The organism is Streptomyces sp. NBC_01454 (assembly GCF_036227565.1).
GTDB lineage: Bacteria > Actinomycetota > Actinomycetes > Streptomycetales > Streptomycetaceae > Streptomyces.
In genome coordinates this window covers 6,393,248-6,448,659 of sequence record NZ_CP109460.1, presented here as the reverse complement: position 1 = coordinate 6,448,659, position 55,412 = coordinate 6,393,248, and the positions used below count along the sequence as shown (strand labels likewise).

The following is a 55,412-nucleotide window of genomic DNA, read 5'->3' as shown; positions in this document are numbered from 1 at the left end:
CCACGGCCCCGCCCGCAGCGCCCCGAACGCCATCGCGGTGAGCAGCAGGCTGTAGCCGGCGACCGGGATCCGCAGCGCGGCCGGGAGGTCGGGCCACAGCAGCACGACGGTGACGGCCAGCACGGCGCCGTACCCGGCGGCGAGCGCGGGTGTGCGGCCGGGCCGGCCGCCGCCGGGCGGGGTCCCGTGCCGGACGAACAGCAGCAGGTAGCAGACGTGCCCGGCGGCGAAGGAGCCCATGCCCACCAGGAAGGCGAGGTCCCCGCCGATCTGGAGGAAGGTGTCGCCGCCGCAGCCGAACAGCAGGGCACCGGCGAGCAGCGGCGGGCCGCCGCGGGCCAGCGCGTAGCCGGTGAGCACCGGCATCAGCGCGGGCTTGGTGAGCTGTGCGACGGCCGTCACGCCCCCGAGCAGCGCGCCGAGGTGCACCAGGGCCAGCGCGAGAAAGATCCACAGCAGGGGCCCCGCGGCCCGCGGCCAACGTGCCCTCACGCGGCGGACTCCTCGACGGAGGCGCGCGCCTGCGGGGAGGGGCCCGCGGCCGGTGCGCCCGCGGCGGCCCGCTCGGCCGGCTGCCAGCCCGGTCCGCAGAAGACGCGTCCGGCGCGCTCGCGCCAGCTGTCCGCGGCGCGCAGGTCGCGGGCGATGGCGGCGTACTCGTGGGTGGCCACCCGCAGCGGGTTGAAGCTCTCGACGTTCTTGGTGAGTCCGTACACCGGCCGCTCGGTCTCGGCGACGAACGAGCCGAACATCCGGTCCCAGATGATCAGGATCCCGCCGTAGTTGCGGTCCAGGTAGCCGCCCTGCGAGGCGTGGTGGACGCGGTGGTGGGAGGGGGTGTTGAGCACGAACTCGACGGGCCGGGGCAGTTTGCCGACCCGCTCGGTGTGCACCCAGAACTGGTAGACGAGGTTGGCCCCGGAGGTGAAGGCGATCGCGGCCGGATGCACGCCGAGGGCGATCATCGGGACGTAGAAGGGCCAGACGGTCCAGGTCGTCCAGGGCTGCCGCAGGGCGGTGGTGAGGTTGAACTTCTTGCTGGAGTGGTGGACCACGTGGCAGGCCCACAGGATGCGGATGACGTGGTGACCGCGGTGCGACCAGTAGTAGAAGAAGTCCTGGGCGAGCAGCATCAGCGGCAGCGTCCACCACAGCACGGGTATCCGCAGCGGGGTGAGCTCGTAGACCGCGGCGTAGATCGCCACGATGGGGAACTTCCACAGCGCGTCGAAGACCAGGCTGCCCAGGCCCATACCGATGCTGGTGGCGGCGTCCTTGGCCTCATAGCCCGCCGCCTCCTCGTCGGGATGCAGGCGGTAGCTCACCATCTCGATCACGGCGAGCAGGACGAAGGCCGGGATGGACCACAACAGGACATCGGGCAGGTGCGGCATGCCCCGCACCATAAAGGCGTGGACGGCGGTGCCGCTAGAGGTTGTTACCGAGAAGTATGTAAGACGCATCGTCAGCTGTGGTGCGACGGTGTCCTCCCCCACGCCTCCACGACGGCCCGAATCGAGGTCCGATGACCGGCACCCCCACCCCCACCCTCGCCGTGCTCGGCGGCGGCTTCTCCGACGACCCCGACACCCTCCTCGACGACTTCGTCCTGGGCGCCTCGGGGCGGGCGCGGCCGCGGATCTGCTTTCTGCCCACCGCGAGCGGCGATGCGCCCGGATATGTCGAGAGGTTCCACACGGCGTTCGGCGCACGGGACTGCGAGCCGAGCCATCTGGAGCTGTTCCGTCGCACCGTGGGCGATCTGCGGGCCTTCGTCCTGGCCCAGGACATCGTCTACGTCGGGGGCGGCAACACCGCCACCATGCTCGCCGTCTGGCGGGCGCACGGCCTGGACTCCGTCCTGCGCGAGGCCGGGGAGTCGGGGGTGCTGCTGTGCGGCATCAGTGCCGGGGCGTGCTGCTGGTTCGAGAGCGCGCTCTCCGACTCCTTCGGCCCGCCGGCGCCGCTCGCCGACGGGCTGGGGCTGCTGCCGGGCAGCCTGTGCCCGCACTACGACAGCGAGCCCGGGCGCCGTCCCGGCTATCTGGCGGCCGTGGGCGGCGGTGCGCTGCCCGGCGGCTGGGCGGTCGACGACGGTGCCGCCGCGCTGTTCACCGGCGGCCGCCCGGTGGAGGTGGTCACCCGGAAACCCGGCGCCACCCTCCACCGGGTGACCGCCGGCCCGGACGGTGCGGTGCGGGAGGTGGCGCAGGCGGCGCGGGTGCTGGGGGCTCAGGGCGGGGCGTGGGCCTGACCCCGGGGCGCCGTCACCACACCCGTACCGACCCGCCCGGTGCGAACGCCGGGCTGGTGGCGTCCTCGGGGACCTTGTCCAGGGGCGCGGCGATCTCGGCGACGGCCGGGCCGACGCGGGCGGCGAGCGGGGCGAGAAAGTCGAGGTCGAAGCCGTAGACACGGGCCGCGTTGGCGCCGAGCAGGGCGGCGACCTCGTCGTACGGCAGACCGGCGTAGGCGAGGCGCAGGGCCTCGCGGGTGTAGGGGTGGGTGCCTTCGTCATGGGGGTAGTCGCTGCCCCACATGATCTTGTCGAGGCCGATCCGGTGACGGAGCGGGACCTCGTGCGGGCGCATGAAGCTGGCGCCGACGAAGCAGTGCTCGCGCCACAGCTCCGCCGGGGTGCCGCCCATGGCCTCGGCCAGGCCGGCGCCGAACTTGGCCTCGGCGGTGGCGGCCCGGGAAGCGGCCAGCCGGCCGTGGTAGTAGTCCAGCATGTCCAGGACGCCGGGGATCCAGCCGGAGCCCTGTTCGGTGAGGACGAGGCGGAGGCCGGGGTGGCGGCGGAAGGCCCCGCCGAAGATCAGGTGCCACAGCGCGCGGTGGGAGAACCAGGTCGTCTCGACCATGAACACGGCGCGGGCCGCGGGTTCGTCGCCGAGCGGCGGGGAGGCGGAGCCACCGTGGTGGTTGACGGGGACCTCCAGTTCCGCGCAGACCGCCCAGAGCGGGTCGTAGATCTCGGAGTGGAGTTCGGGCAGGCCGGATCCGGGCGGGGTCCCGGGGAGCAGGATGCCGCCGGTGAGACCGGCCTCCTTGGTGCGGCGGACCTCCCGTACGGCCTCGTCGACATCGTGGAGGAGGATCTGGGCGACGCCCGCCCGCCGGCCGGGAGCCCGGTCGCAGAAGTCGGCGAGCCAGCGGTTGTGGGCGCGCAGGCCCGCCCAGCGCAGCGCGCGGTCCTCACCGGTGGGCGGCGGGGCCACCAGGGACGCGGAGGGGAAGAACGGCGGGATGGTGTTGGGGAAGACGACCTCGGCGACGATGCCGTCGGCCTCGAGTTCGGCCAGCCGGCGCTCGGAGTTCCAGTTGCGGTCGGCGCTGTCGGCCAGCAGGTCCTCGTACGGATTGACGTAGGCCGCCGCCCAGGCGTCGAAGTCCTCGTGGTGCCGGGAGGCCAGATACGGCCGGTAGTCGAGGAGGTCGGCGCCGGCGTGGCAGTCGGCGGAGATGACGGTGTGGCGCCGCGCGGTCATCGGTCGGCCCCCAGTACCGGGAAGTCGTGGTCCGTCAGCCAGTGGCGGCCCGCCTCGCGCGAGCGGGCCCACGAGGCCTCGACCGCCGGCTGGTCGGCCGACTGGCCGAGTCCGGCCGGCGTGGGGCCGATGCGGCGGGCCAGCGGGGCCAGGGCGGCGGTGTCGAAGCCGAAGGCCTCGGCGGCGGACAGGCCGAGCATCCGCCGGGTCTCGGCCACCGGGATGTCGTGGAAGGTCTTCGTCAGCCAGCCGCGGGTGTCGGGCCAGGTTCCCTCGGGGTGCGGGAAGTCGCTGCCCCACAGGATGTTGTCGACGCCGATCTCGTAGCGCTGGGCGAGCTCGCGGCGCTTGGTGTTGGTGGCGCAGACGAAGACCTGCCGGTCGAGGTATTCGTGCGGCGGGCGCGTGAGGGCGGCGAACGGGGTGAGCTTCTTGCCGCCGTGGGCGCCCAGGTAGAGGCGGTCCATGAACCACAGGAGGTTGGGGAGCCACCAGCAGCCGGATTCGGCGATGCCGAACCGCAGGCCCGGGTGGCGTTCGAAGACGCCGGACCACAGCAGGAACCACAGCGGGCGGGCCGGCCACCAGGTCACCTCGGAGACGAAGATCCCCAGGTGGTCCCCGTACTCGTGGCGGGGCGAGGACCCGGAGTGGGTCAGCACCGGCATCGCGCACTCGGCGGCCGCCGCCCACACCGGGTCGTACCGGCGGTCGTGGTAGGGCGCATGGGCGCCCCACATGGCGGGGATCATCAGCGCGCCGAGCCCGGACTCCCGGGCGCGGTGGATCTCCTCGACGACGGCGCCGGTCTCGGCCGTGACCGGCAACAGGGCGACGCCGCAGTGCCGTTCGGGGTGTGCGGAGACGAAGTCGGCGAGCCAGCGGTTGTGCGCCCGGGCGCCCGCCATGCCCAGCTCCGGGTCCTGGTCGCCGGAGAGGCCCAGGCCCACGCCGAACGGGGCGGCCGTCCCGCTGTCGACGGCGTCCGCGTCCGGGAAGACGACCTCCGCCGCCACCCCGTCGCCGTCGAGCTCCTTGATCCGCTGCGCGGGGTCCCAGCCGCCGCGCAGGCCCTCCTCGTGGTCGCGGAACCAGCGCTCGGCGAAGGCGTCGTTGCGGATGCCCAGGCGGGTGGCCTCCGCGCGGCGGGCGTCGCGCTGCCCGAGGAACTCGTCGAAGGCGCGGTGGAAGCGGGCGTCGAGATAGGGGCGGTACTCCTCGGTGGGGAGTCCGGCGTGGCAGTCGGAGGAGATGATCAGGTACGGCTCGTCCGGATCCTGCCGTGCGCCGGGCCGGTGCGCGGGGCCGCCGGCCTGCTCGGGGCCCCGGCGCTGCCCGGGGAGCCGGCCCTGCGCGGGGAACTGCCGGTCCTGGGAACCCTGCGGGTCCGTCATGGCGGATCCTCCCTCAGTCGTCCGGGTCGAGGATGAAGTGCTCCAGATACGCCGGGGCGGAGCGGTCCAGCATCGAGGCGGACCGCGCCCTGATCTGCGCGTCGGTGTGCGCGGCGGGCGGCAGCAGCCAGAAGCGGCCGGCGCGGACGCCGTCCACGACCTGCTCCGCGACGTCCTCCAGGGGCGTGAAGGCGATCTCGCGTCCGGCTTCCTTCATCGCCGCCTCCCACTGCGCCAGGCTGCGGTACGGGGTGCGGCGCGGCCGGGTCTTGGCGTAGCGCTCGGGCCGGTTGCGGTGCGACTCCCACAGGCCGGTGCGCAGCATGTGCGGGCCGGGGAAGAGCACCGAGGCGCCGATGGGGGCGCGTTCGGCCGTCAGATGGGCGTACAGCGACTCGGTCATGGTCACCACGGCCGCCTTGGTGACGGCGTAGACGGACGCGGTGGGCATCGGCGCGATGCCGCCGTCGGTCGAGGAGGTGTTGACGACATGACCGGCTTCCCCGCCCGCCAGCATCCGGGGCACGAAGCACTGCACGCCGTGGAAGACGCCCCAGATGTTCACCGCGAACGCCCATTCCCAGTCGCGGGGGTCGTGCTCCCACATCCGTCCCTCGGCGCCGGAGCCCACCCCCGCGTTGTTGCACAGCAGATGGACCGCGCCGAAGGTGTCGTACGCGGCGTCGGCGAGCGCCTCGACCTCGTCACGGACTCCGACGTCCACGGTGTGCGCCAGCACCCGGGCGCCCTGCGCGGCCAGCTCGTCGGCGGCGGCGCGCAGCGGCTCACGCGCCACGTCCGCGAGGACGACGCTCAGTCCCTCCGCGGCGAAGCGGCGCGCCATGGCCAGACCGATCCCGCTCGCGGCGCCGGTGACGACCGCGACCTGCCCTGCCCGCAGTTCCATCAGGCGCTCCCCTCGGGCGGGCCGTCGAGGAGCTGCTGCGGATCGTCGTAGCGCTGGTGGACGTACGGCAGCAGGTCCCGGGCGCTGACCCGCTCGACGACCCGGCCCCGCTGGTCGCTGGTCTTCTCGCCGAGGGTGAGCTCGACGAGGGTGCGGACGGGGAGGTCGGCGACGGGGTCGTACCGCGACTCCCGGAGGACGATCTCGCCGGTGATCTTCTCCAGGGTGCGGACCTTCTCGTGGCGCAGGCAGTGCACCAGCACCGGGTCGGCGTCGAACCCCGAACCGTCCACGGCGGGCAGGAACTTGAAGTAGAAGTCGGTCTTCCGGACCGGCTCCGGGACCGGCAGCGGGCCGCTCACCTCGCCGCGCACCTCGACGAAGGCGATGCCGTGCCGGGCGAGCGCGGCGCGCACCGCCGGGCCGTCGCGCTCGACGGTGACCTCGCCCAGCTTCTTGGGTTCGCCGAAGACCTCACGGCCGCCGGTCAGGGCCCGCTCGTGGGTCATCGGCATGACGAGCGGATACCAGCCCTCGGTGCCGCGGTGCGCGGCCGCGACGGCGACCGAGCCCGCGCCCAGGGGGTAGCCGGGCAGCTCGACCCGGCTGATGGTGGCCCGGACCAGCGGTCGTCCGGTGGGGACGAGCGGTGGCGGCAGAACGGCCGCGACCGCCTCCGGGTCGCTCTCCCAGACGGCGACCACGCCGGTGGACCAGATGTCGGGAAGCCGGGAGCCGGCGGTGCGCGCCGCGGTGATCTCCGCCTCGGTGCGCGCTCCGTACCGTATGCGTGCCATGTGCTACCACCCTTCGCCGTCGTAACTTACGGGGGTCGTGCCAGGCGCCTGTAACACTGTTACACCGTGGCGCGTGAAGGGTAAAGAGCCGGGGAGGGGAGGGAGTTGGGGCATGGGGGGGTGTAGGGGACTGGCGGCCGGACGGGGTGCCGGGGGCGGCCCGGGAACTCTCGGGGCGGGTTGAGGTAGTTCAGGGGCTCATCGGGGACAGTTCAGGGCCGACTCAGGGGTGGCTCGGGGACGGCCTGGCGAGGGGTGCGGGAAGAGTGAGGAGTGGGGCCGTGACACGCAGCGCGCTGACCGGCGAGGAGGTGCTGACGGCCGCCGCCCGGCTGGTGCGGGCGCACGGCCCCGCGGCGCTGACCATGCGCCGGCTCGCCACGGAGCTCGGCACCGCCGTCACCTCCATCTACTGGCACGTCGGCAACCGCGAGTCGCTGCTGGACGCGCTCGTGGAGCACACCGTCCGGGAGATGGGCGAGATCCACCCCACGGGACGCACACCGCACGCCCGCGTCATCTCGGTCGCCCGCGCGCTGTACACGGCGCTGCGCGAGCGCCCGCAGCTCATCGCGATGGTGCACGAACGCGGCCTGACGGAGCGGATGTTCCTGCCCGCGCAGCAGGCACTGGTCCATGAGATGCACGCCGCCGGACTGAGCGGTGAGACGGCCGCCGAGGCGGTGCGGGCCGTCCAGTTCCAGGTCGTCGGCTTCGTCCTGGTCGAGCGCAACCGGGAGCGGTCGCCGCAGCAGCACCCGAGCGAGGGCGAACTGTGGGACTCCCCCGCCGCCGGACACGATCCGGCGCTGGCCCGTGCGCTGGCCGGCCCGGTCGACACGGAGCGGCTGTTCCACGTCGCACTGGAGGCTCTGGTGCGATCGCTGCTCCGCCCCGGAGGGGACGCTTGACGGGGTGACGGTGCCGTCTGAGTGACACTCACCTCTGGGCGGATGCAGGCCCGGGCGGATCCAGGTCTGGCGGATGCAGGCCCGGGTGACGCTCGTCCTGGCCCGCTCGCCAGTGACTGGGCAGGCAGTGTGGCGGCTCGCCGTAACCGCTGTCGGGCGGACCGTGCAGTTGCCCGGCTGTTTGTGCGGTTTCTTCCGTGTATCCCTGTAGGTGCGGATTTCCGCGAGCTCTTGACGTGCGGTGGGGTTTTCCCCGGACCCCTTCTGATGCGGTGGTTTTTTCCCCGCCGCCCACCCCCCTTCGGGGGGTGGGCGGGTGAGGAGAGCAGGCTCAGGTTCGGGGGCAGGCGAGGAGAGCAGGCTCAGGTTCGGGGGCAGGCGAGGAGAGCAGGCTCAGGTTCGGGAGCAGGCGAGGAGAGCAGGTTCGGGGGCAGGTGAGGAGAGCAGGCCCAGGTTCGGGAGCAGGCGAGGAGAGCAGGTTCGGGGGCAGGTGAGGAGAGCAAGCTCAGGCCTCCCCTCGCGCAGGACCCCGGAGAGGCAGCCGGTCAGAATCCCGGGAGCGCAAGCCGCCGAAGCGCAGCCGGCCGGCTGTCCGGGTCGCCCCTCCCTCAGCCCCCTCCCTCAGCCCCCTCCCCAGCCCCCTCCCCGGCTCCCCGTCAACTCGCTCCCCCGTCCGGGAATTGCGGCGGTGTCGGGCGAGCGGTGGGGCGGTGCGGGTGACGGCGGTTCGGTGGCTGTCAGTGTCGGCCCGTATCCTCAGTGACCATGCTCGAAGACCGCATGGCAGCAGCCGACCCGATCGCGCCGAAGATCGGGCAGCAGCCGGGCCCGCAGACGCCGCCGGCTCCCTGGCCGTCCGCGTATCCCCAGGGGTACGCGGTGGTCGACGTGGAGACCACGGGCCTGGCCCGTGACGACCGGATCATCTCCGCCGCCGTGTACCAACTCGACGCCCAGGGCGAGGTCCAGGACCACTGGTACACGCTCGTCAACCCGCAGCGGGATCCGGGGCCGGTCTGGATCCACGGTCTGACCACCTCCGTGCTCGCCGACGCCCCGCTCTTCCCGGACATCGTCCCGGAGCTCTCCAAGCGGCTCGAGGACCGGGTGCTGGTCGCCCACAACGCCATGTTCGACTGGTCGATGATCGCCCGCGAGTACGCCCGCGCCGCGGCGACCGCGCCGGTGCGCCAGCGGCTGTGCACCATCGCCCTGTCCAAGGAGCTGCGGCTGCCGCTGCCCAACCACAAGCTGGAGTCGCTCGCCTCCCATTACGGCGTGGTGCAGGAGCGCGCCCACCATGCGCTGGACGACGCCCGGGTGCTGGCCGAGGCGTTCCGTCCCAGTCTGCGGCGGGCCGCGCGGGAGAATCTGCGGCTGCCGCTGCTGACCTGCCAGCCGCTGACGGAATGGTCGGACACCCCCGCACCCCGGCAGCACCCCACCGCCACGTCGTACCGCCCCACGACCTGGCGGCCGTCCCGTAAGCGCCCGGCGTGCCCCTACCCCAACCCGGGGCGCTATGAGGCGGGCGGCCGGCTCGTCCAGGGGATGCGGGTCGCCTTCTCCGGCGACACCTCCGTGGACCGCGAGCTGCTGGAGGACCGGGCGATCGAGGCCGGGCTGCATGTCGCCACGAGCGTGTCCCGGCTGACCAGCCTGCTGGTGACCAACGATCCCGATGCCCGGACCTCCAAGACCGCCAAGGCCGCCTCGTTCGGCACGGTCGTGATCGACGAGGCGGCCTTCATGCAGCTGCTCCAGGACGTGGCACCGGCGCCTGCGTCCGGGTGAAGCCCGGTCAACACACCCGCCGCCACCTCGCCCCGCGCGGGTGACGCCCGCACCCTGTGGCGCATGGCACGTTGTGAGGTCTGCGGAAACGAATACGGCATGACGTTCGAGGTGCACGCGCAGGGCGCGGTGCATGTCTTCGACTGTTTCGCCTGCGCCATCCACCGCATGGCGCCGATCTGTGAGCACTGCCGATGCCAGATCATCGGCCAGGGCGTCGAGGCCGACCAGAAGTGGTACTGCGGTGCCCACTGCGCCCGCTCCGACGGGAGGGTGGGCATCGTCGACCGGGTCTGAGCCGGTGTGCCGGCGGGCGTGAGCCGGCGGGGCCGCCCGTCGCATCCGGCCGGCCCACCGGACCGGAGCACGAGGACCCCGGCGAGACCCGGCGAGCGCCCGGCCGGCCCCGGCAGGACTCACCAGGCCCGACGGGACCCGCCGCCCGGGGGCCACGGCGCCCCAGGTACCGTCGGAGCCGTGTACCGCTTCCTGTTGTCCCGGCAGTGGGTGATCGTCACCCTCGTGGCTCTTCTGCTGATCCCCGTCATGATCAAGCTGGGCTTCTGGCAGCTCCACCGCCACCAGCACAAGGTGGCGCAGAACCAGCTCATCGCGAGCAGCCTGGCGGCCCGCCCGGTCCCGGTCACCGAGCTGACCTCGCCCGGCCGGACCCTCCCCCGGCACGACATGTGGCGCACGGTCACCGCCACCGGCACCTTCGACACCGCGCACGAGGTCGTGGTCCGCCAGCGCACCGCCGCCGACGAGCAGAGCATCGGCTACTACGTGCTCAGCCCGCTGGTGCTGGGCGACGGCCGGGCCGTGCTGGTCAACCGCGGCTGGATCTCGGCGGGCAATGACCTCACCAGGTTCCCGGACGTCCCGGCCGCCCCCAAGGGCAAGGTCACCGTGACCGGCCGGATGATGGCCGACGAGACCACCGCGTACAGCGGGATCAAGGACACCAAGGGCCTGCCCCCTCGCCAGATCATGCTGATCAACAGCAAGGAGCAGGCGAAGCGGATCGGCCGGCCGACGCTCGGCGGCTACATCGAGCAGACCGGGCCCCAGCCGGCCGGCGGCACTCCGGAGCTGGTCCCCGAGCCGGACCACGACTCCATCGGCCCGCACATGGCGTACGCGGTCCAGTGGTGGCTGTTCGCGGCGGCGGTGCCGGTCGGCTGGACCATCCTCGTCCGCCGGGAGCGTCAGGACCGCGCGGAGGCCGCGGCCAAGGAGGCCCGGGAGGCCGCGGAGCCCCGCGAGACCGGCGAGGACGGGAACGGCGAGGACGGCCGGACCGAGGACTCCGACGAGCCCACCGAAGCCGCCGAGACCGCCGAGACCCCTGAAACCGCCCCCACCGGCGAAGAACCCGCCCCCGCCCGCGGGTAGCCCGGACAGCCGCCCCACCGCGTAGCGCGGGCGCCGGGCGGGAAGGTCCGAGGCGTGCATCCACATATCGAGGACTACGCGCTCATCGGCGATCTGCAGACCGCCGCCCTCGTCGGCCGCGACGGCTCCATCGACTGGCTGTGCCTGCCCCGCTTCGACTCCGGGGCCTGCTTCGCGGCGCTCCTCGGCGGCAAGGACAACGGCCACTGGCGGGTGGCCCCCCGGTCCGAGGAGGCGCGCGCACAGCGCTCCTACCGCGGTGATTCGCTGATCCTCGACACGGTGTGGGAGACCCCCACCGGCAGCGTCCGGGTCATCGACTTCATGCCGCAGCGCGACCGTGCGCCCGATGTCGTACGGATCGTGGAGGGCCTGCGCGGCAGCGTCGAGATGCGCAGCGAACTGCGGCTGCGCTTCGACTACGGGCGGGTGGTGCCCTGGGTGCGGGCCACGGAGGGCTGCCGGTTCGCGGTGGCGGGACCGGACTCCGTATGGCTGCGCACCCCGCCGCAGAGCAATACGTACGGCAAGGACTTCAGCACCCGCTCGGACCTCACCGTCGCCGAGGGCGAGCGCGCCGCGTTCGTGCTGACCTGGCACCCCTCGCACGAGCCGCGGCCGACCCAGATCGAGCCGTACACGGCGCTCCAGGACACCCTGGACGACTGGCGCGCCTGGTCGGGGCGCTGCCGCTACAACGGGCCCTACCGCGAGGCCGTGATGCGCTCGCTGATCACCCTCAAGGCGCTCACCTACGCGCCGACCGGCGGCATCGTGGCGGCCCCCACCACCTCGCTGCCCGAGGAGCTGGGCGGGGTGCGCAACTGGGACTACCGCTACTGCTGGCTGCGCGACGCCAGCCTCACCCTGAACTCCCTGCTGTCCGCCGGCTACCTGGAGGAGGCCGGAGCCTGGCGGGACTGGCTGTTGCGGGCGGTGGCCGGCGCCCCCGACGATCTGCAGATCATGTACGGGCTGGCCGGTGAGCGGCGGCTGCCGGAGGCCGAGCTGCCGTGGCTGACCGGCTACTGCGACTCCGCCCCGGTACGTATCGGCAACGCCGCCGTCGAACAGCGTCAGCTCGATGTCTACGGCGAGGTGCTCGACTCCTTCCACATCGGGCGGATGGCCGGACTGCCGTCGGAGCCGCACGCCTGGAGCATCCAGCGCGCCCTGACGGAGTATCTGGAGTCCACCTGGCGCGACCCCGACGAGGGGCTGTGGGAGATCCGCGGGCCGCGCCGGCACTTCGTGCACTCCAAGGTCATGGCCTGGGTCGCGGCCGACCGGGCGGTGCGGGCGATCGAGACGAATCCGAAGTTCGGCGGCGACGCCGACCGCTGGCGGGCGATGCGCGAGGACGTCCGCCGTGAGGTGTGCGAGCGCGGTTACGACGCCGAGCGCGGCACCTTCACCCAGTTCTACGGCTCCAAGGAGCTGGACGCCGCGACCCTGCTGATCCCCCGGGTCGGCTTTCTGCCCGGGGACGACCCGCGGGTGCTGAACACCATCGACACGGTGCGCCGGGAGCTGACGCACGACGGTCTGGTCCGCCGCTACAGCACCGAGGGCGGCTCGGTCGACGGGCTGCCGGGCGGCGAGGGCACCTTCCTGGTCTGCTCGTTCTGGCTCGCCGACGCACTCCAGCTGAGCGGCCGGCGCGACGAGGCCCGGGAGATGTTCGAGCGGCTGCTGGACCTGCGCAACGATGTGGGGCTGCTCTCCGAGGAGTACGACCCGGCCGCGGGACGTCAGCTGGGCAACTTCCCGCAGGCATTCAGCCATATCGGCCTGGTGGGGACCGCCTTCGGTCTCCTCGACGGGGAAACGGCAGACTAGGGCCATGGATCTCGGACTCACTGACCGGACGTACCTCCTCACCGGGGCGACCCGCGGTCTCGGCTTCGCCACCGCCCGTGCGCTGGTCGCCGACGGCGCCCACGTGGTCATCACCGGCCGTACCGAGGAGAGCGCGGCCGCGGCCGCCGCCTCGCTCGGCGAGCGTGCCCTGGGGGTGGCGGCCGACAATGCCGACACCGATGCCGCCGACCGCCTGATGGCGACGGCCCGGGCGCACTTCGGCCGGCTGGACGGCGTGCTCATCAGCGTGGGCGGCCCGGCGCCCGGCACCGCCGCCGACAACACCGACGCCCAGTGGCAGTCGGCCTTCGACTCGGTCTTCCTCGGCGCGGTACGGCTGGCCCGGGCGGCCGCCGCCGAGCTGCCCGAGGGCGGGGTGATCGGCATGGTGCTGTCCGGGTCGGTGTACGAGCCGATCAGCGGTCTGACCATCTCCAACGGGCTCCGCCCCGGACTGGCCGGCTTCGCCAAGTCGCTCGCCAACGAGCTGGGACCGCGCGGCATCCGCGTCCTGGGGGTGCTGCCCGGCCGGATCGCCACCGACCGGATGACCCAGCTCGACGCGCTCTCCGGCGACCCGGAGGCCAGCCACGCCCGCAACTGTGCGGCCATCCCGCTGGGCCGCTACGGCACCCCGGAGGAGTTCGGCCGGACCACGGCGTTCCTGCTGTCGCCGGCCGCCTCGTACGTCACCGGTGTGATGGTGCCGGTGGACGGCGGGGCCCGGCACGGATTCTGACGCGCTGCCGGGGGGCCGGCTCCTTCGCCCGGGAGCCCCGGACAGGCCCTAACTGACCCGCTCGGGCCGGTGCTTGACCGCACGCAGCCGGACCTCCGCCGGCAGCTGGTCGAGCCCGGCCGACCGGCGGGCGTGCGCCATCGCGTCGTGGGACAGCCGCCGCAGAACGGTTCCCGGGTCGGCGTGCGGGGTCAGCGCCAGCAGCCCCCTGACCTGGGGTGCGGTCCGGCGGCCGGCCAGCACCACACCGGCCCGGTCGACGCCGTCCAGGGACTCCGTCTCGGCCGCGAGGGCCGCCGCCAGCGCCCGGCCGCGCAGGACCGCGCCCTCGCCGTCACCGCTGTCGACGAGGATCTCCTGCAGCCGGTGGCGCCGCAGCTGGGACAGCAGCCACCACAGCATCAGCAGCACGAAGACGGCCAGGGCGGCGATGACGACCGGCCACCACCAGCCCTGGTGCGTCCAGCGGGTGCGGTCGTCCGCGGGGAGCAGCACCGCGCCGGGCCCGTGCCAGGGCCAGCCGGCGGGCAGGTGGAGATGCCACTTCGCGGGCAGGCCCAGGCCGCCGAACAGCACCGCGGCGCCGGTGCCGAACAGCACGGCACCGGCCAGGCCGAGCAGCACCCGGTTGGTCGTTCTGCGCACCCTGTACATCGTGCACTCACCCCTTCTTCGGGCGCCGGACGCGCACCGTCAGACGCAGCCGGCGCGCCAGCCCCAGCTGCCGCAGCCCCTCACCGAGGGAGACGTCGAGGTCGGCGCGGACCTCCTCCAGCTCGCGGAAGTGCGAGACGGCACGCGCCTTGGCCTTGCGGCGGCCGACCTTCATCCGTACGGACTGGACGCCGGCGACCTCCATGGCCCGGTCGCGCAGCACCAGCGCGGCGGCGGCCCGGTCCAGCCCGGCCCGGACATCCGGCACCGACCGCCGCATCGGCAGCACCTGACGCAGCCCGGGGGTGACGGCCAGCACGAACAGCCAGCTGCCGAGGACCACGGCGAGCGCCGCCGCGCCCAGCACCAAGGGGCTGTCGAGCGGGCGGGTGGCCAGTTCATGGGCGAGGCGCCGCCGCCAGGCCATCGAGGAGTGGTGGGCGCGCACCGCGACCACGTCGTAGAGCAACAGACCGGCGGCGGCCAGCAGCAGCAGCGCGACCACGGCGGCCGGCACCCGGCGGGCCGACCAGAAACGCCCGGTGCGGCCGTCGTCGCCGGTGTCCGTGGTGGCCTCGTCCGGACCGGACCGCGCCGCGCCGTCCGCGCTGTCCGCCGAGTCCGTGGTGTCCGTCGAGTCCGTCGTCTTGTCGAGCGTGGGCAGCCGCCGGGTGTCCGCCGGCCGCGCCTCGTCGTCGCTCATCGCACCCTCCCGCGGTCGGTACGGTCCAGCTGCGGTGAGTGCAGCCGCTCGACCTCCACCGCGACCTCGGGCACCGTCATGTTCGCCAGCGCCTGCACCCGCTCGGTGACATGACGGCGCACCACCCGGCTCTGCGCACCGATGTCGGAGGGGTAGCCCAGCTCCATGGCGATGCGCACCCGTGCCTCGCCGAAATACTGCCGCTCCTCGCGCCGGTGCACGGTCACCGTCGCATGGGCGTCGGTCCGGGCCTGCGGGGACTCACGGCGCAGTGCCTCCCGGGCCGCCTGGGCGGCGATCTTCGCCACCACCCGGTCCGCGAGTCTGGTCGAGCCCCGCTCACCCGCCGCCACGGCGCCGGGCGGGGACACCGTCGTCACCCGGCCTCACCGCCGCCGGTCGTCGCGGTCGCCGCTGCGCGGACGGAAGAAGTCGCCGGCCTCCAGATCCCCGTCGAGGAATCGGCCGACCACGAACCCGATGACGCCCAGCGCCGCCACCAGGACGAAGGCGCCGAAGCCGCCGAAGTATCCGGCGAAGCCCAGCGCCATGCCGGCCAAGAGGCCGGCCACGGCCATGCTCATCGTGCGCTCCTTCGCTGCCACTTCGGACGGGCCCGGCTACTGGAGCCGCGGCTCGGATTCGTCTTCGTCATCCGCCTCGTCGGGGAGCTTGACATCGCTGACCGCGATATTGACCTCGACGACCTCCAGGCCCGTCATCCGCTCCACCGCTGCGATGACGTTCTCCCGCACCGACCGCGCGACATCGGCGATGGCGACGCCGTAGTCGACCACGATCTCCAGATCCACCGCGGTCTGCACCTCGCCGACCTCGGCCTTGACCCCGCGGGTGGCGGTCGCGGAACGGCCGCTGCCGGGCACCCGGTCGCGCACGGCGCCGAGCGTACGGGCCAGGCCGCTGCCCATGGCGTGCACGCCGACGACGTCCCGGGCCGCGAGTCCGGCGATCTTCTCCACGACACCGTCGGCGATGGTGGTCCGCCCGCGGGTGGCGGGGTCGCCGCCGCCCCGTTTGGTCGGGGTCCGGGGTGCCACTTCCTGCTGGCTCTCGCTCATCGCCGTATGTCCCTTTCCGCGGGGAGAAGCGGTCCGCCCGCTCCGCTGCCCACAGTAGGTCCGGTTTGTCCGGAACGCTCCGGGGATGCGGCAGCGGAGTGCTCCCTACGGCGCCGTGTGGCACACCGCCCTGCTGTGGGGGCCGGTCTGCGGCAGTGTGGGGCGTGGTCCGGAAGAGGGTCCGGGACCTGCCGGGAGAAGGGTGACGCGGTGGCCGCGAACCAGTGGGCGCAGGTGGTACGGGCACAGCTCGACATCGGCCGGGTGCTGCCGCTCGGCGGGCCCGCCGACGGCTCGTGGATCACCGAGCAGGCCGCCGCCGGGGTCCTGATCAGGGCCGCCGGGACGCCGGCCGGGGTCCGCCTGGGGGCGCTGCGGCTGTCGGTCGCCGACCCCGCTCGTGCGCCGGAGCCGGCGGTGCCGGCGCCACCGAGCGCACTGCCGCCGGGCCCGCTGCGGATCGAGGCGGATTTCGCCGCGGCCGGCGACCGGCCGCTGCCCACGGTCGCCGACCAGGTACGGGCGGCGCTGCTGGAGGCGTCGGTCCGGGAGCTGGGGCTGGTGGTGGGCGTGGTGGATCTGCGGGTCAGCGGGCTGCTGGACGGGGCCTCCGCAGAGGAGGCGGCCGGGCCGCCGGAGACACCGCCCGCCCCGGCGGAGGGTCCGCCCGCCGCGCCGGTGAAGGAGGGACGGGGCGGTGCGACCCAGGACGGGGTGGCCGGGATCGCCGCGATCGTGCTGGGTGTCGACGGCGTGGCCCATCTGGCGCCCGTGCTCGGCCCGTCGCGCCCGGTGGCCCTCACCGACGGGCATGCGCTGATCCAGCTGGCGACCGCGCCCGGCCACCGGGCGCTGGATGTCGCGGCCGCCGTGCGACGGACGGTGGCGAGCGCCCCGCCCGCGGTGTCGACGGTCGCCGTGCTGGTCACGGCGGTGGAGCAGAGCTGAGAACGGCCGGCCGGGCGCCCTCGGCCGGCCGCGTACCGCGATCCGGCGCCGGGGCGCTACTCCCCCACGCCCGCCAGATCGCGCAGCCGGCGTGCCTGTGCGGCCCGCTCGGCGGTGCGCTGCTCGTCGTACGTACGGCCCGCGGCACCGGCCAGCAGGGCCTTGGTCTCGATCACGGCGTCCCGCGGTGCGGCGGTGAGTGCGGCGGCCAGGTCGGCCACCGCGCCGTCGAGTTCCGCCGCGGGCACCACGAGATGGGCGAGGCCGATCCGCTCGGCCTCCTCGGCATGCACAAAGCGCCCGGTGGCGCAGATCTCCAGCGCCCGGGCGTAGCCCACCAGCCCGACCAGCGGATGGGTGCCGGTCAGGTCCGGCACGAGTCCCAGGCTGGTCTCACGCATCGCGAACTGGACGTCCGGCGCGACCACCCGCAGATCGCAGGCGAGCGCGAGCTGGAAGCCCGCACCGATGGCGTGCCCCTGCACGGCGGCGATGGACACCAGGTCATTGCGCCGCCACCAGGTGAACGCTTCCTGGTACTCGGCGATGGTGGCGTCCAGTGCACTGTCCGTGCCGCGGGCGAGATCGATGAACGACGGCTCGCCGTCGAAGCCTTCGGGCGTGAACGCCTGACGGTCCAGGCCCGCGGAGAAGGACTTGCCCTCACCGCGCAGCACCACGATCCGTACGCTTCCCGGCAGCAGCGAGCCCGCTTCGGCGAGCGCCCGCCACATGGCCGGAGACTGCGCATTGCGCTTGGCCGCGTTGGCGAGGGTCACCGTGGCGATGGCATCGTCCACGGTGAGTCGCACACCGTCCTTGTCGAGCAGAGTCATCAGCGCCTCCGAGTCAGCCAGCCGCACCTGCGTGCGTAAGTGACTGAACGGTAACCTCCCGGCCGGCGGCTTCGCCGACCGGGGGGAGACCGTGGTACTCAAAGGCGTGGCGTCAGGCCGAAGCGGCCTTCTTGCCCCTCGTGGCTCCGCCACGACCGCGCAGGACCACACCGGATTCGCTGAGCATCCGGTGCACGAATCCATAGGAGCGGCCGGTTTCCTCGGCCAGCGCCCGGATGCTCGCACCGGAGTCGTACTTCTTCTTCAGGTCTGCCGCGAGCTTCTCGCGCGCGGCGCCGGTTACCCGGCTGCCCTTCTTCAGAGTCTCGGCCACCCGTGCCTCCTCGTGGGAAGTGCGCTCTGGACTCTCATGATCACCCCTCCCCGGCTTCCTGGCCACCCATTCCGCAAGGTCTCTACGACATCCTTTGCCGTCGGACACCCTGCCGACCGGCCCGGAACCGCTGATTCCGGCTGCCCGGAAGGCCCTCCGCGCCCGGATTTCCCCGAGAAGTGGCAGGTCAGGTGGTATGCGGCCGAAAAGGTGAGGGCCGGGCCCCTGGGGCCCGGCCCTCCGCCGCAGGCTCGCCGGTGTACGAGCCGTTCTCACTCAGATGATGGATCACACATCGGCCGAATGATCCATACGGCATGATCAATCCGCCGCGGTCAGGCCAGCGCGACCAGGTCCGCGTAGTCCTGGCCCCACAGGTCCTCGACGCCGTCGGGCAGCAGGATGATGCGCTCCGGCTCCAGTGCGTCCACCGCGCCCTCGTCGTGCGACACCAGGACCACGGCGCCGGTGAAGGTGTGCAGCGCGCCGAGGATCTCCTCGCGGCTGGCCGGGTCCAGGTTGTTCGTGGGCTCGTCGAGGAGCAGCACGTTGGCGGAGGAGACGACCAGCGTCGCCAGGGCGAGGCGGGTCTTCTCCCCGCCGGAGAGCACCCCGGCGGGCTTGTCGACGTCGTCCCCGGAGAAGAGGAAGGAACCCAGCGTCTTGCGGATGGCGACCAGGTCCATGTCCGGGGCGGCCGAGCGCATGTTCTCCAGGACCGTGCGGTCCGGGTCCAGGGTCTCGTGCTCCTGGGCGTAGTAGCCGAGCTTCAGGCCGTGCCCGGGGCGGACCTCGCCGGTGTCCGGGGTCTCGACGCCGGCCAGCAGCCGCAGCAGGGTGGTCTTGCCGGCACCGTTCAGACCGAGGATGACGACCCGGGAACCCTTGTCGATGGCCAGGTCGACATCGGTGAAGATCTCCAGGGAGCCGTAGGACTTCGACAGGCCCTCGGCGGTGAGCGGGGTCTTGCCGCACGGCGCCGGGTCCGGGAAGCGCAGCTTGGCGACCTTGTCGGAGGCCCGCTTGGCGTCCAGCCCCGCCAGCAGCTTGTCGGCACGCTTGGCCATGTTCTGCGCGGCGACCGTCTTGGTGGCCTTGGCCCGCATCTTGTCGGCCTGCGAGTTCAGCTGCGCGGCCTTCTTCTCGGCGTTGGCGCGCTCACGCTTGCGGCGCTTCTCGTCGGCCTCGCGCTGCTGCTGGTAGAGCTTCCAGCCCATGTTGTAGATGTCGATCTCGGAGCGGTTGGCGTCGAGGTAGAAGACCTTGTTGACGACGGTTTCGACCAGGTCGACATCGTGGGAGATCACGATGAAGCCGCCGCGGTAGGTCTTGAGGTAGTCGCGCAGCCAGACGATCGAGTCGGCGTCGAGGTGGTTGGTCGGCTCGTCGAGCAGCAGGGTGTCGGAGTCCGAGAACAGGATCCGGGCCAGCTCGACGCGGCGGCGCTGACCACCGGAGAGGGTGTGCAGCGGCTGGCCGAGGATGCGGTCGGGCAGTCCGAGGCTGGCGGCGATGGTCGCGGCCTCCGCCTCGGCGGCGTACCCGCCCTTGGTCAGGAACTCCGTCTCCAGGCGCTCGTACTTCTTCATCGCCTTGTCGCGGGTGGCGCCCTTGCCGTTGGCCATCCGGTCCTCGTTCTCCCGCATCTTGCGGAGCACGGAGTCCAGATCACGGGCGGACAGGATGCGGTCGCGGGCGAGCACGTCCAGGTCGCCGGTGCGCGGGTCCTGCGGGAGGTAGCCGACGTCGCCGGAGCGGGTGACCGAGCCGGCGGCGGGGATGCCCTCGCCCGCCAGCACCTTGGTGAGGGTGGTCTTGCCGGCGCCGTTACGGCCGACCAGGCCGATGCGGTCGCCCTTGGCGATGCGGAAGGAGGCGGACTCGATGAGAACGCGGGCGCCGGCGCGCAGCTCGAGGCCGGAGGCGGTGATCACGGGAAAAGCTCCAGGGTCGGAAAGACGGCGGATTGGACGGACGGTCCGAGAGCGAGCTGCGCCGTCTAATGAACCCAAGGGAGAACTGCCATGGGAGGCAGTCTAACGGCCCCGTGCAAGTGGTTTTTCATCCCACGTTTTTGACTTTCCCGCCGTGGTGGTTTCTCGCCGTGTTTCGCCCGCTTCGCGGGGCGCCCGCCGTTGCCTGTCCGCTGCGCTTTGCCTGGGCCCGATTTTGGCTTTCCCGTCGTTGCGCCTCTCCGCTGCGCGGGGCTGGTTCCCGCGTTGTCGTCTGCGGCGTCGTGTGTCGTCTCGTCGTTGCGCCTGCGGCGGGCGGGTCCGCTGCGCGGGGCTGTCGGGTGCGGTGACGGGCCTCCGGGGCCGGTGTGTGGGACTGCTTCGCTTTACGTCCCACACACCGGCCCCTCCGGCCCGCCCCCTCCCGTGGAGGGGGTGGGAAAAGGCCGGTGGGGGTGGATGTGGCTGGTCCGGCGTGCCTGGCAGGTCGTACCGAGACGGCCGACGATGGCCCGCCCCCACTCACCTTCACGTACTCCCCTACGGGAGGGGACGGGCCGGAGGGGCCTGGTGTGTGGACGTAAAGCGAAGCAGTCCACACACCAGGCCCCGGAGGCCCGTCACCGCACCCGACACCCACCCGCCCGCCGCAGGCGCAACGGCGACAAGCCACCACGGCGGGACAGCCAACAACACGGGAATCAGCCCCGCGCAGCGGAAAGGCACAACGACGGGCGCACCGCGCAGCGGGCGACAAACGGCGAACAACCCCCACGGCGGGAAAGCCAAAAACGTGGGAAGTCAAACCCCACCGGTGTGGACTTGGAAGGCCGCGCGCCGTACCGCCTTGGCGAGTGCCGGGTCCGGGTGGGCCGCGGCGAGTGCCACCAGTACCTGGACGGTACGGGGGTGGCCGACGGCGCGGACCTCCTCCAGGAGGCGCGGTACGGAGCCCTGGACCGCCGAATCGAGGTGGCGCACCAGGAGTTGGGTCTCGCCGTGGTCGGCCACCGCCGCCGCGGTGTCGACCCACAGCCAGGTCGACTCCTCGCGGGTGAGCACATCGGGTGCGGTCTCCGGGTCGCCGCCCTCGTGCTCGACCAGCCACAGCAGGGCGTACGGCCGCAGGGCCGGCTCGTCGGCCGCGGTGCGGACGGCGGCCTCGGCCGGTGCGCCCACCGCCCGCAGTGCCTCGAAGGCCAGGCCGCGCAGCAGGGCGTCCTCACCGCGGGCCACGGTCAGCAGCTCCTCGACGGCCGCGCCGACGGAGCGGGCGGCGAGCCAGGCGCGGTATTCGGTGCGGGCCGGTCCGGGGGTGAGCCGGGCGCAGCCGCGCAGCATCGCCTCCGCGGACTGTTCGATATGGCCGGCCGGGCTCTGTGCGGCGACGCAGATCTGCTCCAGTTTGACCCACACCGACCAGTTGCCGAGCGGTGTCAGCTGCGCCTCGGACGCCTCGTGGACGGCCTCGTGGACGCCGTCCGGCGTCCCGCCGGACGGCACCAGCGCGCCGACGATCCGCAGCGCGTCCAGTGCCCAGGCCAGCAGCTCGGCCAGCGACGCCCCCGCGGCGTCGTCGGCCGCGGCGTCGGCGGTGCCGCCGGGGGCGGGCTCCTGGCCGTAGGGGACCTCGCAGCGCTCCGTCCGCAGCTCGGCGACGCGCTGGTCCAGCATGTCCAGCAGCACCGGCAGCTGGACCGGCCCGGCCGACAGATGCAGCAGGGACAGCAACTGGGGCAGTGCTTCGACGACTTCGGCGACCATCGCGGGGCCGGCGGCGGCCGGGGCGGGACGGGCCAGCGACCAGGCGTCGAACAGGGCGACCCAGCCGCGCAGCACGGCGGTGTCGTCGCGGTCCCAGGCACGCAGCCGCCAGCCGGGGCGGGCCAGGCCGTCATGCAGCTCGACGAGCCCGGCGAGCCGGGCCCGGTCCCAGTCGACGCGGACCTGCCGCGGTGTCAGGCGCAGCGCCTCGGCGGCACGTTCCACGGCCGCTTCCGGCAGTGCGCCGTCGGGTCCGGCACGCAGGCTGCCGCCGGTGTTGCCGGCGCTGTCGGCCCACCGGGCGAGGCGGGCCGCGCCGGCCAGCACGGCGCGGGCCTGCCGGGCCAGCTCCGCCGGCGGCGGAGTGCCCTCGGGCGGGCGGGGCGCCGGGCGCTGGGTCCTGGTTGTCACCGCTCGGCGGGCGGCCGCAACCGGTTGACGAGGGACGAGTCGGAGCCGGGAGTCGCGCGGGGTACGGGACGTCACAGGAGCAGTGTTGCCGCTGACGGCCCGAAAGCCCAATCGGAACCCCGCCCACGGCCTTCCGGGACCGTGCCATTGCGCCGCCCCATCCCTGATGAGGGGAGTTGTCCCGCCGTATGCCCGGGCTGCACCGGGGAGCGGGGGCGGGGCTACATGAGAGGGGTGAGGAAGCGTCGCAGGGCCTCTTCGTAGCCCGAGGGGTCGGCGTTCCACATCGCGGCGTGCGGGGCATGCGGAACCGGCTGAAGCGTGATCAGGTCGGCCCGGCGGGCGGCGAAGGAACGGGAGGCCGTCCAGGGGGCGATCCGGTCGTCGGGGCCGTGGAAGAGCAGGGTGGGAATGTCCAGCTCCTCCGGGTCGACGGCGTCGGCGGGCCGGTCCAGGGGCACCCCCGTGGAGCCCTCGGCGGCGCGTACCACCAGCGGCAGCAGGGCGCGCGGGACCCGCCGGGCGGCGGCCAGCGCACGGACCGTGGCGCCCCGGTCCAGGACCGGGGAGTCCAGGACGAGACCGCTGATCCGGTCGCGCAGCGCGGAGCGGGTGGCGGCCCGCAGCGCCATGGTCGCGCCGGTGGACCAGCCGTAGAGGACGACGGCCTGGGCGCCGTAACGGACGGCGTAGCGGATCGCCGCGTCCAGATCGCGCCATTCGGTGTCGCCGAGGTGGTGGATGCCGTCGGCGGTGCGCGGGGCGCCGGGGTCGTTTCGGTAGGCCAGGTCGAGGACGGGCAGCCGGTGGCGGTGCAGGAACGGCATGACCACCATGGGGTGCTCGCGGGTGGTGCCGAGGCCGTGGGCGGTGATCACCCAGGTGTCGCGGACGCCGGGCACGAACCACGCCGGGAGGGCGCCGAGTTCGCCGGGGACGTCGACGTCGGCGTGGTCGAGGCCGAGGGCGTCCCGGGGATTGCCCACGTGCACCTGCGGGGTGAGCCGCATCCGGTTGCCCGGCCGCAGGGTGCCGTGGGTGACCCGCTCCAGGCGGCGGACGACCGCGTCGGCGGGGTGCGGAATGCCGTGGACCACGGAGCCGACCACGGCATGGCAGCCGGTGCCGGTGAGCCCGTAGGTGCCGGGCCGCATGGTCGCCAGGCTGCGGGTGAGGGCGATGCGGCTCTCGGTGGCGGAGTGCACGGTGAGCCGGGAATCGCCCGGGAACGGCTGATCTGGCGACGGTTTCAGGGCAGTGTCGCTGGCGTACCGGCCGACCGCCACGGCGGCCGCCCCGGCACCTATCACGGTGATGGCGGCCGCGGCCGCCGCAGTACCCAGGCGCACCTCACCAGTGTGCGCAGCGCCGCCGGGTGCGGCCACCTGGCGGAGTCGTGCGGGTGAGGGACCGGGGCGGCCGGGGCGGCGGTCAGTCCTTGCCGCGGCCCTGCTGGCCGTAGCCGCGCAGCCGGGCCGCGGCCGCGTCGAGCTGCCCGGCCGACAGCAGGCTCGGGGTGTGGCCCGGCACGGACTGCGCGGTGAGCCAGACGCGGCACATCCACTCCAGCTGGGCGGTGCGGTCCAGGGCCTCGTCCAGGCTGTCGCCGTAGGTCATGGTGCCGTGGTTCTGCAGCAGACAGCCGGTGCGGTCGCGGAGCGCGTCGAGCATGTGGGCGGCGAGCTCGTCGCTGCCGTAGAGGGCGTAGGGGGCGACGCGGACGGGGCCGCCGAGGGCCGCGGTCATGTAGTGGACGGGCGGGAGTTGGGGCACGAGGGTGGAGACGGCGGTGGCGTGCGGGGCGTGGGTGTGGACGACGGCGGCGGCCGTGCTGCTGTGGTAGACCGCCAGGTGCATGGGGAGTTCGCTGGTCGGCCGGAGGGTGCCGATGATCTGGCGCCCCTCCAGGTCGACCGCGGTGAGGTCACCAGGACCGAGCCGGTCGTAGGGCACCCCGCTGGGGGTGACCAGGACCAGGTCCTTCAGGCGGCAGGAGACATTGCCCGAGGTGCCGACGACCAGGCCGTCGGCGACGGTCCGGCGGGCGGTGGTGACCAGGTCGCTCCAGGCTGCGGCGAGGTGGTCGGGGCGGTCCGTCATGGGTCCTCCGGCGGCAGTGCGGCACATACGGAAATGGATGCGGATGCGCGCCACCGTACGAGCGGGCCGGGGCGTCGTACACCGCGGCCCGCCGAACCGGGGTGCGCTCTCCAGGGATACCCGTGCCGCCGTCGTGGAGCGGCCGGATCCGGACTCCGTGCGCCGGTGTGCCGGGACCATGGGGTGGCCGGGTCCGCACGCCGTCCGGCGCGGGTGCACCGTGGCCGCCGTGGGGCGGCCGTCGCCCGCCCCACGGCGCACGGGCACAGCACCCGCAGATCACCAACGGGTGAGGCGGAAGTGACGAGGGAGGTGCCTTCGCGTGAACAGTGCGGTGGCGTCATCACCCCGCCCGTCCCAGTTCACCTCCCGTTCACCCGTTCTCCGTAGCGTCCCAACGACACTGACCTTCGAACTGATTGCCTGGGTGAATGGAACACATCACGCTTCTCATCGGGATCGTGATCGTCACGGCCTTGGTGTTCGACTTTACGAACGGCTTCCACGACACGGCCAACGCGATGGCCACCACCATTTCCACCGGGGCCTTGCGACCCAAGACCGCGGTGGCGATGTCGGCAGTGCTCAACCTCGTCGGTGCGTTTCTGTCCGTGGAGGTGGCCAAGACCATCTCCGGCGGGATCATCGACGAAGGCGCCGGCATCAGACCAGAAGTGATCTTCGCCGGCCTGGTCGGCGCGATCGTCTGGAACATGCTGACCTGGCTCGCGGGTCTGCCCTCCAGCTCCTCCCACGCTCTCTTCGGCGGTCTGATCGGCGCGACGCTGGTGTCCGTCGGCACCCACGGCGTGCATGGCGAGGCCGTGGTGATGAAGGTCCTGATCCCGGCGGTGGCCGCGCCGTTCGTGGCCGGTCTGGCCGCGATGGCGGCGACCCGGCTCACCTACCGGCTGACCCGCAACCGCGCCGAGGCGGACACCGCCAAGGGCTACCGCGCGGGCCAGATCGCCTCCGCCGCCCTGGTCTCCCTCGCCCACGGCACCAACGACGCGCAGAAGACGATGGGTGTGATCACGCTCGCGCTGATCACCGGCGGGGTCGTCGCCCCGCACGCCGACCCGCCGCTGTGGGTCATCGCCTCGGCCGGTATGGCCATCGCGCTCGGCACGTACCTGGGCGGCTGGCGGATCATCCGCACGATGGGCAAGGGCATCACCGACATCCAGCCGCCGCAGGGCTTCGCCGCCCAGACCGGCGCCGCGGCCACCATCCTGGCCTCCTCCCACCTCGGCTTCGCGCTCTCCACCACCCAGGTCTGCTCCGGCTCCGTGATGGGCTCGGGCCTGGGCCGCAAGGGCGGCGTGGTGCGCTGGTCCACGGCCGGCCGGATGGTCGCCGCATGGGGCCTGACGCTGCCGGCCGCCGGTGCGGTCGCGGCGGGCGCCGCGTTCCTCGCGGGCCAGGGCGACTGGGGCGTGGCGGCGGTGGCCGTGCTCGCGCTCGGTATCTGCGGCACGATCTGGGCCGCCTCCCGGCGGAAGCCCATCGACCACACCAATGTCAACGAGGGCCCGGCGGCGGAGCCGGCCGGCGTGGTGACCACCGCGCTGCGCACGGTCTCCCCTCCCCCGGCAGGCCAGCCCGCGCCGGCCGACGGCGCGCTGGAAACCGCCGGGGTGCCCGCCCAGGCGACCGCCCCCGACGCCGGGGTGCCCGCCCAGCCGGGCGGCCCCGACACCTCCACCCCCGCTCCGCGCCCCAAGGCCGCGACGGTCACCCGCTAGCTGTCATCACCAAAGGAACCTCATGACCATCGATTGGGCAGCTCTCGGCCAGGTCTTCGGCGTCACCCTCGTGGTGACGGTCGGGATCGTGGGCCTGTTCACCGTCGGCATCGTCGGGGCGTCCCGCAAGCCGGCCCAGGAGGGTGCGGCGGTCGCGGTCGCCGCACCGGGTGCCGGTGCGCGGGCCGGTGCGGTGACCGCCTTCGCCCTGTGCGCGGCGGCCGTGACCTACGGCATCTATCTGATCGTCGCCGCCTGACGCAGCCGAAAGCGGCGGCGCGAGGCGGTTTCGGACGCGGTGAGGCGTCCGGCGGGGCACGGCATCAGCCGTCGTCCGCCGGGCGCCTTTCCTGTGGGGTGCCCCGGCCGCCGAGCGCGTCATCGGCCTGCCGGGCCAGCCGGTCGGCGATGGCGGTGCCGCCGCTGCCGTTGAGACAGGCGGCCACGCCGAGCTGTACGACCTTGCTGAACGTCTGGTAGTGGGCGCTGCGCGGGCGCGGGGCGGCCGCCATCAGCGCCTCGTGCAGCAGCCGGGGGTCGGGCCGCGGCTCCGGCTGCCCCGTGGCGCCGTGCTCGGCGCGCTCCGCGTCGCCGGGCGGCAGCGGGCAGTGGGGCGCCTTGTCCCCCGCGCGGTAGGCCGAGTTGCGGGTGGCCGCGAATCCCCGCTCCAGCAGGCAGCGTTCACTGCCCCGGCCGGTCAGCGCCTCGATCAGGGACCGTGCGCCGGCCGGCCGGCTGCTGGCGGCGGAGATCGCCAGATTCTGGCCACCGAGCACCGACAGCCGTCGGCCGTCGGCGGGGCGGGCCGGCAGCTGGGCCACGTCGAACCGGACGCCGGACGTGAGCTTCTCGGCGACCGAGGCGTACTCGACCGGCCAGTTGCGCATGAAGACCGCGCGGCCCTCGGCGAACCAGCGGCGGCTGTCGGTCTCGTCCATCGTGACGGCCTCGTGCGGCATGAGCGCATCGAGCCGGTCCTTGAGGTCCGCGACGCCGAGCTGGAGCGCGCCGACCTGCTCGCCCTTGGTGAAGCTGGTGGCGTACGGGTCGCCGCCGTTGGCCCAGGCGGCCTCCAGGGTGTTGACCGTGAGGCCCTCGTAGGGCCGCAGCTGGGCGACCATGCCGTACATCCTGGGCCGTTTCTTCCCCCCGGCCCGGGCGTCGCGGTCCGTGTCGCGGTTGTAGGCGTCCGCGGCCTGGAGGGCCCAGGCCTTCAGCTCGCCCCAGTTGGCGGGGGGCCGGTGGTGGCCGTGGGCGTCGAGGAGGTCCTTGCGGTAATAGAGCAGCCCGGCATCGGTGTTGAACGGGACGCCCCACACCTTGCCGTCGTACTGCACCGTCTTGGCCACGCTGGCGAGGAAGTCGCCGTCCAGGTGCGCGGGCCAGGGCCGGATGACGCCTGCCTCGGCGAACTCCGCGGTCCAGGCCACATCGAGGTTGAGCACGTCGTAGCCGCCGTTGCCGGACTGGCCCGCCGCCAGCAGCTGGCTGCGCTGGCCGTCGGCGGTGTCGGGGAGTTCGACGGTCCGCACCGTGCGGCCGGTGCGCTTCTCCCAGGCGTGGATCAGGTCCTGGCGGACGCCGGAGCTGCTGAGGTCGCTGCCGGTGGCGAGGACGATCGCCCCCTTCTCCGGCACCTTCTGATCCCCCGGGGTACAGCCGCTGACCGCGGTGAGCAAGGCCAGGGCGGCCAGCGCGGCGCCGACCGCCGTGCGCCCGGCGGTCATCGGTCCCCCTTGGTGGCGGTGCCGATGGAGGCGATCCGTCCGGCCAGGGTGTCCACGGCCTGCGGGCCGCCGGGGACGCACTGGCCGTGGGAGGCCCGGGCCAGGTGCCGCAGGGCCGGACTGTCACAGCCGGACTTGCCCATCACCAGGGCCAGTACGGGCACCTCGGGCCCTTCCCCGACGAGGGTGTCGAGGGTGCGTCCGACGGCCGCCGCGCGCCCGTCCGCGCCGTCGTCCTGGTCGAGGAGGAGCACGATGGCCTTGTTGGTGGCGCCGGACTTCTTCATCGTGCGGACCGCGCGGGTCAGCGCCTCCTCCATCGCGGCCCCGTGATCGACGAGTTCACCGCCCGCGACCCGGTCCAGCGCGGCCTTGCCCGGGGCCGGGTCGGGGCTGCCGAGCGCGACCAGCTCGCGCACCGCCGAGCGGTCGTCGGGGTGCGCACGGTCGGGGAAGGCCCACAGGCCGTAGGTGTGCCGTGCGCCGACCATCTCCAGGGCGCGGCCGGCCGCGTTCAGGGCGACCGGGAGCTTGCCGCCGTCGGCCATGGAGGTGGAGGTGTCCATGAGGATCAGCACCTGGCTGGACTTCTGTGCCTTGTCGTAGCCCTCCAGCACCCGGGCCACCTCGTCGGGGCCCGCCGTGTAACGGACGATCCGGCGGTCGGGGGTGACCTGCGCGCGGCTGTCGGCGAGCGGTGAGCCGGGCTGCGGGGCGTGGTCGTCGGCTCCGCGGTAGCCCTGCGCGGTCAGTGTGCGCCGGCCGCCGTGCGGGTCGCGCAGCCAGGTGGCGAAGCGGGCCACGGCGGCCTGCCGCGGGGTGGCGTCGGTGGTGCCGCGCCAGTCGACGCGGACGAGGGGGTGGTCGAGGGCCGGGACGCCCTCGGGGTAGTAGGCGACGTAGCGGTCGTGCAGGGGCAGCGCGGAGCCCAGGGCGGGGCAACTGCCGATGGCCCGGCCGAGGTTGTAGTCGGCGAGGGACTTCTCCGTCACCAGGGGCGCGGACCTGGTCCGGTCGACGGCGCCGGAGGCATCGGCGTCGGGGCGCAGCGAGCACAGGAGTTCGGTGCTGCCGGCGTACTGGCTGCCCGGGGCGGAGAGCCGGTCCTCGGCGGCGCGGGCGAGGGAGGGGGTGTCCAGCAGGGCGGCGTCCGGGCCGCCGGGGGCGAGGTAGAGGCCGAGGGTGTGCAGCAGACCGGTGCCGGACAGCACGGGGCTGGGCCGCAGGAGCTTGAGGTCCTGGTGGGCGTGGTCGGTCGCGGTGAGCAGCTCCTGCCAGGAGGCGCCGCCTGGTTCGACGTCGACCAGCCGCCGGCTCGCCGGGACGCCGACGACCAGGGGGGTGTAGGCGACCGGGCCGCCGTAGTGCAGGGTCGCCGGGGATCCCGTGGCCGGCATGCCGCGCCGGGCCTCGTAGTAGTCGGCGGTGGATTCCGGTATCCAGATGTCGGGCTGCGGGCCGGGGCGATTGAGGGGGTCGAGGCCCTTGTCGGCGGGCCGTTCCCGGCCGGTGCCGCGGGCCTCGCCCTGCCAGCGGTCGGCGGCCGCGAAGCCCTGGTCGACCTGGTCCTTGGCCGCGGAGTAGACGGTGATCTGGGCGCGCCGGCAGCCGTCGGGGAGGTCGCCCTCGCCGCTGAGCGGCCGGGTGTTGGCGTCGGACATCTCGTAGTCGAAGGCGGCCTGGCGCAGGGCGGGTTCGGCCTCGGGGGCGGTCAGCAGCCGCAGTTCGAGGGCGGGCGGGCAGGGCGCGTCGCCGTTCGGGAGGTTCAGTACGACGAGGCCGGCGGTGGCCGGGACGAGGATGATCGCCGGCACCAGCAGGACCCTGAGCCAGTGCCGGAGGGAGAATTTCAGCCGGCGGCGCAGGCGGATCCGCAGCGGGGTCGGGGGGCGGATCTCGGGGGTGGCGAAGGACAGGATGACGTCGTCGACGGTGTTCTGCTTGGCCGAGCGCGGCTCCCAGACGTCGCCCATCGGGGTCCGTTCGGCGGCGAGTTGTCCGCGCAGTTCCCGGACGAGGTCCTCGAAGGTGACGCACCGCCTGCCGGGCAGTCCGCTCTCCAGGGTCCGGCGCACGGCACGGGTGAACACACTGCCGCCGGTGGGCTCCTCGCCGCTGAAGATACGGCGGTTGGGCTGCGCGGCCATCAGCAGCGACATGGGCTTGCGGCAGTTGTGGAAGGCCTCCCCGGCGTTGCCGGCGTAGCAGCACTCCAGGATGATCACGATCCGGTCGGCCCGGGCGTTGTCGAGGTAGGACAGCACCATGTCCTGCCAGGAGACGGTCTTGTGGCGCGGTTCCGAGGCGCCGACCATCAGTTGGAGGTTGCCGCCGTCCCGGCCCACCCGGCCGTGGCCGGAGAAGTACACCAGCAGCAGTCCGCGCGCCTCCTGGGTGACGGTGTCCAGCGCCTGCTCCACCTCCCACGGCTCCTGGGGGCGGCACAGGACGACCTCGCCCCTGGTGAACAGGTCGGTGCCGGGGGCGAGCAGGACGCGTTCGAGTTCCTGGGCGTTGTCCTTCACCGCGGGCAGGGGGCGCAGATGGCGGTAGTCGTCGACACAGATCAGCAGCGCCCGGTTGACCTTGCCCCGCGCGTCGTATTCGGACATCCGGCTCAGTCCCCGGCGATGCTGCCGCTCCCGTCGTCCGGGCTGCCGGGATCGGGGGCTCCGGGGGCCGGGGCACCCGGACCCTCGTCCCCCAGGGCACGCAGGCCGCCGTCGACGCCGACCGCGACGGCGGGCCGTTCGCCGGTGTCACGCTCCTCGCGGCGGCGGCGCAGCCACTCCTTGAGGGCGATGCTCAGGCTCTTGGTGATCTCGGCGGCGACCGCCCCGACGATGACCAGGACCAGATCGTCGACGCCCACGGCCATGTCGCCGGGGGCGGCCGGGTCGCCGTTCGCGCCGTCGCGGGCGTCCGCCGGCCGGGGCCGAATCGCCCAGTCGTACTGCCGCCGGGCCAGCCACGGCTCGCGCGCCAGCCAGGTCTTGAGGTCCTCGATGTCCTGATCGGGATTGTTGGTGCCCGTGACCCTGATGCGGATCTCGTGACGGTCAGCGCGCTGCGGCATCCCCCGGCCCCCTTCCGGCGGCCCCGTCGCCGCCGCGCTCCCGATAGTGACGTGGAATCAGGTGCGCGGGCAACCGTCCGTGATCCTTCCGCCACGCTGTGGCGTGGGCCACAGCCCCTGCCACGGGGCAGCGTCGCAGGTCAAGGGTGAGTTGACGGGCATTCGCGGAGCGTGGTGGACTGCCCGAGCCATTCGGCGACAGCTGAGGAAGTCCGGTGCGAATCCGGCGCGGTCCCGCCACTGTCACCGGGGAGGGTTCCTCCAGCGAAGGCCACGGCCCCTCGCGCGCACGCCGAACGGCGGACGCGTCGGGGCGGGAAGGCCGGAGGACTCGCCGATCCGGGGAGCCAGGAGACTCATGTCGCCGTCACGTCGAGCCAGGGCGCGGACCCTGAGTGAGGACATATCACCATGCCTGGCCGCCCGTCGAGAGCTCCATCGCCCGCTGCCGCAGGGCTTCTTCGCGGACACGCCCTGGCGACGGTGTGACCCGATGCGCGGCGAACACGCGGGATATGCGTGCGGCGCGGCTCTCGGCTTTCTCGCCGACCTGATCGCGGCGGATCCCCGGCGCGGGCATCCGGTGGCCGCTTTCGGCCGGGCCGCGGCCGCCATCGAACGCCGGCTGTGGCGCGACCACCGCGGCCACGGGGCGGCCCATGCCGTGCTGTGCGCGGGCGGTGCCGCCGCCGGCGCCGCGCTGGTGCAGCGCGCGCTACGCACCGCCGCCCCGGCCCCGTTGCGGGACGGCGCCCGGATCGCGCTGACCGCGGCGACGGTCTGGGCCGTGCTGGGCGGCACCTCGCTCGGCCGGGAGGCCCGGGCCGTCGGCGGTGCGCTGGCGGCGGGCGACCTGGACGTGGCACGGGAGCGGCTGCCGCATCTGTGCGGGCGCGATCCGCAGGCCCTGGACGGGCCGCAGATGGCCCGTGCGGTGGTGGAGTCGGTCGCCGAGAACACCTCGGATGCAGTGGTCGGTGCCCTGGTCTGGGGTGCGGTGGGCGGAGTGCCCGGCCTGGTGGCGTTCCGGGCGGTGAACACCCTGGACGCGATGGTGGGGCACAAGTCGCCCCGATACCGCCGGTTCGGCTGGGCGTCGGCCCGGCTCGACGATCTCGCCGGCTGGCCCGGCTCGCGGCTGACCGCCGCCCTCACCGTCCTCACGGGCCCCGGCCGGCGCGGTGCGCTGCGGGCCTGGCGCACGGACGGCGGCGCGCACCCGAGCCCCAACGCGGGCCCGGTGGAGGCGTCGTTCGCGGGCGCGCTGGGCGTACGGCTGGGCGGCACGCTGGCGTACGGCGGGCGGGTGGAACACCGTCCGGTGCTCAACGGCGGGGCGCGGCCGGTGGCGGTGTCCGACATCGAACGGGCCGTACGGCTCTCGCGCCGGGTCGGTGTGCTGGCGCTGGCGGCGACGCTCGCGGCGCGGCCGGCGGCCGGCGCGGTGGTGCGGGCGGCGGTGCGGCGGCGTGCGGCGGGGCAGGGATGAGACCTCCGGTTTTTCCGCCGGAGGGGCGGCGCGGGAGCCGGCACAGAAGGAGGATCCGGTGACGTACGGGCAGCAGAAGGCGTCCGGCGGGGCGGTCGGCGGTGGCCTGTTGGTGGCCGGTACGACGTCCGACGCCGGCAAGAGCGTGGTGACGGCGGGGATCTGCCGCTGGCTGGCCCGCCAGGGCGTGCGGGTGGCGCCGTTCAAGGCGCAGAACATGTCGCTGAATTCGTTCGTCACGCGCGAGGGCGCGGAGATCGGGCGGGCCCAGGCGATGCAGGCCGCCGCGGCGCGGGTGGAGCCGACCGCGCTGATGAACCCGGTGCTGCTCAAGCCGGGCAGCGACCGCAGCAGCCAGGTGGTGCTGCTGGGCAAGCCGGTGGGTGAACTGAGCGCGCGGGGATATTTCGGGGGGACCGAGGGGTCGTCCCCCGGGAACACGCCGTACGCGGGCCGCCGGGAGCAGTTGCTCGGCACGGTCACCGACTGCCTGGCGGAGCTGCGGCGTACCCATGACGCGGTGATCTGCGAGGGCGCCGGCAGCCCCGCGGAGATCAATCTGCGGCGCACCGACATCGTCAACATGGGCCTGGCCCGGGCCGCCCGGATCCCGGTGGTGGTGGTCGGCGACATCGACCGCGGCGGGGTCTTCGCCTCCTTCTTCGGCACCACGGCGCTGCTGTCCAAGGAGGACCAGGCGCTGGTCGCCGGGTATCTCGTCAACAAGTTCCGGGGCGATGTGACGCTGCTGGAGCCGGGCCTTGCGATGCTGCGCGGCCTCACCGGACGGCAGACGCTGGGGGTGCTGCCCTTCGCGCACGGCCTCGGCATCGACGAGGAGGACGGCCTGCGGGTGTCGCTGCGCGGCGCGGTGCGCGAGAGCGTGGTGGCCCCGCCGCACGGCGCTGAGGTGCTGCGGGTGGCGGTCTGCGCCGTCCCCCTGATGTCGAACTTCACGGACGTGGACGCGCTGGCCGCGGAGCCGGGCGTGGTGGTGCGGTTCGTGGACCGCGCCGAGGAACTGGCCGACGCGGACCTGGTGGTGCTGCCGGGGACCCGGGGCACGGTCCGGGCCCTGGAGTGGCTGCGCGCGCGGGGACTGGCGGACGCGGTCGCGAGGCGGGCCGCCGAGGACCGGCCGGTGCTGGGCATCTGCGGCGGCTTCCAGATGCTGGGCGAACTCATCGAGGACGAGGTCGAGTCGAAGGCGGGCACCGTCAAGGGCCTCGGGCTGCTGCCGGTGCGGGTGCGGTTCGCGGCGGAGAAGACCCTGGCGCGGCCGTCCGGCAGGGCGCTGGGCGAGCCGGTGGAGGGGTACGAGATCCACCACGGGGTCGCCGAAGTGAACGGCGGGGACGAGGCGTTCGTCTCCGATGACCGGGGGCGCGCCCTGGACGGCTGCCGGGACGGCTCCGTATGGGGCACGCACTGGCACGGCTGCCTGGAGAGCGACGGCTTCCGCCGGGCCCTGCTGCGGCGGGTCGCCGCGGACGCCGGCCGGGCGTTCGTGCCCGCCCCGGACACCTGTTTCGCCGCCCTGCGCGAGGAGCAGCTGGACCGGCTGGGCGATCTGATCGAGGAGCACGCGGACACGGCCGCGCTGCTGCGGCTGATCGAGAAGGGGGTACCGGACGGGCTGCCGTTCGTGCCTCCCGGGGCGCCATGAGGGGTACCCGAGCGAAGAATCCGGAGCCCGACGGCGACGTGGAGGACGACACAGCATGACAACCCCGCACGACACGACCCCGCAGTACCCCTTCACCGCGGTGGTGGGCATGGACGACCTGCGGCTGGCGCTGCTGCTGAACGCGGTGAGCCCCGCGGTCGGCGGTGTGCTGGTCCGCGGCGAGAAGGGCACCGCCAAGAGCACCGCGGTGCGCGCGCTGTCGGCGCTGATGCCGGCCGTGGACGTGGTCGGCGGCTGCCGTTTCGCCTGCGCCCCGGGCGCGCCCGACCCCGGCTGCCCCGACGGTCCGCACGGCACGGGCGCCGCCGAGGAGCGCCCCACGCGGATGGTCGAACTGCCCGTCGGCGCCTCCGAGGACCGGCTGGTCGGCGCGCTGGACATCGAGCGGGCCCTGTCGGAGGGCGTGAAGGCCTTCGAGCCGGGTCTGCTGGCGGACGCGCACCGCGGCATCCTCTACGTCGACGAGGTCAATCTGCTCCACGACCACCTGGTGGACCTGCTGCTGGACGCGGCCGCCATGGGTGCCTCGTACGTGGAGCGCGAGGGCGTCTCGGTCCGGCATGCGGCGCGCTTCCTGCTCGTCGGGACGATGAACCCTGAAGAGGGGGAGCTGCGGCCGCAGTTGCTGGACCGGTTCGGCCTCACGGTCGAGGTCGCCGCCTCCCGCGAGCCCGCTCTGCGGGTGGAGGTCGTGCGGCGCCGGCTGGCCTACGACGCCGATCCGGCCGGTTTCACGGCGCGCTGGGCGGACGAGGAGGACGCGCTGCGCCGGCGGATCGCCGTGGCGCGCGAGCTGCTGCCGGACGTGACGCTGGGGGACGCGGCGCTGCGGCAGATCGCCGCGACCTGTGCCGCGTTCGAGGTGGACGGGATGCGCGCGGACATCGTGATGGCGCGCACCGCCACCGCGCTGGCCGCGTGGGAGGGGCGGACCGAGGTCCTGGAGGAGGACGTCCGGCAGGCCGCGCTGCTGGCGCTGCCGCACCGCCGGCGCCGTAATCCGTTCGACGCGCCGGGCCTGGACGAGGACAAACTGGACCGCACGCTGGAGGAGTTCGGGGCGGACCAGGAGACGGACGGCGACGACGATCCGGAGCCGGACGGTCCGGACGACGGCCCCGGGGGCGGCGGTCCGGAGGGCGGCGGGCGCCCGCCGCAGGACGGCGGCCCGGACGGCTCGGCGGCGGGCCCCGAACTCCCCCACCAGCAGGAGCAGGAGGCCCCCCAGGAGCAGCCCGCGGCCCCCGGGGAGGACCGGGAAGCAGGGCAGGCGCAGGAACCGGCCGGGCAGCACGCGCCGGGCGCGGGCGGCGAGAGGGCCGCGGTCGGCGCCACCGAGCCGTTCCGCACCCGGCGGCTGGACGTGCCGGGGCTGGGCGAGGGCGCGGACGGCCGCCGGTCGCGAGCGCGGACCGCGCACGGCCGGACCACCGGCGCCCGGCGCCCGCACGGCGCCCTCGGCAAGCTGCACCTGGCGGCGACCGTGCAGGCCGCGGCGCCGCACCAGCGGGTGCGCGGCCGCAGCGGGCCGGGGCTGGTGGTGCGCCGGGACGATCTGCGCGAGGCGGTGCGCGAGGGGCGGGAGGGCAATCTGGTCCTGTTCGTCGTCGACGCCTCCGGGTCGATGGCGGCCCGCAAGCGGATGAGCGCCGTCAAGGGCGCGGTGCTCTCGCTGCTGCTGGACGCCTATCAGCGGCGCGACAAGATCGGCATGATCACCTTCCGGGGCACCGGCGCCGAGCTGGCGCTGCCCCCGACGTCCTCGGTCGAGGCGGGTGCGGCGCGGCTGGAGCAGCTGCCGACGGGCGGCCGTACGCCGCTGTCGGAGGGGCTGCTGCGGGCCCATGAGGTGCTGCGGGTGGAGCGGATGCGGGATGCCTCGCGGCGGCCGCTGGTGGTGCTCGTCACCGACGGACGGGCGACCGGCGGCCCCGAGCCGGTGGCGCGGGCCGCCCGCGCGGCCCGGCTGCTGGCCGGTGCGGGCACCGCCTCGGTGGTCGTGGACTGCGAGGCGGGTCCGGTGCGGCTGGGGCTCGCCGGCGAGCTGGCCCGTGAGCTGCAGGGCACCGCCATCACCCTCGACGAACTGCGCGCGGACAGCGTCTCCGCGCTCGTACGGACCGTGCAAGGCAACAGGAAGGCAGCGTAATGCCGCAGGGACAGCCGTCCGTCGTTCCCGACGACGGACTCACCACCCGCCAGCGCCGCAACCGCCCGCTGGTGTTCGTCCACACCGGCCAGGGCAAGGGCAAGTCCACCGCCGCCTTCGGGCTGGCGCTGCGCGCCTGGAACCAGGGCTGGCCGGTCGGGGTGTTCCAGTTCGTGAAGTCGGCGAAGTGGAAGGTCGGCGAGGAGCGGGCGCTGAAGGTGCTCGGGGAGTCCGGCGAGGGCGGCACCGTCGCCTGGCACAAGATGGGCGAGGGCTGGTCGTGGGTGCAGCGCAATGTCCGGGACGCACTCTCCAGTGAGGATGCGGCGCGCGAGGGCTGGGAGCAGGTCAAGCGGGATCTCGCCGCGGAGACCTACAAGCTGCTGGTGCTCGACGAGTTCGCCTATCCGCTGAAGTGGGGCTGGATCGACACCGACGAGGTGGTGTCGGCGCTGCGCGAGCGCCCCGGTACGCAGCATGTCGTCATCACCGGGCGCGGCGCCCCCGAGGCGCTGCTGGACTTCGCCGATCTGGTGACGAACATGACCAAGGTCAAGCACCCGATGGACGCGGGCCAGAAGGGCCAGCGGGGCATCGAATGGTGACCACGGCGCAGCGGGCGAGTACGGCATGAGCGGCGGCGCGATCCCCCGGCTGGTGATCGCCGCGCCGTCGTCGGGCGCGGGGAAGACGACCGTGGCCACGGGCCTGATGGCGGCGTTCACCGAGGCCGGGCTCACGGTCTCGCCGCACAAGGTGGGCCCCGACTACATCGACCCTGGCTACCACTCCCTGGCCACCGGCCGGCCCGGCCGCAATCTGGACGCCTTCCTGTGCGGCACGGACCGGATCGCGCCGCTGTTCCTGCACGGTGCGGCGGGCGCGGATCTGGCCCTGGTCGAGGGCGTGATGGGGCTGTTCGACGGGGCCTCGGACCGGGGCGAGCTGTCGTCGACGGCGCAGGTCGCGAAGCTGCTGCGGGCACCGGTGGTGCTGGTGGTGGACGCCTCCTCGCAGTCCCGGTCGGTGGCCGCGCTGGTGCACGGCTTCGCGTCGTGGGACCCGGAGGTGCGGCTGGCCGGGGTGATCCTCAACAAGGTCGGCTCGGACCGTCACGAGCAGCTGCTGCGCGAGGCGATGGACTCCTCGGGGGTCCCGGTGCTCGGCGCGCTGCGCCGCGACGGGCGGGCCGGGACGCCCTCGCGGCATCTGGGGCTGGTGCCGGTCGCCGAACGGCGGGCCGAGGCGGTGGAGTCGGTGGGCGAGCTCGCCGCGCGGATCCGCGAGGGCTGCGATCTGCCGGCGCTGCTGGCGCTGGCGCACAGCGTGCCGGAACTGCCGGACACGCCGTGGGATCCGGCGGCGGAGCTGGCACCCGCGGCGGAGACGGCCGCGGCCGCCCCCTCCACCAGGCCGCTGATCGCGGTGGCGGGCGGCCCCGCGTTCACCTTCTCGTACGCCGAGCACGCCGAGCTGCTGGCCGTCGCGGGCGCCGAGGTGGTGCCCTTCGACCCGCTGCGCGACGAGCACCTGCCGCCCGGCACCCGGGGGCTGGTGATCGGCGGCGGCTTCCCCGAGGTCTACGCGCCGGATCTGTCGGCGAACGCGCCGCTGCGTGCGGCGGTGGCCGAACTGGCCGCCTCGGGGGCGCCGGTCTCCGCCGAATGCGCCGGGCTGCTCTACCTGTCCCGGTCGATCGACGGGAAACCGATGTGCGGGGTGCTGCCCGCCGAGGCCCGGATGACCGAGCGGCTCACTCTGGGCTACCGGGAGGCGGTGGCGCTGCGGGACAACGCGCTGGCCGTGGCCGGGACCCGGGTGCGGGGCCACGAGTTCCACCGCACGGTGCTGGAGCCGGGCGCGGGCGCGGACCCCGCGTGGGGCCTGACCCATCCGGAGCGGCGGGTGGAGGGCTTCGTGACCGGCGGGGTGCATGCCTCGTATCTGCATGTGCACTGGGCCGCCGAACCGGCGCTGGCCGGGCGGCTGGTGGCGAGCGCGGCGCGGGTCGCCGTGGGCCGGGGATGAGCCGCCCGGCGGCCGGCGGGGCCGGGGAGGAGCCGGTCCCGCTCGTCGCCGGCGTCGGAGCCCGCCCCGGCGTCCCGGCCGGCGAGGTGCTGGAGCTGCTCCGGGCCACGCTCGCCGCGGTGGACGGCGGGGCCCGGATCGTCGCGCTGGCGACGGTGACGGCCAGGGCTACCGAGCCCGGTCTGCTCACCGCCGCGCGCCGGCTGGGCATCCCGCTGCGGTCGTTCCCGGCGGCGGACCTGGCGGCCGTACGGGTGCCGGAGCCGTCCGCGGCCGCGGCGGCCGCCGTCGGGACCCCGAGCGTGGCCGAGGCCGCCGCGCTGCTGGCCGCGGGGCGGGGCGCCGAACTCCTCGTCGGCAAGCGGAAGTCGGCGCCGCGGGGCCGGCCGGCCGGGGCGACCTGCGCGCTCGCCGGGCCGGCGGTAACGGACAAGGGCGGACGTACCGCTGAGAGGGAGGGAGCGGCCGAAGCCCCCTCCCGGGCTGCGGATATCGTCATGACCTCGTCCCACCCGCCCCGCCCCGGCAGCAGTCGGCGGACGGCGGCCGTCGGCGGCCCGGCGCCCGACAGCACCACCGGCACCAAGGAGACCCAGTGACCACTCCTCCCGCACTGCTCATCGCCGGTCACGGCACCCGTGACGAAAGCGGCACCGAGGCCCTGCGCACCCTGGTGCGGGTGCTCGGCGAGCGCCGGCCCGGCATCCCGGTCGCCGGCGGGTTCTTCGGCACCGCGCAGGGGCCGCTGCCGCTGGACGAGGCCGTCGACGGGCTCGTGGCGCGCGGGGTGACCCGACTCGCGGTGATACCCCTGCTGCTGGCCCCCACCGGGCCGGTACCGGAGGCGCTGCCCGCGGTGCTGGAGCGGGCTGCGGAGCGCCACCCCGGCCTCGCGCACGCCTGCGACGCCCCGCTGGGGCCGCACCCCAAGCTGCTCGATGTGCTGGAGCGGCGGCTGGACGAGGCGCTGGGCGGCGGGGCCCGCAGGCCCGAGGACCGGGCGCGGACGACCGTGCTGCTGGTGGGGCGGGGTACCGCCGATGCGCAGGCCAACGCCGAAGTGGTGCGGGCCGCACGGCTGCTGTGGGAGGGGCGCGGATTCGCGGCCGTGGAGACCGCCTTCCTCTCCCGGACGGGCCCCGATGTGCCGGCCGGACTGGACCGGTGCAGGCCGCCCGCGCGGGTGCCCGCCGCGGCGGGCACCGGTAGCGGCGGCCGGATCGTGGTCCTGCCCTACTTCTTCTTCCCCGGCGCACTGCTGGAGCGGCTGCGGATGCAGACCGAGGGCTGGGCCGAGGCGCACCCGGGCACCGAGGTGCTCGGGGCGGGGGTGCTCGGCACGCCCACCGAACTGACCGAGGTCATCATGGAGCGCTACCACGCGACGGTGGCGGGCGATCCGCTGCTGAGCGATGCGACGTGCGGGTGCCGGACGGCGGCGCCGGGCGCCCCGGAGACCGGCGGGCGGCCGGCCGCTTCTCCGGCGCCGGGCACCGGGGAGCGGTGACCGTGTCGACGCGTACCGGAGCCACCCGGTTCCCCTCCCCCGGCCCGGCCGCCCCGCCGCCCGAGCCCGACCTGCGTCATCACGGCGACGCCGAAGTGCGGGGCGCGGACGGCACGCTGACGGATCTGGCGGTCAATGTCCGCACCGGCACTCCCCCGGCCTGGCTCAAGGCCCGGATCGCCGCGTCGCTGGACACCCTCGCCGCGTACCCGGACGGCCGGGCGGCGCGCCGGGCGGTCGCCGCACGGCACGGGCTGCCCGTGGAGCGGGTGCTGCTGACGTCCGGGGCCGCGGAGGCGTTCGTCCTGCTCGCACGGGCGGTACGGGCCCGCCGGCCGGTCGTGGTGCATCCGCAGTTCACCGAGCCCGAGGCCGCGCTGCACGACGCCGGGCACGCGGTGGGACGGGTCCTGCTCGACGCCCGGGACGGCTTCCGGCTGGACCCGGCCGCGGTACCCGAGGACGCCGATCTGGTCGTCGTCGGCAACCCCACCAACCCCACCTCGGTCCTGCACCCCGCGGACGTGCTGGCCCGACTGGCTCGGCCCGGGCGGACGCTGGTGGTGGACGAGGCGTTCATGGACGCGGTGCCCGGCGAACGGGAGGCGCTGGCCGGCCGCACGGATCTGCCGGGGCTGGTGGTGCTGCGCAGCCTGACCAAGACGTGGGGGCTGGCCGGGCTGCGGATCGGCTATGTGCTGGCCGACCCGGACACCGTCGCCGCCCTGGAGCGGGCCCAGCCGCTGTGGCCGGTCTCCAGTCCCGCGCTGGCGGCGGCCGAGGCGTGTTCCACGCCCGGGGCGCTCGCGGAGGCGGCCGAAGCGGCCGCGCGGATCGCCGCGGACCGGGACCATCTGCTGGCGCGGCTGGGCGCGTTCGGGCAGCTGCGGACGGTCGCCCCGGCGGCCGGTCCGTTCGTGCTGCTGCGGCTGCCGGGCGCGGACGGGGTACGGGCCGCGCTGCGGGCCCGCGGCTTCGCGGTCCGCCGTGGTGACACCTTCCCCGGCCTGGGCCCCGACTGGCTGCGGCTGGCGGTGCGGGACCGGGCCACGACGGACCGGTTCGCGGCGGCGCTGGGCGAGGTGCTGGCGTAGACGGGCCGGTCGCGCCCCCGGTACCACGGCCTCGCCGGAACCCCGGCGGACCACGCGGCCACCAGGATTCCGGCGAGGGGTGAGGTGCGCCGTACGGGCCCGTACGGCGCACCCCGGCCGTACCTCACACAGGTGCCCCCACAGCACCGGCGTGGTGTACGGGTCCGTCAGCCGCGGCCGCCTTGCGCCGCGGCGCCGCGGCGCCGGCGGGCATAGCCGATCGAGCCGGCCCCGGCCGCGACCAGCAGGGCCGCGCCGCCGGCGAGATACGGCGTGGCCGAACTGCCGCCGGTCTCCGCGAGGTTCTGGTCGCCGGTCCGGGCCCCGGCCTGATGCACCTCGGTGCCTCCGCCGGCCGGCTTGCTGCCCCCGCCGGTCTGACCGCCCGTCTGGCCACCGGACTGCCCGCCCGTCTGGCCACCGCTCTGGCCGCCCGTCTGCCCGCCACCGGTGCCGCCGGTGCCGCCGTCCCCGGGCGTCTTGCCGCCGGGTGCGGTGCAGCCGGCCCGGACCAGGGTGACCCGGCCGTGCACCTCGGCGACGTTCAGCTGCAGCGGGTTGAGGGAGACCTTCAGCTCCAGCGCGGTGGCCGCGGCGCTCTTGGACGTGACGTGCTTCTGCGACAGGTCGAGCCGCACCTCGCCCACGCCCGGCACCTTGACGTCCGTCGTGCCGCCCGCCGTGAGCGTGACCTGCTTGCCGAGGACGCGGACGGGTCCCAGCACGTTCGACTCGGCACGGGGCCGCTGCCCCGCCTCGCACACCGCCTTGGCGGTGACCTGCTGCGCCTCGATCAGGGGCCGCAGCGGGGACAGACCGGGCACCCGCACCTTGGCCCGCACGAGGTTGGCGTAGCCCTCGGAACCGTGGCGGTCGGCGGTGCCCCGGGCGGTGGCAACATCGGCGCGCAGCAGGCTGAACGGCTTGCCGTGGTCGAGGCCGTCGAGGTGGACGGTGAGCGCGGTCTTGGAGGCGGAGGCCGGGGCGTGCACCTCGTTCAGCACCGCGTTCAGCGGCACATTGACCGTCTTGTGCAGCAGCCCGACGTCCAGGCCGGTGCGCAGCACGACCGCGTCGGCGGTGCCGCGGGCCGGGCCGTGGCTTCCGGTGGCATGGGCGGGCACGGCGCCGAGCAGGAGGGCGGGGCCGGCCGTGAGCGCGGTGGCAACGAAGGTCGCGGCGAGGCGTCGGGGCATGCCGAAGGAACGGGCGGGGCTGGTGGACACGTGTGTGGAACCCTCACAGGAGAAATGGAGCCGCCGGCCGCGCCAATGGGGGACATCGCGCGGGCCGGCGACCTCGACCCGCACATCGTGTCCGCACCGGCGGTGAACAGGGAGCCACGCGCAGTCAGTTCACCCTATTAGGTGGTTTCCGTGCCTTTATTCGATTCGCGTGGCACGGGCGCCCGCCCCGCACCAGCCGTCACGGCGCCGGGGATCCGGTTCCGGCGGGGGCCCCGGTCCCTGTGCTCTCCGGGCTCCCCGGGTTCAGTACGCAGCGCCGGGTCTCCGTGGCGCCGCCCGGCGCGCGGCGCAGCCGCACCTCCACGTCGCCGGTCGGGATGCCGTCCGCCGTGCCCGCCGCGTCGGCGACCGTGCACACCAGCTGGCGCAGGGCGGTGCGGCCGGCTCCCCACCCGGCGGGCACGAGGACGTCGACCGTGCCGCGCCGCTGCCCGGTGACCGTCGGCGCGGGGGCGCCGCGCGGCACGAAGGTGATCAGGCCGCGGGCCCGCTCGGCCTCGTCGGGGCCTTCCCACAGGCGCTTCAGGGCGAGTTGCGGGGAGTTGGGGGCGCGGTCGAGGCGGGAGACGCGTTCGAGGCCGAGGGGCGAGGAGAAGTACACGTGCACGGCGTCCGCGGGGTGGGCCCCCGGCTCGGGCAGTCCGGCGGCCGGGGAGCCGGCCGGCGCCGGAGCGGTGTCGCCGATGCCGCAGCCACCGAGCAGCGCCAGGGCCGGCGCGAGCAGCAACAGGGCCGCCGGGCGCCGTCTCATGCCGGGTTCCACGGCAGCGTCAGGGTGAACACCGCGCCCCCGTCGGGGACGTTGGCGGCGGTGAGGGTGCCGCCGTGCAGCCGGGCGTTCTCGGCGGCGATGGCCAGGCCCAGCCCGCTGCCCTCGCTGCGGGTGCGGGCCGCGTCGCCCTTGGTGAAGCGGTCGAAGACATGCGGCAGCAGCTCCTCGGGGATGCCCGCTCCGCCGTCGGCGACGGTCAGCACGAGCGCATCCTCGCCCGCCCGGGCCCGCAGCCGCACCGGCACCGAAGAGCCGCCGTGGCGCAGGGCGTTGCCGAGGAGGTTGGCCAGGACGACGTCGATGCGGCGCGGGTCGAGGCGGGCGCGCAGGCCGTCCGGCACGGCGACCTCGACCCGGTCCTGCCAGTGGCGCAGCGCCAGGGTCTTGCCGACGAGTTCGCCGACGTCGATCTCGTCGAGGTGCAGCACGGCGGCGCCGGCGTCCAACCGGGAGATCTCCATCAGGTCCTCGACCATGCGGGCGAGATGGCGGGTCTCGTCGGCGACCAGCGTCAGCGCCTCAGAGGTCTCCGGGTCCAGCCGGCCGGAGGCGGCGTCCTCGTCGAGCACGCCGGTCACGGCGGTCATCGCCGCGAGCGGGGTGCGCATCTCGTGCGAGACGTCGGCGGCGAACCGCCGGGCGCCCGCCTCCATGCGCCGCAGGGTGGTGGCATCGGCCTGCAGGGTCGCGGCCATGGTGTTGAAGGTGCGTCCCAGATCGGCGAGTTCGTCCTCGCCGGTGACCTCGATGCGGGTGTCGAGGGCGCCGGCGGCCATGTTCTCGGTGGCGGAGCGCAGCTGCCGTACCGGGCGCAGCACCCGGCGGGCGGCGAGCAGCGCGGGCACGAGGGAGACGAGCACGACGGGCAGGACGCCGGCGCGGGCCGCGGCGACCAGCGAGGTCACGTCGCGCTGCTCGGGCGCGAGCGAGAAGGAGGCGTAGACGACGAGTCCGGAGGGCTTCGAGGGACGGTCGGCGGAGGCGACGGGCAGTGCGATGGCGAGCTGAGGGTCCCCGCCACGGTGGAAGCGCTGCACGACGGCACCGTCGGCCGAGGACGCGGCGCGGCGCAGCGCGGCGGGGACGGCGGGGGCGGGGGTGGTGGCGGCGACCAGCGCGCCGCCGCGGACGGCGGCGGCGGTGTGCCAGTTGCGCGCGCCGCCGGCCCGGTCGAGCTGGAGCGTAAGGGTGCGCAGGTCCGAGGCGGTGGGCCGGGCGGGCAGGTCCGGGGCGAGGGAGCCGACCTGGTCGCGCAGGCCGTGCACGGCGCTGTCCTGGGCGCGGTCCAGGATCGCGGTACGCGCCTGCTGGTAGGTGAGCACGGCGGTGGTCAGGGCGCTGACCGCGGACACCAGGAGGAAGGCGACGACGAGCCGGGTGCGCAGACCACGGGGGACCAGGCGGCGCTTCACAGCGGGCCGAAGCGGTAGCCGAAGCCGCGCACGGTCTGGACGTAGCGCGGGCCGCGCGGGTCGTCCTCGATCTTGGACCGCAGCCGCATCACACACGCGTCGACCAGGCGGGCATCGCCGTAGTAGCTGTGTTCCCAGACCTGTTCGAGGAGCTGCTGGCGGCTGAAGGTCTGCTCCGGCGAGGCGGACAGGAACAGCAGCAGCTTGAGCTCCGAGGGCGCCAGCACCAGCTCCCGGCCGTCCTTGCGCACCTGCAGCCCGACCCCGTCGATGACGAGGCCGCCGTAGGTCAGGCGCTGCTCGCGCGCCGCCGCGGCGGACTGTGCGGGGGCCACGCGGCGCAGTACCGCACGCATCCGGGCCTCGATCAGCTCACCGCTGGCGGGTTTGACGACGTAGTCGTCGGCGCCGGCCTCCAGGCCCACGACGACATCGATGTCGTCCCCGCGCGCGGAGAGGATCACCAGGGGCACCTGGCTGGTCTCACGGATGCGCCGGCAGACCTCCAGGCCGCTCATGCCGGGCAGCATCAGGTCGAGCAGCACGATCTCCGGCGCGAAGGGCCCGAGCGCCTCCAGGCCGTCCTCGCCCGTGCCGACCGCTTCGGTCTCGTGGCCGCGGCGGCGCAGACCCAGGGTGACGCCGCGGCGCACCGCCGGATCGTCCTCGATCAGCAGGACGCGTGTCATGTCCGTGCCCTCTCCTCTCCTGCGGTCGGCACCTCCGCCCCGAGTGGGACAGACAGTGACAAAGCTACTCATTCAGGGTGGTGCCGTGGCCGCCGGGACCGGACGCACCGGCGGCCGGGCCGGTCAGCGGCTGCCTGCGGGGACGGCCACGCCGGACTCGTCACAGGTCACCGCCCAGGCGTCCGCGGCCTTCCGGTCCAGCCCCGATTCATGGACCCGTACGACCACGTCCACCGGCCGCTTCCCGCCCGGGATGCCCGGTGCCGCGGCGGCCGTGCACACCAACTGGTGCACCGCGACCCGGTCCAGCTCCGGCACCAGCCAGGGCAGATACAGGTCGACCGCGCCTTGTGCGGCCTCGGCCCGGACCCGGTGTGTCCCGCCCGGCAGCGCCGTGACCAGCCCGCGTGCCCGCTCGGCCCGGGTGGGCCCGGCCAGCAGGGCGTTCAGCGCCGTCTGCGGTCCGGCGCCGGGCGGTGCGGGCCGGGCGACGGGCCAGGTGCCGTTCGGGGCGACGAAGTAGGCCCGCACCACCTCCCCGCCGGCCGTCCGCGCCCCGGTGGCCGGCGCACCGGCCGCCGACGGCCCGGCGTCCGTGACCCCGCAGCCCGCGAGCGCCAGAGATGCGAGCAACGCGGCGGCCGGCGCCGGCCACCCGGTCCCGTGGCGCGAGGTCCGGTGGCGTGCGGCCCCGTGGTGCGCGGTGCGCCTTACCCGCATACCTCCCCCTTCGTGCGCTTCTCCCGCATTCACCCAGTCTCTCCTCGGTGCCGGCCCCGGTGGCCCGCGCCACCGCCTACGGCGACATCAGCTGCTGCACATCCACCGTTCCGGCCCCCGGCTGCGGCCGCGGTATCGCCGTCCACACCCCCAGCGCCACGACGGCCGCGGCGGTGAGCGCCACCAGCCCCCGGCGTCCGGTGGCCCACCGCGCCCGGAACCGCACCGGGTCCTCCACCAGCAGCTTCGACAGCACCGCCGCCACGAGCGACAGGCCGATCGCCAGGGCGGCACGCGCCCACCCGCCGATGCCGAACACCTCCTGGGGCAGCAGCAGATACACCGGCCAGTGCCACAGGTAGAGGCTGTACGACAGCTCCCCGAGCCGGCGGGGGACGGCGCTGCCCAGCGCCCGTCCGGTACGCCCGCCCGGCGCCGCGGCGAGCAGCGCGATGAGCACGGCGGCGGCCAGCGAGTGCGCGAACAGCCCACCTTGGAAGAGACCGGGTGCGTTCTGGCCGCCGGTCAGCGCCCAGGACGCCACGAGCCCGCACACCAGCAGCGCGCACACCCCGTCGGCGACCGCTCCCGGGACGCGGGCGGTCAGCCGCCGCACGGGCGCGGTGGCCACCACGGCGCCGAGCAGCAGGGCGAAGGCCCGAGTGTCGGTGCCCTCGTACGCCCGCGTGGTGTCCACGGCGTTGCCGAGCTGGATCATGAGCGCCAGCGACCCGAGGGCGCCGGCGCCGGCCAGGAGGGCGACCCGGCGCGGACCGCCCCGGCCGCGCCCGGCGACGGCGACCACCAGCGGCCACACGAGGTAGAACTGCCACTCGACGGCGATGCTCCACAGGTGCGAGAACAGCCGGGTGTCGGAGGCGTTGAAGTATCCGACCTGTTCGGCGATGAAGTGCCAGTTCACCGCCTGTGCCGCGGCCCACGGCGCGTCGTCGAGGGCGAAGCCGAGCAGGGACGGCGGACCGGCCGCCCAGGCCAGCAGCAGGGCCGCGGTGCCCATGACGGCCAGCGCCGGCAGCAGCCGCCGCGCCCGCCGCCCCCAGAAAGCGGGCAGGCCGATCCGGCCCCGCCGCTGCGCCTCCCCCAGCAGCAGCCCCGTGATCAGGAAGCCCGACAGGACGAAGAACAGGTCGACGCCGAGGAAGCCGCCGCCCAGATACCCGGCGTGGAACAGCAGCACGGCGGCGACGGCGAGCCCGCGCAGCCCGTCGAGCGGGGCGACATGGGCCCGGCCGGGAGTACGCCCGGGGCGCGGGCGGTGGTGCGCGGCGGGGGCGGGAGCGGAGGGGGCGGGAGGGGAGTGAGCCATGGCGGAGTCCTCGGCGGACCGGGGGCCGGTGCGGGCACCTCGGCGGGTCCACCACGTGTGGAGGGGGAAGGAGGCGGCGCGCCGGACACCGGCGCGGGGGCTACCGGGTCAGTCGCACTTGAGCTGCGCGTAGCGCTTGTCCCCGGTCCAGGAGCCCCGCGCCCACTTCTCGGGCGCGGCCGGGGTGAAGCCGTCCTGCTTGCCGAGCCGCTCGGTGAACCACTTGGCGAAGGCGGCCGAGCCCTGCTGGCAGGAGTGGATGCCGTCCTTGGAGCGCTTGGCCTTCGGACCGGCGCGCTCGGTGCCCCACAGCGGCGTGGTGTCGACGAAGCGCACCTTGCCGCCGCTCGCGTCGGCGACCTGCTTTGCCACCTTCGGCGCGCTCTTGATCGCGCCCTCGTACTTCTGGTAGAAGTCGTCGATCTTGAACGGCGGCGCGGAGACGAGGTCCAGCTCGGCCCCGGCGTCCCGTGCGGTCTTCGCGAGCTTCTCGTACGCGGCACGCTGCTGCGCGGGCGTGCCCCAGTCGTAGCTGGTGATCTGGTAGGCGATCACGTCCGGCCGGAACGAAGCGAGGTTCTTCTTCAGGTCCTTCCACGTGTTCTGGGCCATCGGGCCGGCCATTTTGTCGCCCTCGACGACCGTGCCGCCGCCGTCGGAGGACGCGTCCTTGAAGCGCTGGCCGCTCGCCGTGAGCGCCGCCTCCAGGGGCGGGGCCTCGGCGCCGGCGATGGAGTCCCCGATCCACAGCACCTTCTTGCCGGCCTTCTGCTGCCCGGAGGAGTCCGCCGCCGTCCCGCCGCCGGAGCCGCCGCAGCCGGCCAGGGCGGCACCGGCACTCACGGTGACCAGGGCGAGGGCCGCGAGGACGGCCGGGCGCCGGTGACGGGGGGAGGTGCGATGAGGTCTGGTGTCGGTGTGCATGCCCCCACGAAACCAGCGGAAATCGCCGGTCAGCGGGGTCGTCATCGGTTGCTCACACGACGGGGATCAGGCCGTCATGCGACACGGCCCCGCCCCGCCCGGCCGCCGCCGAGGGGCGGCCGTGGGCGGGGCGGCCCGCCCGCTAGCCCACGACCTCCCCGCGCAGCACCACCCGCCGGGGCGCGGCCAGTACCCGCACGTCCTCGCGCGGATCGCTGCCGTAGACCACCAGGTCCGCGGAGGCGCCCTCGGTGAGGCCGGGGCGGCCCAGCCAGTCCCTGGCGCCCCAGGTGGTGGCCGAGAGGGCCGCCACGACGGGCAGACCCGCCCGGGTCAGCTCGACGACCTCCTCGGCGACCAGCCCGTGGGCGAGCGCGCCGCCGGCGTCCGTGCCGGCGAAGACGGGCACCCCGGCGTCGTAGGCCGCCCGCACGGTGTCGTAGCGGCGCGCGTGCAGGCGCCGCATGTGGGCGGACCAGCGCGGGAACTTCCCCTCGCCGCCGTCCGCGAGCTGCGGGAAGGTGGCGATGTTGACGAGCGTGGGGACGATGGCGACGCCGCGCTCGGCGAACAGCGGGATGGTGTCCTCGGTGAGCCCGGTGGCGTGCTCGATGCAGTCGATGCCGGCCTCGACGAGCGGGGCGAGGGAGTCCTCCGCGAAGCAGTGGGCGGTCACCCGGGCGCCGAGCCGGTGGGCCTCGGCGATGGCCGCCTCGACCGCGCCCCGGGGCCAGCAGGACTCCAGGTCGCCCGTGGAGCGGTCGATCCAGTCGCCGACGAGCTTGACCCAGCCGTCGCCGCGGCGGGCCTCCTGGGCGACATAGGCGACCAGGTCCTCGGGCTCGATCTCGTGGGCGTAGTTGCGGATGTAGCGCTTGGTACGGGCGATGTGGCGGCCGGCGCGGATGATCCGCGGCAGGTCCTCACGGTCGTCGATCCAACGGGTGTCGGAGGGTGACCCGGCGTCCCGGATCAGCAGGGTTCCCGCGTCACGGTCGGTGAGCGCCTGTTTCTCGCTGGTGGGGTCGTCCACCGGGCCGTGCGCGTCCAGGCCCACATGGCAGTGGGCGTCGACCAGGCCCGGCAGTACCCAGCCCGTCACGGTGGTGGCATCCCGTGCCATGGCCGGCCGGTCGTAGGTGACCCGGCCACCGACGACCCACAGCTCGTCGCGGACCTCTTTTGGCCCGACGAGAACCCTCCCCTTGAGGTGCAGCACCGCACCATCACTCATGGACGTCATACCGGCACTTTAGGCGTCGCCGCGCGGTGCGCGGAGGGCCCTGCCACAACCGGCCGGCGGGGACTTTCCGGCGGCCGTTTCCCCCGGAACCCGGCGACTTCCCCGCGCTTTTGCGCCCGGGCTCTCCGTGCAGGGCCTGCATACGTTCCGTGTCCGGTTCCCAAAAAACGCCCCGCCCGTTCTCCACGGGGTCGGGGACATGATCTCGCGCCGGGTCTTCGGGGTCTTGCCACGGAAGCGACGCTCAGGTTTCGATGGGCCTTACGCCGCACCTTCCGGCGGCGAATTCCCAATTCCCTTTGCGTACAGCTTCCCGTATTCTTCTGCCCGCTTTTCCGCACCTCAAACGCCACGATTTTGCTCGCGGCAAGTACCGTAATTCGGACGCATCTCATGGACGTTACGGAGCTGTGACCGACTACACAACGTGTCCGTTTCGCCCCGAACATCCTGGTCAAATCGTGACATCTTGCGGCGACATCGCGCACCCGGGCGCCCCCGCGCGATAACATACCTTCGCCGCTTCCGTAACCCCTGCCCGCGATGCAATTTCCTTTTTCCCTGGGTAAATTTAATTCCCATGACCGCCGCACAAGCAGACCATGCAGGTGCCCGAAGCGATTTCAGAGAATTTCCGGAGGGCTTCAAGCTCGACACCCCACGAGTGGAGGACGGAGCCGCGATCTGGCGCATCGCCCGCGACTCCAAGGCGCTGGACCTCAACTCCTCCTACAGCTACCTGTTGTGGTGTCGCGACTTCGCCGCCACCTCCGTCGTCGCCCGCGACACGGAGGGCGAGCCGGCCGCCTTCGTCACCGGATACATCCGCCCCGAGCGCCCGGAGACGCTCGTCGTCTGGCAGGTAGCCGTCGACGATGCGCACCGCGGCCAGGGGCTGGCGGCCGCACTCCTGGACGGGCTCACCGCCCGTGCCACGGACGAGCTGGGCGTGCGTTTCGTCGAGACCACCATCACCCCCGACAACGCCGCATCCAACCGGTTGTTCGCGTCCTTCGCCGAGCGGCACTCAGTGCCGATCGAGCGGGAGGTGCTCTTCGACGCAGGGCTGTTCCCCGAGCAGGGCCACGAGCCGGAGGTGCTGCACCTCATCGGCCCGTTCCCGCCACCGGCCCGCTCAGGGCGCTGACGAACCCCTAGGGCCGCTCAGCCCCGCGCCGCAGCGGCCGTGCGGAATCCGGCACCACACCCCACGACACCCGCCGGCACCGCCCAGCCACCACAGACTTCCCATCCTTTCGCCACTCATCTCCCAGGAGCATGCTGTGACCATCACCCAGCCCGATCTGAGCGTCTTCGAGACCGTGGAGTCGGAGGTCCGCAGCTACTGCCGTAGCTGGCCCACCGTCTTCGACCGTGCGCAGGGCAGCCGCATGACCGACGAGGACGGCCACACCTACCTCGACTTCTTCGCCGGTGCCGGCTCGCTGAACTACGGCCACAACAACCCCGTACTCAAACGCGCGCTGATCGACTACATCGAGCGGGACGGGGTCACCCACGGCCTGGACATGTCCACCGTGGCCAAGCGGGCGTTCCTGGAGTCCTTCCAGAACATCATCCTGCGGCCGCGCGACCTGCCCTACAAGGTCATGTTCCCGGGCCCGACGGGCGCCAACTCCGTCGAGGCCGCGCTGAAACTGGCCCGTAAGGTCAAGGGCCGCGAGTCGATCGTGTCCTTCACCAACGCCTTCCACGGCATGTCGCTGGGCGCGCTGGCCGTCACCGGTAACTCCATGAAGCGGGCCGGTGCCGGTATCCCGCTGGTGCACGGCACCCCGATGCCGTTCGACAACTACCTCGACGGCACCTACCCGGACTTCCTGTGGTTCGAGCGGCTGCTGGAGGACCAGGGCTCCGGCCTCAACACCCCCGCCGCCGTGATCGTCGAGACGGTCCAGGGCGAGGGCGGCATCAACGTCGCCCGCCCCGAGTGGCTGCGCGCCCTCTCCGAGCTGTGCGAGCGCTGGGACATGCTGCTCATCGTCGACGACATCCAGATGGGCTGCGGCCGTACGGGTGCCTTCTTCTCCTTCGAGGAGGCGGGCATCGTGCCGGACATCGTCACCGTCTCGAAGTCCATCAGCGGCTACGGCCTGCCGCTCGCGCTGACCCTGTTCAAGCCCGAGCTGGACATCTGGGAGCCCGGCGAGCACAACGGCACCTTCCGCGGCAACAACCCGGCCTTCGTCACCGCCGCCGCGACGCTGGACACCTACTGGGCCGACGGCCAGATGGAGAAGCAGACTCTCGCCCGCGGTGAGATCGTCGAAGCACACCTGAAGGCGATCGCCGAGGAGCACCCGGAGGCCATCGCCGAGTACCGCGGCCGCGGTCTGGTGTGGGGCCTGGAGTGCAACGACAAGCCCCTGGCCGACAAGATTGCCAAGCGCGCCTTCGAGCTGGGTCTGCTCATCGAGACCTCCGGCCCGGAGAGCGAGGTCGTCAAGCTGCTTCCGGCCCTGACGACCACCCCCGAGGAGCTGGACGAGGGTCTGCGCATCCTCGCCCGCGCGGTCCGCGACTGCGCCTGATCGGCCCAACGGCCGCAGAGATCCTTACCGTTTCACAGAAAGGCACCCCGCACCGTGATCGTCCGATCCCTCCAGGACATCGAAGGCACCGACCGCCACGTCAAGGCCAAGTCCGGCACGTGGGAGAGCAAGCGCATCGTGCTCGCCAAGGAGCGCGTCGGCTTCTCCCTGCACGAGACCACTCTGTACGCCGGTACGGAGACGTCGATGTGGTACGCGAACCACATCGAGGCCGTACTCTGCGTAGAGGGTGAGGCCGAGCTCACCAACGACGAGACCGGCGAGCAGCACACCATCACCCCGGGCACGATGTACCTGCTCGACGGACACGAGAAGCACACCATGCGGATCAAGAAGGACTTCCGCTGCGTCTGCGTCTTCAACCCGCCGGTCACCGGCCGTGAGGACCACGACGAGAACGGTGTCTACCCGCTGCTGACCGAACCCGATCCGGAGCCCGAGACGGTCTGAGGCGTCACACCCCGCCTGCCCCGTCCGGCAGATGAGGAAGGCCCACACGACGTAAGCCAGAGCCCGTACGAGAGGAGAGGAAGGCAACACCATGACCACCGCACCCGAGCGCACCGCCGACCTGTACCCGACCCGTGGGACCGCCGAGGTCATCACCCCGCGGAAGGACCCGGTGGTGTGGTCGCAGCCCGGAACGGCCGGCCCGTTCGCGCCGTCCGAGCTGAGCGACTTCGAACGCGACGGCTTTTTCGCCATCGGGGAACTGCTCACGGCGGAAGAAGTCGCGGTGTACCGCGCCGAACTGGACCGTCTCGTCCTCGACCCGACGATGCGCGCCGACCCGCGCTCCATCGTCGAGCCGAAGTCACAGGACGTACGGACCGTGTTCGAGGTGCACAAGATCAGCGAGGTGTTCGCCAAGCTGGTCTCCGACCCGCGTGTGGTCGGTCGTGCCCGGCAGATCCTCGGCTCGGACGTCTACGTCCACCAGTCGCGGATCAATGTGAAGCCGGGCTTCGGTGCCACCGGCTTCTACTGGCACTCGGACTTCGAGACCTGGCACGCCGAGGACGGGCTGCCGAACATGCGCACCGTGTCGGTCTCCATCGCGCTGACGGAGAACTACGACACCAACGGCAGCTTGATGATCATGCCCGGCTCGCACCAGCACTTCGTGGGCTGTGAGGGCGCGACACCGAAGGACAACTACAAGCGGTCCCTGCAGATGCAGGACGCGGGCATCCCGTCGGACGAGGTGCTGACGAAGATGGCGGACAAGCACAGCATCCGCCTCTTCAAGGGCAAGGCCGGCTCGGCGACCTGGTTCGACTGCAACGCCATGCACGGCTCGGGTGACAACATCACGCCGTACCCGCGCAGCAATGTCTTCCTCGTCTTCAACAGCGTGGACAACGAAGCGGTGGAGCCGTTCGCGGCGCCGGTCCGGCGCCCGGAGTACATCGGGGCGCGTGACTTCACGCCGGTGAGGTAGTCACGGTGAAACCGGTGGCGCGGCCGCCGCACAGCAGGGTCTGTGCGGCGGCCGCGCCGTGTGCGCGGTGCGGGACGGCCGCTCCTCAGCCCTCCAGCGCCGGGTAGTCGAGGTAGCCGGAGTCGTCGCCGCCGTAGAAGCTCTCCCGGTCGGGGGTGTTGAAGGGGCCGCCGCGCGCCAGGCGGCGGGGCAGGTCGGGGTTGGCGAGGAACAGTGCGCCGAAGGCGAGGAGATCGGCCTCGCCCCGCTCGACGAGCGGCAGCTCCTCGGGGCCGGTGGGCCGGCCGTCGGTGGCCGGGTTGAGCAGGAACGTCCCGCCGAAGCGGGTACGCAGCCGGCCCAGCAGCTCCGTGTCGGGGACGTCGCAGGTGTGCAGATACGCCAGGCCCAGCGGGGCGATGGCGTCGATCAGCGTGGTGTACGTGGCCTCGGGCGCGGGCTCGTGGATGTCGTTGAAGGTGTTGCCGGGCGAGAGGCGCAGGCCGGTGCGGTGCGCGCCGACCGCGGCGGCGACGGCCGTGACGACGTCGATGGCGAACCGTGCGCGGGCCGCGTCGGAGCCGCCCCACTCGTCGGTGCGCAGGTTGGCGTTGGGCGCCAGGAACTGGTGGACCAGATAGCCGTTGGCACCGTGGATCTCCACCCCGTCGAACCCGGCCTCCATCGCGTTGCGGGCGGCGTCCGCGAACCCGGCGATGGTCTCGGCGATCTCCACGCCGGTCAGCGCTTGCGGGGTGACGAAGTCCTTGAGGCCCTCGTGGGTGAAGCCCTGGCCGGCCGCGGCGACCGCGGAGGGCGCCACCGGCAGTTGGCCGTCGGCCAGCAGCACCGGGTGGCCGATGCGGCCGCCGTGCCACAGCTGGGCGAAGATCCGGCCGCCCGCGGCGTGCACGGAGTCGGTGACCTCGCGCCAGCCGGCGACCTGTGCGGGGGTGTGCAGGCCGGGGGTGAGCGGGTAGCCGCGGCCGATGGCGGCGGTCTGGGCGGCCTCGGTGATGATGAGGCCGGCGGAGGCCCGCTGGGTGTAGTAGCGGACCATGGACGGGGTGGGGACGCCCTCGGCGGTGGCGCGGTTGCGGGTCATCGGCGCCATGACGATGCGGTTGGCGAGCGGGATGCCCGCGAGGTCCATCGGGTCGAATGCGGTGGTCACTGAGGGCCTCTCAACTACTGCTCGGAACAGGTCCGTTGCCCATTACATCAGTATCGGCGTCCGGGCCCCCGGCCGGCATTCCCCGCCCCCGCCGGCATGCGCCGGCCCTGGGCCCCCACTCACTGATGCCGGACCGGCGGGCAGTGGCCGGTCTTCTCGCCGATGCTGTTGATCTCGGCATTGGACCGCGAGTCGCCCGCGTAATTGATCTGGTTGGTGCAGCTCGTCCCGGGCTTCTTGGGGGTGCCCGAGGGCTTGTCGCCCTTTTCCGGCGCCGGGCAGTGGCCGGTCTTCTCGCCGATGCTGTTGATCTCGGCGTTGGACCGCGAGTCGCCCGCGTAATTGATCTGGTTGGTGCAGCTCGTCCCGGGCTTTTCGGCAGTGCCCGTCGGCGCGTCGCCGGCAGAGTTCCGGGCGGTCTTGGCCCCGGAAGTGGAGGAGTGGGTGGCATGGGCGGAGCCGGCGGGTGCTGAGGCGTCGCTGCCGCCGCCCTGGCAGGCGGTGAGCCCGAACGCGGCGACGGTGATCACCATGGCGGCTGCGGCCTTGCGGGCGTGGCGGAGGGTGGTGTGCGACATGTTCTTCCCGTTCTGTCCGGTGCTGCGGGCTCGGCAGAACAAGACTGTCGGTCGCTGCTGACGATCTACCGCTGTCCGGCTAACGCCCCACTAACGTCCGGGCCGATGGCGGGTGTTGTGCCGGGTGCCACGCTCACCCTCGCCCGTCGGACAGGCCCTGGTCCAGCAGGGACAGCAGCCGCTCCACGTCGTCCGTCGAGTTGTAGAGGTGGAAGGACGCGCGGAGCAGTCCGCCACGCACCGCGATCCGCACCCCCGCTTCGGTCAGCCGGTGTTCCGCGTCCGTGAGGCCCGGCGTGGAGACGATCGCCGAGCCCGGCGCGGGCGCCGGCGCCAGGCCGCGCTCGGCCAGCCCGGCACGGTAGTGGGCGGCGAGTGCGGTGTTGTGGGCGTGGATGGTGTCCACGCCCAGCTCGTCGATGAGGGCGAGGGACTGCTCGGCGCCGATGTAGGAGTAGTGGGCATGCGGCTCGTCGAAGCGCCGGGCGGTGGCGGCCGGCCGGATCGGGCCGTAGTTGGACGCGCCGGGGTCCTCGCCGGCGACCCAGCCGGCGTGCGGCGCGGCCGGCCACGGCGCGCCCGCCCCCAGCTCCCCGCCGAAGATCATGAAGGTCGTGCCGCGCGGGCACAGCAGCCACTTGAAGGCGCCGGCGACGACGAAGTCGAAGTCCGCGGCACGCAGCGGCAGCCAGCCGGCGGCCTGGGTCGCGTCGAGGTAGGTGCGCGCCCCATGAGCCCGCGCGGCGTCGCGGATCGCCGCCA

At 73.8% G+C, this 55,412-nt stretch carries 53 protein-coding genes and 1 riboswitch (2 of these 54 running past the window's edge); of the genes, 22 read left to right on the top strand and 31 right to left on the bottom strand.

The genetic code is table 11. From position 1 onward, the window contains the following. Positions 1 to 492 carry the 5' portion of a lysoplasmalogenase gene (locus tag OIU81_RS28510; RefSeq protein WP_329152340.1) on the bottom strand. 219 nt of this gene lie to the left of the window's left edge, so the window shows 492 of its 711 coding nt (coding positions 1–492); it begins with the start codon at positions 490 to 492; its stop codon lies beyond the left edge, outside the window. Next, on the bottom strand, positions 489 to 1,394 hold the full coding sequence (locus OIU81_RS28505) for a sterol desaturase family protein (RefSeq protein ID WP_329152338.1): 906 nt from the start codon (positions 1,392 to 1,394) through the stop codon (positions 489 to 491). The genes OIU81_RS28510 and OIU81_RS28505 overlap by 4 nt, the downstream gene beginning before the upstream one ends. A gap of 131 nt (positions 1,395 to 1,525) precedes the next feature. Between OIU81_RS28505 and OIU81_RS28500 the strand changes: the two genes are divergently transcribed. Beyond that, a complete protein-coding gene (locus OIU81_RS28500; protein ID WP_329152336.1) occupies positions 1,526 to 2,254 on the top strand; it encodes a peptidase E in 729 nt (242 codons plus the stop codon). Between the two features lie 13 nt (positions 2,255 to 2,267). Here OIU81_RS28500 and OIU81_RS28495 read toward each other — a convergent pair whose 3' ends face one another. Genes OIU81_RS28495 through OIU81_RS28480 form a run of 4 tightly spaced genes read right to left on the bottom strand, consistent with a single transcriptional unit; the run spans position 2,268 to position 6,589 of the window. Beyond that, the gene (locus OIU81_RS28495; protein ID WP_329152334.1) at positions 2,268 to 3,491 is read right to left on the bottom strand and encodes an amidohydrolase family protein; all 1,224 of its coding nucleotides are present in this window, start codon (positions 3,489 to 3,491) and stop codon (positions 2,268 to 2,270) included. Beyond that, positions 3,488 to 4,885 (bottom strand): amidohydrolase family protein, encoded by a 1,398-nt coding sequence (locus OIU81_RS28490; RefSeq protein WP_329152333.1) that lies wholly within the window; start codon positions 4,883 to 4,885, stop codon positions 3,488 to 3,490. Before OIU81_RS28490 ends, OIU81_RS28495 begins: the two co-directional genes overlap by 4 nt. A gap of 13 nt (positions 4,886 to 4,898) precedes the next feature. Further along, positions 4,899 to 5,792: an SDR family NAD(P)-dependent oxidoreductase gene (locus OIU81_RS28485; protein ID WP_329152331.1), complete on the bottom strand. Its 894-nt coding sequence runs from the start codon at positions 5,790 to 5,792 to the stop codon at positions 4,899 to 4,901. Further along, complete coding sequence (locus OIU81_RS28480) at positions 5,792 to 6,589, bottom strand: acetoacetate decarboxylase family protein (RefSeq protein WP_329152329.1); 798 nt, start codon at positions 6,587 to 6,589, stop codon at positions 5,792 to 5,794. Before OIU81_RS28480 ends, OIU81_RS28485 begins: the two co-directional genes overlap by 1 nt. A 281-nt stretch (positions 6,590 to 6,870) precedes the next feature. Between OIU81_RS28480 and OIU81_RS28475 the strand changes: the two genes are divergently transcribed. The 6 genes from OIU81_RS28475 to OIU81_RS28450 all read left to right on the top strand — a co-directional run bounded on the left by OIU81_RS28475 (position 6,871) and on the right by OIU81_RS28450 (position 13,288). Then, a complete protein-coding gene (locus OIU81_RS28475) occupies positions 6,871 to 7,500 on the top strand; it encodes a TetR/AcrR family transcriptional regulator (RefSeq protein ID WP_329152327.1) in 630 nt (209 codons plus the stop codon). 765 nt (positions 7,501 to 8,265) lie between these two features. Beyond that, positions 8,266 to 9,294 (top strand): DEDDh family exonuclease, encoded by a 1,029-nt coding sequence (locus tag OIU81_RS28470; protein WP_329152326.1) that lies wholly within the window; start codon positions 8,266 to 8,268, stop codon positions 9,292 to 9,294. A gap of 63 nt (positions 9,295 to 9,357) precedes the next feature. After that, a complete protein-coding gene (locus OIU81_RS28465) occupies positions 9,358 to 9,591 on the top strand; it encodes a hypothetical protein (protein WP_006606380.1) in 234 nt (77 codons plus the stop codon). Positions 9,592 to 9,771: 180 nt separating this feature from the next. Continuing rightward, the gene (locus OIU81_RS28460) at positions 9,772 to 10,689 is read left to right on the top strand and encodes an SURF1 family cytochrome oxidase biogenesis protein (protein ID WP_329152323.1); all 918 of its coding nucleotides are present in this window, start codon (positions 9,772 to 9,774) and stop codon (positions 10,687 to 10,689) included. 54 nt (positions 10,690 to 10,743) lie between these two features. Continuing rightward, complete coding sequence (locus OIU81_RS28455) at positions 10,744 to 12,528, top strand: glycoside hydrolase family 15 protein (RefSeq protein ID WP_329152321.1); 1,785 nt, start codon at positions 10,744 to 10,746, stop codon at positions 12,526 to 12,528. Between the two features lie 4 nt (positions 12,529 to 12,532). Then, entirely contained in the window at positions 12,533 to 13,288 is a 756-nt protein-coding gene (locus OIU81_RS28450) for an SDR family oxidoreductase (RefSeq protein ID WP_329152319.1), read from the top strand. A 48-nt stretch (positions 13,289 to 13,336) separates the two neighbouring features. Here OIU81_RS28450 and amaP read toward each other — a convergent pair whose 3' ends face one another. From amaP to OIU81_RS28425, 5 genes are read right to left on the bottom strand one after another with little or no spacing between them, the layout of a single operon-like run. Further along, positions 13,337 to 13,942: an alkaline shock response membrane anchor protein AmaP gene (gene amaP / locus OIU81_RS28445; RefSeq protein ID WP_329152317.1), complete on the bottom strand. Its 606-nt coding sequence runs from the start codon at positions 13,940 to 13,942 to the stop codon at positions 13,337 to 13,339. A gap of 7 nt (positions 13,943 to 13,949) precedes the next feature. Then, positions 13,950 to 14,645, bottom strand: coding sequence for a DUF6286 domain-containing protein (locus tag OIU81_RS28440; RefSeq protein WP_329152315.1), 696 nt, complete (start codon positions 14,643 to 14,645; stop codon positions 13,950 to 13,952). Continuing rightward, a complete protein-coding gene (locus OIU81_RS28435; RefSeq protein WP_329152313.1) occupies positions 14,642 to 15,025 on the bottom strand; it encodes a hypothetical protein in 384 nt (127 codons plus the stop codon). The genes OIU81_RS28440 and OIU81_RS28435 overlap by 4 nt, the downstream gene beginning before the upstream one ends. Before the next feature lie 6 nt (positions 15,026 to 15,031). Beyond that, complete coding sequence (locus OIU81_RS28430; protein ID WP_329152311.1) at positions 15,032 to 15,229, bottom strand: hypothetical protein; 198 nt, start codon at positions 15,227 to 15,229, stop codon at positions 15,032 to 15,034. 36 nt (positions 15,230 to 15,265) lie between these two features. Further along, positions 15,266 to 15,724: an Asp23/Gls24 family envelope stress response protein gene (locus OIU81_RS28425; RefSeq protein ID WP_329152309.1), complete on the bottom strand. Its 459-nt coding sequence runs from the start codon at positions 15,722 to 15,724 to the stop codon at positions 15,266 to 15,268. Positions 15,725 to 15,934: 210 nt separating this feature from the next. On the opposite strand from OIU81_RS28425, the gene OIU81_RS28420 reads away from it, so the two are divergent. Next, positions 15,935 to 16,672 carry a hypothetical protein gene (locus tag OIU81_RS28420; protein ID WP_329152307.1) on the top strand — a complete coding sequence of 246 codons (738 nt, stop codon included), beginning with the start codon at positions 15,935 to 15,937 and terminating at the stop codon, positions 16,670 to 16,672. Between the two features lie 56 nt (positions 16,673 to 16,728). Here the strand turns inward: OIU81_RS28420 and OIU81_RS28415 are convergent, their stop codons facing one another. From OIU81_RS28415 to OIU81_RS28390, 6 genes are all read right to left on the bottom strand, one after another. Further along, positions 16,729 to 17,508, bottom strand: a complete 780-nt coding sequence (locus OIU81_RS28415) for an enoyl-CoA hydratase/isomerase family protein (RefSeq protein WP_329152305.1) — start codon at positions 17,506 to 17,508, stop codon at positions 16,729 to 16,731. Between the two features lie 112 nt (positions 17,509 to 17,620). Continuing rightward, the gene (locus tag OIU81_RS28410; RefSeq protein WP_006606369.1) at positions 17,621 to 17,842 is read right to left on the bottom strand and encodes a helix-turn-helix domain-containing protein; all 222 of its coding nucleotides are present in this window, start codon (positions 17,840 to 17,842) and stop codon (positions 17,621 to 17,623) included. Positions 17,843 to 18,177: 335 nt separating this feature from the next. Beyond that, on the bottom strand, positions 18,178 to 19,776 hold the full coding sequence (locus OIU81_RS28405; RefSeq protein ID WP_329152303.1) for an ABC-F family ATP-binding cassette domain-containing protein: 1,599 nt from the start codon (positions 19,774 to 19,776) through the stop codon (positions 18,178 to 18,180). A gap of 819 nt (positions 19,777 to 20,595) precedes the next feature. Further along, a complete protein-coding gene (locus OIU81_RS28400; RefSeq protein WP_329152301.1) occupies positions 20,596 to 22,044 on the bottom strand; it encodes a hypothetical protein in 1,449 nt (482 codons plus the stop codon). A gap of 146 nt (positions 22,045 to 22,190) precedes the next feature. Next, the gene (locus OIU81_RS28395) at positions 22,191 to 23,318 is read right to left on the bottom strand and encodes an alpha/beta hydrolase (RefSeq protein WP_329152300.1); all 1,128 of its coding nucleotides are present in this window, start codon (positions 23,316 to 23,318) and stop codon (positions 22,191 to 22,193) included. An 82-nt stretch (positions 23,319 to 23,400) separates the two neighbouring features. Beyond that, positions 23,401 to 24,069 carry a class II aldolase/adducin family protein gene (locus OIU81_RS28390; protein ID WP_329152299.1) on the bottom strand — a complete coding sequence of 223 codons (669 nt, stop codon included), beginning with the start codon at positions 24,067 to 24,069 and terminating at the stop codon, positions 23,401 to 23,403. A gap of 431 nt (positions 24,070 to 24,500) precedes the next feature. Between OIU81_RS28390 and OIU81_RS28385 the strand changes: the two genes are divergently transcribed. After that, the gene (locus OIU81_RS28385; protein WP_329152298.1) at positions 24,501 to 25,814 is read left to right on the top strand and encodes an inorganic phosphate transporter; all 1,314 of its coding nucleotides are present in this window, start codon (positions 24,501 to 24,503) and stop codon (positions 25,812 to 25,814) included. 22 nt (positions 25,815 to 25,836) lie between these two features. Then, positions 25,837 to 26,073: a hypothetical protein gene (locus OIU81_RS28380; RefSeq protein ID WP_329152297.1), complete on the top strand. Its 237-nt coding sequence runs from the start codon at positions 25,837 to 25,839 to the stop codon at positions 26,071 to 26,073. A 64-nt stretch (positions 26,074 to 26,137) separates the two neighbouring features. Here the strand turns inward: OIU81_RS28380 and OIU81_RS28375 are convergent, their stop codons facing one another. From OIU81_RS28375 to OIU81_RS28365, 3 genes are read right to left on the bottom strand one after another with little or no spacing between them, the layout of a single operon-like run. Continuing rightward, entirely contained in the window at positions 26,138 to 27,541 is a 1,404-nt protein-coding gene (locus OIU81_RS28375) for an extracellular solute-binding protein (RefSeq protein ID WP_329152295.1), read from the bottom strand. Then, positions 27,538 to 30,153: a caspase family protein gene (locus tag OIU81_RS28370; RefSeq protein WP_329152293.1), complete on the bottom strand. Its 2,616-nt coding sequence runs from the start codon at positions 30,151 to 30,153 to the stop codon at positions 27,538 to 27,540. Before OIU81_RS28370 ends, OIU81_RS28375 begins: the two co-directional genes overlap by 4 nt. Positions 30,154 to 30,158: 5 nt before the next feature. Continuing rightward, positions 30,159 to 30,617 (bottom strand): hypothetical protein, encoded by a 459-nt coding sequence (locus tag OIU81_RS28365; protein ID WP_329152291.1) that lies wholly within the window; start codon positions 30,615 to 30,617, stop codon positions 30,159 to 30,161. A 205-nt stretch (positions 30,618 to 30,822) separates the two neighbouring features. Then, positions 30,823 to 30,974: riboswitch (cobalamin riboswitch) on the top strand. 136 nt (positions 30,975 to 31,110) lie between these two features. Here OIU81_RS28365 and OIU81_RS28360 point away from each other — a divergent pair. The 8 genes from OIU81_RS28360 to cobC are packed head-to-tail and all read left to right on the top strand — an operon-like array spanning position 31,111 to position 40,571. Then, complete coding sequence (locus tag OIU81_RS28360; RefSeq protein ID WP_329152289.1) at positions 31,111 to 32,106, top strand: cobalamin biosynthesis protein; 996 nt, start codon at positions 31,111 to 31,113, stop codon at positions 32,104 to 32,106. Between the two features lie 58 nt (positions 32,107 to 32,164). Further along, positions 32,165 to 33,772, top strand: a complete 1,608-nt coding sequence (locus OIU81_RS28355; RefSeq protein ID WP_329152287.1) for a cobyric acid synthase — start codon at positions 32,165 to 32,167, stop codon at positions 33,770 to 33,772. Positions 33,773 to 33,827: 55 nt separating this feature from the next. After that, a complete protein-coding gene (locus tag OIU81_RS28350) occupies positions 33,828 to 35,942 on the top strand; it encodes a putative cobaltochelatase (RefSeq protein ID WP_329152286.1) in 2,115 nt (704 codons plus the stop codon). Further along, positions 35,942 to 36,547, top strand: coding sequence for a cob(I)yrinic acid a,c-diamide adenosyltransferase (gene cobO / locus OIU81_RS28345; protein ID WP_329152284.1), 606 nt, complete (start codon positions 35,942 to 35,944; stop codon positions 36,545 to 36,547). The genes OIU81_RS28350 and cobO overlap by 1 nt, the downstream gene beginning before the upstream one ends. A 25-nt stretch (positions 36,548 to 36,572) precedes the next feature. Further along, the gene (locus OIU81_RS28340) at positions 36,573 to 37,970 is read left to right on the top strand and encodes a cobyrinate a,c-diamide synthase (protein ID WP_329152282.1); all 1,398 of its coding nucleotides are present in this window, start codon (positions 36,573 to 36,575) and stop codon (positions 37,968 to 37,970) included. Continuing rightward, positions 37,967 to 38,569 carry a cobalamin biosynthesis protein gene (locus OIU81_RS28335; protein WP_443074057.1) on the top strand — a complete coding sequence of 201 codons (603 nt, stop codon included), beginning with the start codon at positions 37,967 to 37,969 and terminating at the stop codon, positions 38,567 to 38,569. Before OIU81_RS28340 ends, OIU81_RS28335 begins: the two co-directional genes overlap by 4 nt. Continuing rightward, complete coding sequence (locus OIU81_RS28330) at positions 38,566 to 39,477, top strand: sirohydrochlorin chelatase (RefSeq protein ID WP_329152280.1); 912 nt, start codon at positions 38,566 to 38,568, stop codon at positions 39,475 to 39,477. The genes OIU81_RS28335 and OIU81_RS28330 overlap by 4 nt, the downstream gene beginning before the upstream one ends. 2 nt (positions 39,478 to 39,479) lie before the next feature. Further along, a complete protein-coding gene (cobC, locus tag OIU81_RS28325) occupies positions 39,480 to 40,571 on the top strand; it encodes an Rv2231c family pyridoxal phosphate-dependent protein CobC (RefSeq protein ID WP_329152279.1) in 1,092 nt (363 codons plus the stop codon). 167 nt (positions 40,572 to 40,738) lie between these two features. On the opposite strand, the gene OIU81_RS28320 is transcribed toward cobC, so the two are convergent. The 8 genes from OIU81_RS28320 to OIU81_RS28285 all read right to left on the bottom strand — a co-directional run bounded on the left by OIU81_RS28320 (position 40,739) and on the right by OIU81_RS28285 (position 48,896). Further along, the gene (locus tag OIU81_RS28320) at positions 40,739 to 41,767 is read right to left on the bottom strand and encodes an SCO1860 family LAETG-anchored protein (protein ID WP_329155420.1); all 1,029 of its coding nucleotides are present in this window, start codon (positions 41,765 to 41,767) and stop codon (positions 40,739 to 40,741) included. A gap of 229 nt (positions 41,768 to 41,996) precedes the next feature. Beyond that, positions 41,997 to 42,569 (bottom strand): hypothetical protein, encoded by a 573-nt coding sequence (locus OIU81_RS28315; RefSeq protein ID WP_329152278.1) that lies wholly within the window; start codon positions 42,567 to 42,569, stop codon positions 41,997 to 41,999. Beyond that, positions 42,566 to 44,002: a HAMP domain-containing sensor histidine kinase gene (locus tag OIU81_RS28310; protein WP_329152277.1), complete on the bottom strand. Its 1,437-nt coding sequence runs from the start codon at positions 44,000 to 44,002 to the stop codon at positions 42,566 to 42,568. The genes OIU81_RS28315 and OIU81_RS28310 overlap by 4 nt, the downstream gene beginning before the upstream one ends. Then, a complete protein-coding gene (locus OIU81_RS28305; RefSeq protein ID WP_329152276.1) occupies positions 43,999 to 44,691 on the bottom strand; it encodes a response regulator transcription factor in 693 nt (230 codons plus the stop codon). Before OIU81_RS28305 ends, OIU81_RS28310 begins: the two co-directional genes overlap by 4 nt. Positions 44,692 to 44,814: 123 nt before the next feature. After that, positions 44,815 to 45,411 (bottom strand): GerMN domain-containing protein, encoded by a 597-nt coding sequence (locus OIU81_RS28300; protein WP_329152274.1) that lies wholly within the window; start codon positions 45,409 to 45,411, stop codon positions 44,815 to 44,817. Positions 45,412 to 45,487: 76 nt separating this feature from the next. After that, on the bottom strand, positions 45,488 to 46,738 hold the full coding sequence (locus OIU81_RS28295; protein ID WP_329152272.1) for an acyltransferase family protein: 1,251 nt from the start codon (positions 46,736 to 46,738) through the stop codon (positions 45,488 to 45,490). A gap of 108 nt (positions 46,739 to 46,846) precedes the next feature. Then, complete coding sequence (locus tag OIU81_RS28290; RefSeq protein ID WP_443074170.1) at positions 46,847 to 47,662, bottom strand: SGNH/GDSL hydrolase family protein; 816 nt, start codon at positions 47,660 to 47,662, stop codon at positions 46,847 to 46,849. 142 nt (positions 47,663 to 47,804) lie between these two features. After that, a complete protein-coding gene (locus tag OIU81_RS28285) occupies positions 47,805 to 48,896 on the bottom strand; it encodes an amidohydrolase family protein (protein WP_329155418.1) in 1,092 nt (363 codons plus the stop codon). A 589-nt stretch (positions 48,897 to 49,485) separates the two neighbouring features. On the opposite strand from OIU81_RS28285, the gene ectA reads away from it, so the two are divergent. From ectA to thpD, 4 genes are all read left to right on the top strand, one after another. Next, positions 49,486 to 50,052: a diaminobutyrate acetyltransferase gene (gene ectA / locus OIU81_RS28280; protein WP_329152267.1), complete on the top strand. Its 567-nt coding sequence runs from the start codon at positions 49,486 to 49,488 to the stop codon at positions 50,050 to 50,052. Between the two features lie 136 nt (positions 50,053 to 50,188). Next, entirely contained in the window at positions 50,189 to 51,457 is a 1,269-nt protein-coding gene (gene ectB / locus OIU81_RS28275; protein ID WP_329152265.1) for a diaminobutyrate--2-oxoglutarate transaminase, read from the top strand. A 54-nt stretch (positions 51,458 to 51,511) separates the two neighbouring features. Further along, positions 51,512 to 51,928 carry an ectoine synthase gene (locus OIU81_RS28270; protein WP_329152263.1) on the top strand — a complete coding sequence of 139 codons (417 nt, stop codon included), beginning with the start codon at positions 51,512 to 51,514 and terminating at the stop codon, positions 51,926 to 51,928. Between the two features lie 91 nt (positions 51,929 to 52,019). Then, positions 52,020 to 52,919 (top strand): ectoine hydroxylase, encoded by a 900-nt coding sequence (gene thpD / locus OIU81_RS28265; RefSeq protein ID WP_329152262.1) that lies wholly within the window; start codon positions 52,020 to 52,022, stop codon positions 52,917 to 52,919. 85 nt (positions 52,920 to 53,004) lie between these two features. Here the strand turns inward: thpD and OIU81_RS28260 are convergent, their stop codons facing one another. The 3 genes from OIU81_RS28260 to OIU81_RS28250 all read right to left on the bottom strand — a co-directional run. Beyond that, positions 53,005 to 54,072 carry an alkene reductase gene (locus OIU81_RS28260; protein ID WP_329152260.1) on the bottom strand — a complete coding sequence of 356 codons (1,068 nt, stop codon included), beginning with the start codon at positions 54,070 to 54,072 and terminating at the stop codon, positions 53,005 to 53,007. Between the two features lie 119 nt (positions 54,073 to 54,191). Beyond that, entirely contained in the window at positions 54,192 to 54,650 is a 459-nt protein-coding gene (locus OIU81_RS28255; RefSeq protein ID WP_329152258.1) for a hypothetical protein, read from the bottom strand. Positions 54,651 to 54,783: 133 nt separating this feature from the next. Beyond that, positions 54,784 to 55,412 carry the 3' portion of an aminotransferase class V-fold PLP-dependent enzyme gene (locus OIU81_RS28250; protein WP_329152256.1) on the bottom strand. 457 nt of this gene lie beyond the right edge of the window, so the window shows 629 of its 1,086 coding nt (coding positions 458–1,086); its start codon lies off the right edge, out of view — the gene reads right to left on this strand; the stop codon is at positions 54,784 to 54,786.

Bases quoted from the DNA above. Each gene is read 5' to 3' on its own strand.
- OIU81_RS28505 (WP_329152338.1), bottom strand. From the start codon at position 1,394: ATGCCGCACCTGCCCGATGTCCTGTTGTGGTCCATCCCGGCCTTCGTC.
- OIU81_RS28500 (WP_329152336.1), top strand. From the start codon at position 1,526: ATGACCGGCACCCCCACCCCCACCCTCGCCGTGCTCGGCGGCGGCTTC.
- OIU81_RS28495 (WP_329152334.1), bottom strand. From the start codon at position 3,491: ATGACCGCGCGGCGCCACACCGTCATCTCCGCCGACTGCCACGCCGGC.
- OIU81_RS28490 (WP_329152333.1), bottom strand. From the start codon at position 4,885: ATGACGGACCCGCAGGGTTCCCAGGACCGGCAGTTCCCCGCGCAGGGC.
- OIU81_RS28485 (WP_329152331.1), bottom strand. From the start codon at position 5,792: ATGGAACTGCGGGCAGGGCAGGTCGCGGTCGTCACCGGCGCCGCGAGC.
- OIU81_RS28480 (WP_329152329.1), bottom strand. From the start codon at position 6,589: ATGGCACGCATACGGTACGGAGCGCGCACCGAGGCGGAGATCACCGCG.
- OIU81_RS28470 (WP_329152326.1), top strand. From the start codon at position 8,266: ATGCTCGAAGACCGCATGGCAGCAGCCGACCCGATCGCGCCGAAGATC.
- OIU81_RS28465 (WP_006606380.1), top strand. From the start codon at position 9,358: ATGGCACGTTGTGAGGTCTGCGGAAACGAATACGGCATGACGTTCGAG.
- OIU81_RS28450 (WP_329152319.1), top strand. From the start codon at position 12,533: ATGGATCTCGGACTCACTGACCGGACGTACCTCCTCACCGGGGCGACC.
- amaP (WP_329152317.1), bottom strand. From the start codon at position 13,942: ATGTACAGGGTGCGCAGAACGACCAACCGGGTGCTGCTCGGCCTGGCC.
- OIU81_RS28440 (WP_329152315.1), bottom strand. From the start codon at position 14,645: ATGAGCGACGACGAGGCGCGGCCGGCGGACACCCGGCGGCTGCCCACG.
- OIU81_RS28430 (WP_329152311.1), bottom strand. From the start codon at position 15,229: ATGAGCATGGCCGTGGCCGGCCTCTTGGCCGGCATGGCGCTGGGCTTC.
- OIU81_RS28425 (WP_329152309.1), bottom strand. From the start codon at position 15,724: ATGAGCGAGAGCCAGCAGGAAGTGGCACCCCGGACCCCGACCAAACGG.
- OIU81_RS28415 (WP_329152305.1), bottom strand. From the start codon at position 17,508: ATGACTCTGCTCGACAAGGACGGTGTGCGACTCACCGTGGACGATGCC.
- OIU81_RS28390 (WP_329152299.1), bottom strand. From the start codon at position 24,069: ATGACGGACCGCCCCGACCACCTCGCCGCAGCCTGGAGCGACCTGGTC.
- OIU81_RS28385 (WP_329152298.1), top strand. From the start codon at position 24,501: ATGGAACACATCACGCTTCTCATCGGGATCGTGATCGTCACGGCCTTG.
- OIU81_RS28380 (WP_329152297.1), top strand. From the start codon at position 25,837: ATGACCATCGATTGGGCAGCTCTCGGCCAGGTCTTCGGCGTCACCCTC.
- OIU81_RS28375 (WP_329152295.1), bottom strand. From the start codon at position 27,541: ATGACCGCCGGGCGCACGGCGGTCGGCGCCGCGCTGGCCGCCCTGGCC.
- OIU81_RS28370 (WP_329152293.1), bottom strand. From the start codon at position 30,153: ATGTCCGAATACGACGCGCGGGGCAAGGTCAACCGGGCGCTGCTGATC.
- OIU81_RS28365 (WP_329152291.1), bottom strand. From the start codon at position 30,617: ATGCCGCAGCGCGCTGACCGTCACGAGATCCGCATCAGGGTCACGGGC.
- OIU81_RS28360 (WP_329152289.1), top strand. From the start codon at position 31,111: ATGCGCGGCGAACACGCGGGATATGCGTGCGGCGCGGCTCTCGGCTTT.
- OIU81_RS28350 (WP_329152286.1), top strand. From the start codon at position 33,828: ATGACAACCCCGCACGACACGACCCCGCAGTACCCCTTCACCGCGGTG.
- cobO (WP_329152284.1), top strand. From the start codon at position 35,942: ATGCCGCAGGGACAGCCGTCCGTCGTTCCCGACGACGGACTCACCACC.
- OIU81_RS28340 (WP_329152282.1), top strand. From the start codon at position 36,573: ATGAGCGGCGGCGCGATCCCCCGGCTGGTGATCGCCGCGCCGTCGTCG.
- OIU81_RS28335 (WP_443074057.1), top strand. From the start codon at position 37,967: ATGAGCCGCCCGGCGGCCGGCGGGGCCGGGGAGGAGCCGGTCCCGCTC.
- OIU81_RS28320 (WP_329155420.1), bottom strand. From the start codon at position 41,767: ATGCCCCGACGCCTCGCCGCGACCTTCGTTGCCACCGCGCTCACGGCC.
- OIU81_RS28315 (WP_329152278.1), bottom strand. From the start codon at position 42,569: ATGAGACGGCGCCCGGCGGCCCTGTTGCTGCTCGCGCCGGCCCTGGCG.
- OIU81_RS28305 (WP_329152276.1), bottom strand. From the start codon at position 44,691: ATGACACGCGTCCTGCTGATCGAGGACGATCCGGCGGTGCGCCGCGGC.
- OIU81_RS28300 (WP_329152274.1), bottom strand. From the start codon at position 45,411: ATGCGGGTAAGGCGCACCGCGCACCACGGGGCCGCACGCCACCGGACC.
- OIU81_RS28295 (WP_329152272.1), bottom strand. From the start codon at position 46,738: ATGGCTCACTCCCCTCCCGCCCCCTCCGCTCCCGCCCCCGCCGCGCAC.
- OIU81_RS28290 (WP_443074170.1), bottom strand. From the start codon at position 47,662: ATGCACACCGACACCAGACCTCATCGCACCTCCCCCCGTCACCGGCGC.
- OIU81_RS28285 (WP_329155418.1), bottom strand. From the start codon at position 48,896: ATGAGTGATGGTGCGGTGCTGCACCTCAAGGGGAGGGTTCTCGTCGGG.
- ectA (WP_329152267.1), top strand. From the start codon at position 49,486: ATGACCGCCGCACAAGCAGACCATGCAGGTGCCCGAAGCGATTTCAGA.
- thpD (WP_329152262.1), top strand. From the start codon at position 52,020: ATGACCACCGCACCCGAGCGCACCGCCGACCTGTACCCGACCCGTGGG.
- OIU81_RS28255 (WP_329152258.1), bottom strand. From the start codon at position 54,650: ATGTCGCACACCACCCTCCGCCACGCCCGCAAGGCCGCAGCCGCCATG.